The sequence below is a fragment of the Gaiella sp. genome, from assembly GCF_057140465.1.
In genome coordinates this window covers 1-56,092 of the sequence record NZ_DBNHWK010000047.1, presented here as the reverse complement: position 1 = coordinate 56,092, position 56,092 = coordinate 1, and the positions used below count along the sequence as shown (strand labels likewise).

Annotated in this window: 56 protein-coding genes and 2 pseudogenes; 16 read left to right on the top strand and 42 right to left on the bottom strand. The window is 72.2% G+C overall.

Annotated elements, in window-relative coordinates; all coding sequences use genetic code 11:
- Positions 1-98 precede the first annotated feature (98 nt).
- Positions 99-1,019 (top strand): N-acetyltransferase family protein, encoded by a 921-nt coding sequence (locus tag AC162C_RS06885; protein WP_484096905.1) that lies wholly within the window; start codon positions 99-101, stop codon positions 1,017-1,019.
- An 82-nt stretch (positions 1,020-1,101) separates the two neighbouring features.
- On the top strand, positions 1,102-1,533 hold the full coding sequence (locus AC162C_RS06880) for a hypothetical protein (protein ID WP_484096904.1): 432 nt from the start codon (positions 1,102-1,104) through the stop codon (positions 1,531-1,533).
- 15 nt (positions 1,534-1,548) lie between these two features.
- On the opposite strand, the gene AC162C_RS06875 is transcribed toward AC162C_RS06880, so the two are convergent.
- From AC162C_RS06875 to AC162C_RS06790, 18 genes are all read right to left on the bottom strand, one after another.
- Positions 1,549-3,306: a M3 family oligoendopeptidase gene (locus AC162C_RS06875; RefSeq protein WP_484096903.1), complete on the bottom strand. Its 1,758-nt coding sequence runs from the start codon at positions 3,304-3,306 to the stop codon at positions 1,549-1,551.
- 8 nt (positions 3,307-3,314) lie between these two features.
- On the bottom strand, positions 3,315-3,788 hold the full coding sequence (gene smpB, locus AC162C_RS06870) for an SsrA-binding protein SmpB (protein WP_462973505.1): 474 nt from the start codon (positions 3,786-3,788) through the stop codon (positions 3,315-3,317).
- Positions 3,789-3,803: 15 nt separating this feature from the next.
- A complete protein-coding gene (locus tag AC162C_RS06865) occupies positions 3,804-4,202 on the bottom strand; it encodes a cyclic nucleotide-binding domain-containing protein (RefSeq protein ID WP_462973504.1) in 399 nt (132 codons plus the stop codon).
- Positions 4,203-4,321: 119 nt separating this feature from the next.
- On the bottom strand, positions 4,322-5,878 hold the full coding sequence (locus AC162C_RS06860; RefSeq protein ID WP_484096902.1) for a helicase-related protein: 1,557 nt from the start codon (positions 5,876-5,878) through the stop codon (positions 4,322-4,324).
- Positions 5,879-6,086: 208 nt separating this feature from the next.
- Complete coding sequence (gene ftsX / locus AC162C_RS06855) at positions 6,087-6,959, bottom strand: permease-like cell division protein FtsX (RefSeq protein WP_484096901.1); 873 nt, start codon at positions 6,957-6,959, stop codon at positions 6,087-6,089.
- Complete coding sequence (ftsE, locus tag AC162C_RS06850; protein WP_484096900.1) at positions 6,956-7,639, bottom strand: cell division ATP-binding protein FtsE; 684 nt, start codon at positions 7,637-7,639, stop codon at positions 6,956-6,958. The genes ftsX and ftsE overlap by 4 nt, the downstream gene beginning before the upstream one ends.
- A gap of 232 nt (positions 7,640-7,871) precedes the next feature.
- A protein-coding gene (gene prfB, locus AC162C_RS06845) for a peptide chain release factor 2 (protein WP_484096899.1) occupies positions 7,872-8,976 on the bottom strand; the annotation gives its coding sequence in 2 pieces (ribosomal slippage) (positions 7,872-8,894 and positions 8,896-8,976; 1,104 coding nt in all).
- An 82-nt stretch (positions 8,977-9,058) separates the two neighbouring features.
- Positions 9,059-9,637: a GNAT family N-acetyltransferase gene (locus AC162C_RS06840; protein ID WP_484096898.1), complete on the bottom strand. Its 579-nt coding sequence runs from the start codon at positions 9,635-9,637 to the stop codon at positions 9,059-9,061.
- Positions 9,612-10,256 (bottom strand): phosphatase PAP2 family protein, encoded by a 645-nt coding sequence (locus tag AC162C_RS06835; protein ID WP_484096897.1) that lies wholly within the window; start codon positions 10,254-10,256, stop codon positions 9,612-9,614. Before AC162C_RS06835 ends, AC162C_RS06840 begins: the two co-directional genes overlap by 26 nt.
- Before the next feature lie 68 nt (positions 10,257-10,324).
- Positions 10,325-12,988, bottom strand: a complete 2,664-nt coding sequence (gene secA, locus AC162C_RS06830; RefSeq protein ID WP_484096896.1) for a preprotein translocase subunit SecA — start codon at positions 12,986-12,988, stop codon at positions 10,325-10,327.
- Positions 12,989-13,474: 486 nt separating this feature from the next.
- Positions 13,475-13,915, bottom strand: a complete 441-nt coding sequence (locus tag AC162C_RS06825; protein ID WP_462975457.1) for a hypothetical protein — start codon at positions 13,913-13,915, stop codon at positions 13,475-13,477.
- A gap of 56 nt (positions 13,916-13,971) precedes the next feature.
- Positions 13,972-14,340 (bottom strand): ribosome hibernation-promoting factor, HPF/YfiA family, encoded by a 369-nt coding sequence (gene hpf, locus AC162C_RS06820; RefSeq protein ID WP_462973494.1) that lies wholly within the window; start codon positions 14,338-14,340, stop codon positions 13,972-13,974.
- A gap of 32 nt (positions 14,341-14,372) precedes the next feature.
- Positions 14,373-15,041, bottom strand: a complete 669-nt coding sequence (locus AC162C_RS06815) for a double zinc ribbon domain-containing protein (RefSeq protein ID WP_484096895.1) — start codon at positions 15,039-15,041, stop codon at positions 14,373-14,375.
- A gap of 62 nt (positions 15,042-15,103) precedes the next feature.
- On the bottom strand, positions 15,104-15,373 hold the full coding sequence (locus tag AC162C_RS06810; protein ID WP_484096894.1) for a hypothetical protein: 270 nt from the start codon (positions 15,371-15,373) through the stop codon (positions 15,104-15,106).
- 9 nt (positions 15,374-15,382) lie between these two features.
- Positions 15,383-15,964, bottom strand: a complete 582-nt coding sequence (locus AC162C_RS06805; protein WP_462973491.1) for a ferric reductase-like transmembrane domain-containing protein — start codon at positions 15,962-15,964, stop codon at positions 15,383-15,385.
- Complete coding sequence (locus AC162C_RS06800; RefSeq protein ID WP_484096893.1) at positions 15,961-16,746, bottom strand: FAD:protein FMN transferase; 786 nt, start codon at positions 16,744-16,746, stop codon at positions 15,961-15,963. The genes AC162C_RS06805 and AC162C_RS06800 overlap by 4 nt, the downstream gene beginning before the upstream one ends.
- A 23-nt stretch (positions 16,747-16,769) precedes the next feature.
- Complete coding sequence (locus AC162C_RS06795; protein ID WP_462973489.1) at positions 16,770-17,087, bottom strand: hypothetical protein; 318 nt, start codon at positions 17,085-17,087, stop codon at positions 16,770-16,772.
- A complete protein-coding gene (locus AC162C_RS06790) occupies positions 17,071-17,382 on the bottom strand; it encodes a hypothetical protein (RefSeq protein WP_462973488.1) in 312 nt (103 codons plus the stop codon). Before AC162C_RS06790 ends, AC162C_RS06795 begins: the two co-directional genes overlap by 17 nt.
- 171 nt (positions 17,383-17,553) lie before the next feature.
- On the opposite strand from AC162C_RS06790, the gene AC162C_RS06785 reads away from it, so the two are divergent.
- Both AC162C_RS06785 and AC162C_RS06780 read left to right on the top strand, forming a co-directional pair.
- Positions 17,554-18,219, top strand: coding sequence for a response regulator transcription factor (locus tag AC162C_RS06785; protein WP_462973487.1), 666 nt, complete (start codon positions 17,554-17,556; stop codon positions 18,217-18,219).
- Positions 18,216-19,574: a sensor histidine kinase gene (locus AC162C_RS06780; RefSeq protein WP_484096892.1), complete on the top strand. Its 1,359-nt coding sequence runs from the start codon at positions 18,216-18,218 to the stop codon at positions 19,572-19,574. Before AC162C_RS06785 ends, AC162C_RS06780 begins: the two co-directional genes overlap by 4 nt.
- A 48-nt stretch (positions 19,575-19,622) precedes the next feature.
- On the opposite strand, the gene AC162C_RS06775 is transcribed toward AC162C_RS06780, so the two are convergent.
- From AC162C_RS06775 to AC162C_RS06715, 13 genes are all read right to left on the bottom strand, one after another.
- Positions 19,623-20,738: a UTP--glucose-1-phosphate uridylyltransferase gene (locus tag AC162C_RS06775; RefSeq protein ID WP_484096891.1), complete on the bottom strand. Its 1,116-nt coding sequence runs from the start codon at positions 20,736-20,738 to the stop codon at positions 19,623-19,625.
- Positions 20,735-21,700, bottom strand: a complete 966-nt coding sequence (gene mtnA / locus AC162C_RS06770; RefSeq protein WP_484096890.1) for an S-methyl-5-thioribose-1-phosphate isomerase — start codon at positions 21,698-21,700, stop codon at positions 20,735-20,737. The genes AC162C_RS06775 and mtnA overlap by 4 nt, the downstream gene beginning before the upstream one ends.
- 56 nt (positions 21,701-21,756) lie before the next feature.
- A complete protein-coding gene (gene ahcY / locus AC162C_RS06765) occupies positions 21,757-23,025 on the bottom strand; it encodes an adenosylhomocysteinase (protein WP_484096889.1) in 1,269 nt (422 codons plus the stop codon).
- 110 nt (positions 23,026-23,135) lie between these two features.
- The gene (locus AC162C_RS06760; RefSeq protein ID WP_484096888.1) at positions 23,136-26,171 is read right to left on the bottom strand and encodes a putative bifunctional diguanylate cyclase/phosphodiesterase; all 3,036 of its coding nucleotides are present in this window, start codon (positions 26,169-26,171) and stop codon (positions 23,136-23,138) included.
- Positions 26,172-26,204: 33 nt separating this feature from the next.
- Positions 26,205-26,573, bottom strand: coding sequence for a cupin domain-containing protein (locus AC162C_RS06755; RefSeq protein ID WP_462973481.1), 369 nt, complete (start codon positions 26,571-26,573; stop codon positions 26,205-26,207).
- The gene (locus AC162C_RS06750; RefSeq protein ID WP_484096887.1) at positions 26,570-27,766 is read right to left on the bottom strand and encodes a sugar phosphate nucleotidyltransferase; all 1,197 of its coding nucleotides are present in this window, start codon (positions 27,764-27,766) and stop codon (positions 26,570-26,572) included. Before AC162C_RS06750 ends, AC162C_RS06755 begins: the two co-directional genes overlap by 4 nt.
- The gene (locus tag AC162C_RS06745; RefSeq protein ID WP_484096886.1) at positions 27,720-29,009 is read right to left on the bottom strand and encodes a UDP-glucose dehydrogenase family protein; all 1,290 of its coding nucleotides are present in this window, start codon (positions 29,007-29,009) and stop codon (positions 27,720-27,722) included. The genes AC162C_RS06750 and AC162C_RS06745 overlap by 47 nt, the downstream gene beginning before the upstream one ends.
- 59 nt (positions 29,010-29,068) lie before the next feature.
- The gene (locus AC162C_RS06740; protein WP_484096885.1) at positions 29,069-31,009 is read right to left on the bottom strand and encodes an LCP family protein; all 1,941 of its coding nucleotides are present in this window, start codon (positions 31,007-31,009) and stop codon (positions 29,069-29,071) included.
- A gap of 93 nt (positions 31,010-31,102) precedes the next feature.
- Positions 31,103-32,245 carry a histidinol-phosphate transaminase gene (gene hisC / locus AC162C_RS06735; protein ID WP_484096884.1) on the bottom strand — a complete coding sequence of 381 codons (1,143 nt, stop codon included), beginning with the start codon at positions 32,243-32,245 and terminating at the stop codon, positions 31,103-31,105.
- The gene (locus AC162C_RS06730; protein WP_484096883.1) at positions 32,242-32,568 is read right to left on the bottom strand and encodes a hypothetical protein; all 327 of its coding nucleotides are present in this window, start codon (positions 32,566-32,568) and stop codon (positions 32,242-32,244) included. Before AC162C_RS06730 ends, hisC begins: the two co-directional genes overlap by 4 nt.
- 66 nt (positions 32,569-32,634) lie before the next feature.
- Positions 32,635-34,026, bottom strand: coding sequence for a dihydrolipoyl dehydrogenase (gene lpdA, locus AC162C_RS06725; RefSeq protein ID WP_484096882.1), 1,392 nt, complete (start codon positions 34,024-34,026; stop codon positions 32,635-32,637).
- A 38-nt stretch (positions 34,027-34,064) separates the two neighbouring features.
- Positions 34,065-34,568, bottom strand: a complete 504-nt coding sequence (locus AC162C_RS06720; RefSeq protein ID WP_484096881.1) for an N-acetyltransferase family protein — start codon at positions 34,566-34,568, stop codon at positions 34,065-34,067.
- 8 nt (positions 34,569-34,576) lie between these two features.
- Positions 34,577-35,863 (bottom strand): dihydrolipoamide acetyltransferase family protein, encoded by a 1,287-nt coding sequence (locus AC162C_RS06715; RefSeq protein WP_484096880.1) that lies wholly within the window; start codon positions 35,861-35,863, stop codon positions 34,577-34,579.
- A gap of 125 nt (positions 35,864-35,988) precedes the next feature.
- Here AC162C_RS06715 and AC162C_RS06710 point away from each other — a divergent pair, with 125 nt between their 5' ends.
- Positions 35,989-36,630, top strand: coding sequence for a hypothetical protein (locus AC162C_RS06710; protein ID WP_484096879.1), 642 nt, complete (start codon positions 35,989-35,991; stop codon positions 36,628-36,630).
- Between the two features lie 13 nt (positions 36,631-36,643).
- On the opposite strand, the gene pheT is transcribed toward AC162C_RS06710, so the two are convergent.
- Both pheT and pheS read right to left on the bottom strand, forming a co-directional pair.
- The gene (pheT, locus tag AC162C_RS06705) at positions 36,644-38,938 is read right to left on the bottom strand and encodes a phenylalanine--tRNA ligase subunit beta (RefSeq protein WP_484096878.1); all 2,295 of its coding nucleotides are present in this window, start codon (positions 38,936-38,938) and stop codon (positions 36,644-36,646) included.
- A complete protein-coding gene (pheS, locus tag AC162C_RS06700) occupies positions 38,938-39,933 on the bottom strand; it encodes a phenylalanine--tRNA ligase subunit alpha (protein ID WP_462973470.1) in 996 nt (331 codons plus the stop codon). Before pheS ends, pheT begins: the two co-directional genes overlap by 1 nt.
- Positions 39,934-40,013: 80 nt before the next feature.
- Between pheS and AC162C_RS06695 the strand changes: the two genes are divergently transcribed.
- The 5 genes from AC162C_RS06695 (at position 40,014) to AC162C_RS06675 (ending at position 44,260) form a co-directional block, all read left to right on the top strand.
- The gene (locus AC162C_RS06695; protein ID WP_484096923.1) at positions 40,014-40,712 is read left to right on the top strand and encodes a class I SAM-dependent methyltransferase; all 699 of its coding nucleotides are present in this window, start codon (positions 40,014-40,016) and stop codon (positions 40,710-40,712) included.
- On the top strand, positions 40,709-41,464 hold the full coding sequence (locus AC162C_RS06690) for a class I SAM-dependent methyltransferase (protein WP_484096877.1): 756 nt from the start codon (positions 40,709-40,711) through the stop codon (positions 41,462-41,464). The genes AC162C_RS06695 and AC162C_RS06690 overlap by 4 nt, the downstream gene beginning before the upstream one ends.
- Before the next feature lie 9 nt (positions 41,465-41,473).
- Entirely contained in the window at positions 41,474-42,046 is a 573-nt protein-coding gene (locus AC162C_RS06685) for a LemA family protein (RefSeq protein ID WP_462973467.1), read from the top strand.
- A 2-nt stretch (positions 42,047-42,048) separates the two neighbouring features.
- Complete coding sequence (locus AC162C_RS06680; protein WP_484096876.1) at positions 42,049-43,935, top strand: DUF2207 family protein; 1,887 nt, start codon at positions 42,049-42,051, stop codon at positions 43,933-43,935.
- Between the two features lie 169 nt (positions 43,936-44,104).
- Positions 44,105-44,260 carry a hypothetical protein gene (locus AC162C_RS06675; RefSeq protein ID WP_484096875.1) on the top strand — a complete coding sequence of 52 codons (156 nt, stop codon included), beginning with the start codon at positions 44,105-44,107 and terminating at the stop codon, positions 44,258-44,260.
- On the opposite strand, the gene AC162C_RS06670 is transcribed toward AC162C_RS06675, so the two are convergent.
- The 5 genes and pseudogenes from AC162C_RS06670 to thrS form a co-directional block, all read right to left on the bottom strand.
- A complete protein-coding gene (locus AC162C_RS06670) occupies positions 44,236-44,883 on the bottom strand; it encodes a TrmH family RNA methyltransferase (protein ID WP_484096874.1) in 648 nt (215 codons plus the stop codon). The genes AC162C_RS06675 and AC162C_RS06670 overlap by 25 nt on opposite strands.
- A 101-nt stretch (positions 44,884-44,984) precedes the next feature.
- On the bottom strand, positions 44,985-45,350 hold the full coding sequence (gene rplT, locus AC162C_RS06665) for a 50S ribosomal protein L20 (RefSeq protein WP_484096873.1): 366 nt from the start codon (positions 45,348-45,350) through the stop codon (positions 44,985-44,987).
- A gap of 4 nt (positions 45,351-45,354) precedes the next feature.
- Positions 45,355-45,489: pseudogene (locus AC162C_RS06660) on the bottom strand (large ribosomal subunit protein bL35); the annotation flags it as partial.
- Positions 45,431-46,117, bottom strand: coding sequence for a translation initiation factor IF-3 (infC, locus tag AC162C_RS06655; protein ID WP_462973462.1), 687 nt, complete (start codon positions 46,115-46,117; stop codon positions 45,431-45,433). The gene infC and the pseudogene AC162C_RS06660, both read right to left, overlap by 59 nt.
- Positions 46,118-46,340: 223 nt before the next feature.
- Positions 46,341-48,251, bottom strand: a complete 1,911-nt coding sequence (gene thrS / locus AC162C_RS06650; protein WP_462973461.1) for a threonine--tRNA ligase — start codon at positions 48,249-48,251, stop codon at positions 46,341-46,343.
- A gap of 101 nt (positions 48,252-48,352) precedes the next feature.
- On the opposite strand from thrS, the gene AC162C_RS06645 reads away from it, so the two are divergent.
- Complete coding sequence (locus tag AC162C_RS06645; RefSeq protein ID WP_484096872.1) at positions 48,353-49,405, top strand: YihY/virulence factor BrkB family protein; 1,053 nt, start codon at positions 48,353-48,355, stop codon at positions 49,403-49,405.
- Here the strand turns inward: AC162C_RS06645 and AC162C_RS06640 are convergent.
- Positions 49,397-49,792: a hypothetical protein gene (locus tag AC162C_RS06640; RefSeq protein WP_484096871.1), complete on the bottom strand. Its 396-nt coding sequence runs from the start codon at positions 49,790-49,792 to the stop codon at positions 49,397-49,399. The two genes, AC162C_RS06645 and AC162C_RS06640, sit on opposite strands and share 9 nt — an antisense overlap.
- Before the next feature lie 39 nt (positions 49,793-49,831).
- Positions 49,832-50,377, bottom strand: coding sequence for a MarR family winged helix-turn-helix transcriptional regulator (locus AC162C_RS06635; protein WP_484096870.1), 546 nt, complete (start codon positions 50,375-50,377; stop codon positions 49,832-49,834).
- Between the two features lie 107 nt (positions 50,378-50,484).
- On the opposite strand from AC162C_RS06635, the gene AC162C_RS06630 reads away from it, so the two are divergent.
- From AC162C_RS06630 to AC162C_RS06615, 4 genes and pseudogenes are all read left to right on the top strand, one after another.
- Positions 50,485-50,718 (top strand): hypothetical protein, encoded by a 234-nt coding sequence (locus AC162C_RS06630; RefSeq protein ID WP_484096869.1) that lies wholly within the window; start codon positions 50,485-50,487, stop codon positions 50,716-50,718.
- Positions 50,719-50,849: 131 nt separating this feature from the next.
- Positions 50,850-52,037: an acyl-CoA dehydrogenase family protein gene (locus AC162C_RS06625; RefSeq protein WP_462973456.1), complete on the top strand. Its 1,188-nt coding sequence runs from the start codon at positions 50,850-50,852 to the stop codon at positions 52,035-52,037.
- A gap of 58 nt (positions 52,038-52,095) precedes the next feature.
- Positions 52,096-52,251 (top strand): annotated as a pseudogene (locus AC162C_RS06620) (GntR family transcriptional regulator); the annotation flags it as partial.
- Positions 52,252-52,293: 42 nt separating this feature from the next.
- Entirely contained in the window at positions 52,294-52,965 is a 672-nt protein-coding gene (locus AC162C_RS06615) for an FCD domain-containing protein (RefSeq protein WP_484096868.1), read from the top strand.
- Positions 52,966-52,987: 22 nt separating this feature from the next.
- Here AC162C_RS06615 and AC162C_RS06610 read toward each other — a convergent pair whose 3' ends face one another.
- Positions 52,988-54,097, bottom strand: a complete 1,110-nt coding sequence (locus tag AC162C_RS06610; protein WP_484096867.1) for an alcohol dehydrogenase catalytic domain-containing protein — start codon at positions 54,095-54,097, stop codon at positions 52,988-52,990.
- Between the two features lie 73 nt (positions 54,098-54,170).
- Between AC162C_RS06610 and AC162C_RS06605 the strand changes: the two genes are divergently transcribed.
- Positions 54,171-55,181 carry a hypothetical protein gene (locus AC162C_RS06605; RefSeq protein WP_484096866.1) on the top strand — a complete coding sequence of 337 codons (1,011 nt, stop codon included), beginning with the start codon at positions 54,171-54,173 and terminating at the stop codon, positions 55,179-55,181.
- Between the two features lie 3 nt (positions 55,182-55,184).
- Here AC162C_RS06605 and AC162C_RS06600 read toward each other — a convergent pair whose 3' ends face one another.
- Positions 55,185-55,790 carry a peptidoglycan-binding domain-containing protein gene (locus tag AC162C_RS06600; protein WP_462973452.1) on the bottom strand — a complete coding sequence of 202 codons (606 nt, stop codon included), beginning with the start codon at positions 55,788-55,790 and terminating at the stop codon, positions 55,185-55,187.
- Positions 55,791-56,092: the final 302 nt, after the last annotated feature.

The following is a 56,092-nucleotide window of genomic DNA, read 5'->3' as shown; positions in this document are numbered from 1 at the left end:
CACCCTCGTGCCTCCTTTCGTTGGCTCTCGGCAGACCGAATCTACCTCGCCCCGATCGATCTCACCAAGCACCGGCCCCCGACGCATACACTGACCCCGTGGTGGAGATCGCCGCCGTCGACGTCGCGGAGTTGGACGGGCTGGTCGCCGTCCGCAACGCCGTCGTCCGCTCCGACCCCGCCACCGCCGAGGGCCTGATCGACTGGCGGCAGCAGGCCGAGGACATGACGTGGCTCGTCGCGACCGAGGACGACAGGCCCGTCGGCGCAGGCATCGGGATCGTGGGCTGGCACACGAGCCCCGGCACCGCATACGTCGAGGCGTGGACGCTCCCGGAGGCACGGGGCCACGGGATCGGCGAGCAGCTCTACCGCGAGCTCATGCGGTGGGCCGCCGACCGCGGGTGCGCGGCAGTCGAGACCGCAGTCGCCGAGGACGACCAGGCGAGCCTTGCCTGGGCCGACCAGCGCGGCTTCCGCGAGGTCGGGCGGAACTCCCGGCTCGTCCTCGACCTCGGCACGATCGAGGCGCCCGCGATCGAACCACCGCCGGGAATCGAGATCACGAGCTGGGCGGAGCGACCCGGCATCGAGCACCAGCTCTACGCCGTCTACGCGGAGTCGGAGCCCGACATTCCAGGCGAGGAGCACAACGCGCTGCCGTCCTTCGAGCATTGGCTCGACCACGACATGCGGGGCCTCTCCGACCGCCCGGAGGCGGTGTTCGTCGCCCTCGCCGGGGACGACGTGGTGGGCTACGCGAAGCTCTCCCTCCCGTCCTCGATGTCCCGGGAGGCGTACCACGACCTCACCGCCGTTGCGCGCGCCTGGCGCCGCCGCGGTATCGCCGGCGCCCTGAAGCGGTCGCAGATCGCCTGGGCGAAACGGTGCGGATATGCGCGGCTCGTGACCACGAACGAGGCTCGGAACGAGCCGATCCGCCGGCTCAACGAGGGGCACGGCTACCGCGTCGAGCCGGGCTCGGTCGTGCTGCGAACGACGATCGCCAGCATCGACTAGCCGCCCGACCACCGGAGAGCCCCGGGCCTCGGCGTGCCCGGAGCCGTGGGGAACCGCGACCGGGGGATCGGCGATCTCCCCGATGACGCCCGCCCGGCCACTGGAAGAGTGGTGGTGGAAGGAGGTGAGGCTCGTGACACTCTCGGGGAGGGATGCAGTCGCGACCGTGCTCACGGCGCTCGCGGCACTGACGTACCTGGCGGCGATCCAGTCCTGGGACGTCTGGCTGGTCGGCTCGAGCTACCGCTGGGCCGCCGGCGCGATCCTGGTGCTCGGCCTTGCGACCTGCAGCCTGGGCTCCGTGGCGAGCGACGTCGGCGCGGGCGCGAGGATGGAGCCGACCGCAATGCTCCTCTCGGTCGTCGGCGCCTGTGCGCTCGCGTTCGGGGTCTGGGCGCTCGCGAGTGGGTCGCGCACACCGCTCTCGCTGCTGATCGCGTCGGTCGTCGCGCTGTGGGCGGCGTCGACACTCCGGCATGCGTGGCACGGGACGCACCGGCCGGTGATCGCCTGAGGTGACGGGCGGGGGCTACCACGCGAGCTCGCACAGCCGGGCGAGCTCGTCGAACCCGCGATGCCACGTGTCGGCGGTGCCGACGTCGAGGCCGCAGCCTGCGAGGAGCTGGGCGGGCGGGCCCGTCCCCGTCGCCTCGAGCATCGCCACGTAGTCGCGCGCGAAGCGGGGTGGGTCGTTGCGGCGGACGGAGGCGAGGCACAGGGCCGCGAGGGTCGCGTACGTGTACTGGTAGCCGTAGAAGCGCGCCTGGAAGGGGTGCGGCCAGCTCATGACGCCGAGCGGCTCCGCGAGCGGCCCGCTCACCGCCCGGTCGCGCGCCAGCCAGAGCCGCTCGATCACCGCCGGCGTGAGGGCGGCGCCCTCGCCCCGGGCTCGGCACGCATCCTGCTCGAAGCGGGTCAGCACGGCCGCCTCGTACAGGAGCGACAGGGTGGACTCGAGCGCCTCGCGCATCACCGCCTTCCCGTGCTCGCCGCCGATCGTCGCGGCGAGGCGCTCCGCAACGAGGATCTCCGCCAGCGTCGACGGCACCTCGAAGAACGCGGCCGACGCCGGCTCGACTGCGACCAGCCAGGGGAGCGCCCGCTTCGCGACCTCGTAGTGGACGGCGTGCCCGAGTTCGTGCGCGAGGTCGGCCGCCCCCTTCGCGGAGTCGAGGTAGGTGAGGAACACGTAGGTGCCGCGGTCGACCGGAAGCGGGGCACAGAAGATCGCGCCGCTCTTGCCGCGACGCTGCTCGGCGTCGATGCCGTTCGCGTCGACGACCGCGCGAGCGTGCTTGCCGAGGCCGGGTGAGAGCTCGTCGAGCACCGACTCGCAGGCGTTCACGGCATCGTCCCAGGAGATCGGCGGGACGTCGTCGGTGACGGCGCCGAACCGGTCGCAGGGCTCGATCTGCTCCACTCCGAGCGCGAGCCGCTTGCGCTCGTACCAGTCCTGGAGGACGTCGACGCGCTCCTCGGTCGCAGCGATCACGGCGTCCACCGTGCCGCGGTCGACCTCGTCGATCGCGAGCGTCTCCGCCATCGGGTCGTCGCGGCCGCGGAGCCGATCCTCGACGAGCCGGTCGGCCACGGCCGCGTCGAGACAGGCGGCCATCACGGGGGCATTGGCGCGGTAGACGGCGTCGAGCGCCTCGGTCGCGCGACGACGAACGCCGCGCTCGGCATGGTGGCGGAGCAGGCGCAGCTCGACCACGCCCACCTCCCGCTCTCCGCCGCCGTCGTCGAACGGGACGGACGCGGCGGTGAGAACGTCCTGTGAGAGCCTTCCCCACGCGATCGACGCACTGGAGCGGCGGGCCGCAAAGGCCGTCTCGGCGGCGGGATCGAGGCGAGCGCCGGCCAGCGCCACCTGATGCTCGACCCAGTGACGGTAGTGGCCGAGCGCCTGGTCGCCCGCGAGCGACGGCCGGTTGCCGACGGCGGCGGCGACCGACCGCAGAGCGTCGCGGGCCGCTGCGAGCGGCGTCTCGCCCTCCGCTGCGAGGTCGAGCGCCTCGGTGTCCCCGAGATCGGCGTGGAGCCGCAGGCCGGCATAGCCGAACGACTCGTCGAGGACGTCCCGGAGCTCCGCCAGCTCGCTCGCCTCGTCGAGCAGCCGCCTGACGCCGGGCGCGTCCAACGAGTCGATCGCGGACGCCTCCGCGGCGAGTCGCTCGGATCGCGCGACGAGGTCGGCGTGCGCGGCCCGCGCCGCCGCGGCGTCCGCGAAGACGCGGCGGAGCTCCCACCGCACCCCCTCCGCCGACGACCCGTTCCGCTCGGACACGTCCGGCACTACCGTCGCCGTCGCAGTGCCCGTTCCATCTGCCGCGTGGCGTCCCGCTCGGCGATCACGCGGCGCTTGTCGAGCTTCTCGCGTCCCCGGGCGACGGCCAGCTCGACCTTCACACGGCCGTCCTTGAAGTAGATCCGGGTCGGGATCAGCGTCAGCCCCTTCTCGCGCACCTTCCCGTGCAGCGAGTCGATCTCGCGCCGGTGCAGGAGCAGCTTGCGATCGCGCTCGGGCCGATGGGCGCCGACGGTGCCCTGCGCGTACTCGTCGATCGAGGCGCCGACCAGCCACGCCTCGCCGTCGCGGATGTCGGCGTACGCGTGAGCGAGCGTGACCCGACCTTCTCGCAGGGACTTGACCTCGGTCCCCGTGAGCACGACACCCGCCTCGACCCGGTCGAGCAGCTCGTAGTCGAACCGCGCCCGACGATTGTCGGCGATGAGCGTGACGCCCGTCTTCCCACCCTTCGTCGACACGGCAGCGCCGGCGCGCTACGCCGGAGTCGCAGCGAGGCGGGCAGCGAGCGTCCGCAGGAGGGCGAGCGCGAACGACGGCTCGCTCTCGAGCAGGTCGAGGAAGTCGTCTCGGGCCAGCCCGAGGCACCGCACCGGCGTCCTCGCGCGGACGCGCGCGATCCGGGACACGTCCGGAGCGATCAGCGCGAGCTCCCCGACGGGCTCTCCGGGACCGAGCTCGATCGGGCCGCCGCGGAGCTCCACGACGACGGTGCCGTCGAGCACGACGAACATCCCCGATCCGATGTCTCCCGGGAGCGCCAGGATCTGTCCCGCGGCCACCTCGAGCTCCGCGGCGTGGTCGTTCACCCGATCGACTCCCGCGTCGCTCAGCCCGGCGAAGAGGGGGATCCCGCGGATCTCGTCGCTGGTCATGTGCCCGGTTCTATCACGCGCGCACCCGACGGCGCCGTGCACCGCCGGGGGCCCGGGCGCGAGCGACGGGACGCTCGCCCGGTCGCCTGCGGGCGGCGCGTCGGAGAGGCCCGGGCTCGTTACCCGCGCGCGCAGCGATCGCAGAGCGGGAACCAGGGCGCGCACGAGCTGCCGCACGAGCGGCAGCGGCCGATCGTGCCGGCACCGACCTCGACCTTCAGCCGCGCCACGACCCGTGCGGCAGCCGCCTCCTCGAGGGCAGCCGCCCTCTCGATCGTCACGCCGCCGACGCCCTCGAACTGGAGCGCGAACCACCGCAGGATGCCCGCCAGCCGCCCGGCCTCCTCGGCCTGCTCGAGAGAGGCATCGCGGAGGCGGGACACGTCGAGAAGCCACTGCAGGACGGGGCGCTGCGACCTGTCACCGGCGACGGCGAGCGCGAGGATGCCGAGGATCTCCGCCGCGTCCTCGTCGATCGGCGCGTTGACGAGCGTCCAGGTGTCGGCGAGGGAGAGCCTGCGACCGCGTCCGGCGAGGTGCCGCTGGACGACGGCGAGGCGGCCACGGATCGGCGCGAGCGACTCGACTGCGAGCCAGCTCTCGTGAGCCCACTGCCTCGTTGCGACACGATGCCAGGCGGCCAGCGCCGCGTCGAGGTCACGCGGGTCGTCGACGTTGAGGTCGGCGAGCCGAGGGCCGATGCGGGCCTCGTCGACGACCCGGTAGGCATGGTGCCCGTGTGGGAGGAGCACGTGGGGCTCGAGCGCTCCCCGCACGAGCTCGGGGTCGGCCTTCGCCCACCCGAGGCCGACGAGCACGCCGACGTGACCGCGCTCCACGAGGCCGAAGCGCCCGGCGCGGCCGGCGATCTGGGCGAGCTCCCACGGCTCCAGGTCGCGTCGTTGCTCGCCGTCGAACTTCGTCGTCTCGGCGAAGAGCACCGTCTCGCAGGGCAGGTTGACGCCGTGACCGAGGACGTCGGTGGCGACGCAGACGTCGGCCTGGCGGTGCAGGAAGCGGTCGATCTCCTCCCGCCGTGAGGCGAGCGGCATCGCGCCGTACAGGACGGCGACGCGGTCGGGATGCAGACGGTGCACCTCCCCCGCGAGCGCGAGCACGGCCTTGCGGCTGAACGCGACGACGACCGTGCCCGGCTCGAGCGCGCGGAGTGCGCGCTCGCCGACCCACTCGAGCGGCAGCTTGCGCTCGAAGATCCGGAGCTCGATCCCCGGGAATGCGCGCTCCACGAGGGGGAGGGCATCGAGAGCGCCCAGGATCCGGAGGTGGCGGTACTCACCCGAGAGCATGAGCCGGGTCCACGCCGCGCCGCGCTCCTCGTCGTCCGCCCACTGCACCTCGTCGAGTACCAGCACCTCGCCGGCGGACGGTGCCATCTCGACCGTGCAGCACAGGATCGGCGCACGCTCGTTGACCCGCTCCTCGCCGGTGACGAGGCCGACGCGTTCGGCTCCGAGCTCTCCCGCCAGGCGGCGGTGCGCCTCCTGCGCGAGCATGCGCAGCGGCCCGGCGTAGACGCCCCGACCCGTCTCGGCGAGGAAGCGCAACGCCTCGTACGTCTTCCCCGAGTTCGTCGGGCCGAGATGGGCGACGATCGACTCGGGCTCGCTGCGCCGCGTCGGCAGGCGGATCTCGATCCGACGCTCCGCGCGCTTCACCGCGGCGCGACGGTACGCGTCCCCCGCACGCGCGTGTCGCTGCGCGCGGCTCGGCCGCTTCGGCGGCCGGCGCGATCCTCTCCGCCTTCCGGGCACCGCCGAACGCTACCCGCGTCCCGGACGGCCGACGGCCTCACGTTGCCCGCCGGCAACGCCGACGGCGCGGGCCGCGCCCCCCGACCTCTCCGCACCCGTCACCGCGCCGCCGTCAGACGCGGAGGTAGCGCCGCAGCGTGATTCCGGAGCCGAGGGCACCGACGGCCAGCCCGACGCCGACCAGGATGAGCGCGGTGAGGGTGAACCCGAGGGCGCGGACGTCGTCGGACGTGTCGATGTGTCCGAGGATCGCGGGCAGCGCGATCTCCTTCCCGAGCAGGAGGAGGACGACCGCCGCAGCCGCCCCGACGGCGCCGCACAGCAACCCTTCGAGCATGAATGGACCGCGGACGAACCAGTTCGTCGCCCCGACGAGCTTCATCACCTCGATCTCCCTGCGCCGGGAGAAGATCGAGAGCCGGATCGTGTTCGCGATCAGCAGGACCGACGCTGCGAGCAGGACGAGGACGGCGACGAGGAACACGGCCTCGATCACGCGGGCGACCTGGAGGATCCGCTTCGACGTCTGCTGGCCGTCCTTGATGCGCTCGACACCTACGAACTTCTGCGCGCGGAGGTCGGTGGCGATCGCCTTCACCTCCTCGGCGCGCCTCGGCGCGATCTCGTACGAGGCGGGAAGGGGGTTCGACGGCAGGTTCGCCGTGAGCTCGGGGTACTTCTTCTGCATCTGCTTGAGCGCGTCCGCCTTCGAGACGAAGCGGAACTCCCTCACGCGCTGGTCCTTCTCGAGGTAGACGCGGACTGCGTTCACCTGCTTCGGCTTCACCTCCTCGACGAAGAAGACCTTCACCTCGAGCTGGCTCTTCACGTGATCCGACCACGAGACGACCCAGGTGCCGAGCGCGATCAGCAGCCCGAGGAGGAACATGCCGATGAGGACGGTCATCGTCGCCGCGAACGACGTCGAGAGGTTGGCGCGCATCGACCGCACGGCCTCCGCGATGACGAGGCGGAACCGCGTCATCCGGTCTCGTATCCTCCGCGGCGCTCGTCCCGCACGATGCGGCCGCCGTCGAGGGCGATCACGCGCTTGCGCATCTTGTCGACCATCTCGCGGTCGTGGGTGACCATCAGGATCGTCGTCCCGGCCGTGTTGATCCGGTGCAGCAGCTGCATGATCCCCACCGAGGTGTCGGGATCGAGGTTCCCGGTCGGCTCGTCGCAGATCAGGAGCGGCGGGTGGTTGACGACGGCGCGCGCGATCGAGACGCGCTGCTGCTCGCCCCCGGAGAGCTCGTCCGGCTTCGAGCCCATCTTGTGGGCGAGCCCGACGAGGTTGAGCACCTCCGGGACCTTTTTGCGGACGGCGCCGGTCGGCTCACCCTGGACGCGGAGCGCGTAGGCGACGTTCTCGTATGCGCTCCGGTCGCGGAGGAGCTTGAAGTCCTGGAAGACGCACCCGACGTTCCGACGCAGGAGCGAGACCTTCGACCGCTTGAGCCGCCCGAGGTCGCGTCCCCCGACGATGATCCTCCCGCGCGTGGGCTCGAGCTCCTTCAGGAGCAGGCGGATGATCGTCGACTTCCCCGACCCGGACGGCCCGACGACGAAGACGAACTCGCCCTTGTCGATCACGAACGACACGCCGGCGAGCGCCGTCACGTCGGGCTCGTAGACCTTCCGCACGTCCTCGAAGACGATCATCGATGCGCCGCTGGAGCGGCCGGGATCGTCCGCGCCGTCGCCGCGCGGCTCCGCGAGAGCCGTCGCGCCGGCGACCCCGTGTGTCGTGGTGTCCGTCTGGAGAGACTCGTCTTGCACCGGATGGAAGAAGTCAGGCGGCCCCGTGGCCGCTCCGGTTTCCGATTCGCTCCAGTGTAGCCGAGTCCTCCCGGACGACTTCCCAGCGGGCCGTGCGGCCCGCCGCTCCCGCCGCCTACGTCTTGCCGGCGGCCCGCGCGAGCAGGTAGGCGTGGACGAACTCGTCGAGTGCTCCGTCGAGCACGCCCTGGGCGTTCCCGACCTCGACGTCCGTCCGGTGATCCTTGACGAGCTGGTAGGGGTGGAGCACGTACGAGCGGATCTGGCTCCCGAAGCCGACGTCCTGCTTGGCGCCGCGCTCCCGGGCGAGTGTCGCCTCGCGTTCCTCCTCTGCGAGCTCGGCCAGCCGGCTGCGGAGGATCCGCATCGCCGTCGCCTTGTTCGAGGTCTGCGAGCGCTCGTTCTGGCACTGCACCACGATCCCGGTCGGGAGGTGCGTGATCCGCACCGCGGAGTCGGTCTTGTTCACGTGCTGGCCGCCGGCCCCGGACGCCCGGTACGTGTCGACGCGGAGGTCGCTCTCGTCGACCTCGACCTCCGCCGCCTCGCCGAGCAGCGGCGCGGCGACGACCTGCGCGAACGCCGTGTGCCGGCGGTGGGCGGCGTCGAACGGGGAGAGCCGGACGAGCCGGTGGACGCCGCGCTCGGCCTTGAAGAGCCCGTAGGCGTTCTCGCCCTTCACCGTGAACGTCGCGGACTTGAGGCCCGCCTCCTCGCCGGGGCTGGCCTCGACGAGCTCGGTGTCGAAGCCCCGGACGTCGGCCCAGCGCAGGTACATCCGGAGGAGCATCTCCGACCAGTCCTGCGCGTCGGTGCCACCGGTTCCGGCGGTGATCGAGACGACGGCGTCGCCGGCGTCGTACTCGCCGGTGAACAGGGCCTCCTCCTCGAGCCGATCGAGCTCTGCACGCACGGGATCGAGCTGCTCGGCGACCTCGTCCTCGAGCGTCGGGTCGAGCTCGAAGAGCTCGGCCGCGTCCGACACCTCGCGCCGCAGTCGCTCCCAGCGATCCAGCGTCCGCGTCACCCGGGCGTGCTCGCGCGAGATCGTCGCCGCCCCGGCCTGATCGTCCCAGAACCCCGGCGCGCCCATCGCCGCTTCGAGCTCGGCCACCCGTGCGGTCAGCGCTACGGGGTCAAAGGTAGTCACGGACCCAGGCGAGCCGGGCCCCGAGCTCCTCGAGCTGCTCCGCGACGGATGCGTGGACGGCGTCGGTCATCGTGCCGATCGTATCGGCAGCGTCGGGCGCGCACCGGGGCGACGACGGCGGGCGCGTCCGTGGACGCAGCGAGCGGGTCGGCCTAGGGGGCCGGGAGCTCCAGCGACACCACGCATCGACGCTCGCCGCCGCCGACGACGAACCCGGCCTGCTCGTACAGGAGCACCGGGCCCGTCCACATCTCGGTGGGATCGTCGGCGACACGTCGCGGGTACGCCTCCAGCCGGGCGGCGCCGGCGGCCCGCGCGTGGTCGATCGCCCCGTCGAGGAGGGCACGGGCGACGCCTCTCCGCCGCCACGGCGGGGCCACGAGGAGGCAGGTGACGGCCCACACGCGGGCATCGGGCTCGAGCTCGAGCTCGCGGACGAGCTTCGCGAGGCGATCGCGTGGCCCGACCTGGCACCAGCCGATCGGTTCGCGCCCGGCATAGGCGAGGAGCCCGTCGTACACACCGGCGTCGCAGAGCGCTTCGCGGAGGCCGGCGTTCTCCTCGGCCGAGCGCAGCCCCCACCCCTCCCAGGTCGGCACCCACCAGGCGACGCATCGGCACCAGCCGGCCCCGTTGGCGGACGAGTGCAGCCGGCGGAAGTCGTCGCGCCGATCCGGGCCGAAGGCCTCGACGCTGACGACGCCCTCACGATCGGATGACGGTCCGGTCACGTCCCCGCACAGCATCCCGCACGATCAGGAGGGCGGCCAGCCAGACGACGCCGAGGCACCAGCCGGCGACCACGTCGCTGACGTAGTGCACGTTGAGGACGACCCGGCTCGCTCCCACTCCGAGGGCGACCGCCGCCGCCGCGGCCCAGGCGACACCCCGGCGCCGCGGCCAACGCTCTGCCACGAGCGCCGCGACGATGCCCGCGGTGACGGCCGCACCGGATGCGTGCCCGCTCGGGAAGGACGCCGACGACGGGAGCGGGATCGGGCTCCCCTCCTCCGGCCGAGGGCGGTCGTAGCCCGCCTTCGTCAACGCCGTGAGCACCTGGATCCCCGAGACGCCCACCGCGACCCAGGCCGCGTCCCACAGGCGCCCACCGAGCGCCAGCCCGCCGACGAGCAGGACGGAGGTGGCCGTGATGCCGATCCACCCGCCGAGCCAGCTGAACGGCCGGGCGAGCCACTCGGCCCACCCGGGCATCTCGCCGGCCACCCACTCGGCGACCTCCCGGTCGACGTCGACGATCGCCCACCCCCTGGTGACGGCCGCCGCGAGCACCGCGAAGCCGACGAGCGCGGCAGCCGCGACGAGCACGAGCACGAGGCGTTGCCGACCCATGGGGCAACTATGCAGGGACGGCCGCCGTCAGGTGGAGTCGTCGCCGCGCCGCGGCGCCGGAACGTCGCTCAGGCGCCGTGACAGCGCTTGTACTTCTTGCCCGAGCCGCACCAGCAGGGATCGTTGCGCCCGATGTCGCGGTGCTCGTTCACGACCTGCTGCTGGGCCGGCGCAGGCGCCGCGGCGAGGGCGGTCGCCCCGGCGGCCCCCATCCCGGCGCCGACACCCGCTGCGGCGATCACGTCCGCCCCGGCTGCGGTCTCGTGCTCGTAGGCGAGCTGCTTGGGGGCCTCCACGGGCTGGAGCTGCTCCGCCTCTTCGGGCTGCAGCTGCACGTGGAAGAGCGTCGTCACGACCTCTTCGCGCACGGTTCGCCCGAGCACCTCGAACATCGCGTGCCCTTCGCCGCGGTACTCGACGAGCGGGTCCTTCTGCGCCATCGCCCGCAGGTGGACGCCTTCGCGCAGGTAGTCCATCGCCTCGAGGTGCTCGCGCCAGCGGGCGTCGACGACCTGGAGGATCACGAACCGCTCGATCTCGCGCAGCAGCTCGGGGCTGAACTCTTGCTCGCGCTCGGCATAGGTGTCGAGGGCGTCCTCGACGAACTCCTCGGTGAGCGCCTCGCGGGCCAGCTCGACCTCTTCCCGGAGCTCGTCGACGGTGATGTCGGAGCCGTAGAGCGAGGTCATCTGCGCCACGAGCCCGGGAATGTCCCACTCGCCGAGCTCCTCGGACTCGGTGAAGTGCGACACGGTCGCCGACACCACCTCTTCGATCCACTCGCGGATCTCGCCGGAGAGGTCGTCACCCTCGAGCACGCGCCGGCGCTGCTCGTAGATGACCATCCGCTGCGTGTTCATGACGTCGTCGTACTTGAGGACGTTCTTGCGCATCACGAAGTTCTGCTCCTCGACCTTCTTCTGCGCGTTCTCGATCTGCCGCGAGAGGATCGAGGCCTCCATGGGCTGGTCCTCCGGGATCTTGAACCGGTTCATGATCCCTTGGATCCGGTCGCCGGCGAAGAGGCGCACGAGGTCGTCCTGGGCGGAGAGGTAGAACCGCGTCGCCCCGGGGTCTCCCTGGCGGCCCGAGCGTCCACGCAGCTGGTTGTCGATCCGTCGTGACTCGTGTCGCTCCGTGCCGAGCACGTAGAGCCCGCCGGCCTCCACCACGCCGTCACCGAGCTTGATGTCGACGCCGCGACCGGCCATGTTCGTCGCGATCGTGACGGCGCCCGCCTCACCGGCGTGCTGGATGATCTCGGCCTCGCGCTCGTGCTCCTTCGCGTTCAGGACGTTGTGCGGGACGCCCTGACGCGTCAGCAGCTCCGAGAGGTACTCGGACGTCTCGACCGCGATCGTGCCGACGAGCACCGGCTGCCCGTGCTCGTGCCGCTCGACGATGTCGTCGATCACCGCGTGCCACTTCGCGTCCCGTGTCTTGAAGATCAGGTCGTTGCGATCGTCGCGGGCGACCGCGACGTTCGTCGGGATCTCGACGACGTGCAGCCCGTAGATCTCGACGAACTCCTTCTCCTCGGTCTTCGCCGTTCCGGTCATGCCCGCGAGCTTTTCGTAGAGCCGGAAGTAGTTCTGGAGCGTGATCGTCGCGAGCGTGACGTTCTCCTCGCGGATCCGCACACCCTCCTTCGCCTCGACCGCCTGGTGCAGCCCCTCGCTCCAGCGGCGCCCCTCCATGATCCGGCCGGTGAACTCGTCCACGATCTTCACCTCGCCGTCCTGTACGACGTAGTCGACGTCGCGCTTGTACAGCGACTGCGCCTTGAGCGCCTGGATCAGGTGGTTCACGAGCTGCACGTTGCGCGGGTCGTAGAGGTTGTCGATCCGGAGCGCACGCTCGACGACGTCGATCGCCGACTGCGCCGGCGACACCGTCTTGAACTTCTCGTCGTAGAGGTAGTCGGCGCCGGAGAGCTCCGTCTCGTCCTCGCCCTTCGCGCTCTTGCGGGTGAGCGGCGCGCCGGTCAGCTCCTTGACGACGCGCGCGAAGTCGTAGTACGTCTTGGCGGCCGTCTCCGGCTCGCCGGAGATGATCAGCGGCGTCCGTGCCTCGTCGATGAGGATCGAGTCGACCTCGTCGACGATCGCATACACGTGCCTGCGTTGCACGACGCCGTCGAGCGAGACCGCCATGTTGTCGCGCAGGTAGTCGAAGCCGAACTCGGAGTTCGTCCCGTGGGTGATGTCCGCTCCGTAGGCGACGCGCCGCTCCGCGAACGGCATCATGTTCTGGATCGAGCCGACGGTCGCTCCGAGCCGGTCGTAGACGCCGCGGTTCCACTCCGCGTCTCGCTTCGCCAGGTAGTCGTTGACGGTGACGAGGTGGACGTTGTCGCCGGTGAGGGCGTTCAGGTAGAGCGGCAGGCTCGCGACGAAGGTCTTGCCCTCGCCCGTCTTCATCTCCGCGATGTCGCCCTCGTGGAGGACGATGCCGCCCATCAGCTGCACGTCGAAGAGCCGCTGACCGGACTCTCGCCTGCGCGCCTCCCGGACGGCGGCGAACGCCTCGAAGAGCAGCTCCTCGAGCGACTCGCCGTTCTCGTGGCGTTGGCGGAACTCGGCGGTCTTCGCCCTGAGGTCGGCGTCACCGAGGCCCTCGAAGTCCGGCTCGAGCGACGTGATGTACGCCGCCTGCTCCGCAAGCCGCTTGACACGTCGCCCTTCCCCAAGACGAAGGACCTTCTCGAACCGTCCGAAGTTCTGCGTTGGCATCTGGGAGAGGGTAGCGGCTGGCCTCGCAGGAACGGCAGCCGTCTCACGGCTTCACCCAACCCTAACGACGCCCGGGGCACACAGTGTCTGACCGGATGGTGTTCGCCGCCGACCGCGCCCCTCCGCGACCGGCACCCTCCCCGCCGGGCGGCCGGGCGCGCCCGGCCGCCCGTCGGATGCGCTCACTGCCTCGAGGCGGCGTGTCGTGCACCCCGCGCGGATCACCCACCTGCTCTCCGGATCGTCACCGCCTGGCGACGAGCACGCGTCTGCGCTCGCTCGCGCGAACGCTGATCGCCTCGAGGCGATCACCCTCGGAGCTCGAGGCCGATCGGCGCGCGCGAATCGCCGAGATCGCCGCGGAGCTCGAGGTGGCGGCGGGAGACGCCGTCGTCCGGGAGGGAGACCTCGGGTGCCGCGCTCCTCGCGGTCGTCGAGCGGCGCGCGACCGAGACGCTCGACGCCGGCTGACCCGTCCGGCCGCACTCAGAGCGGTGCGACGTCGACCTCCCAGCGGTCGCCCACGATCCGGTGCGCGGTGACGACGAACGCCGGGAAGCGCCGCCGCCCGATCGCCTCGAGCTCCTCGACGGCGACCACCGCCGTGCGCACACCGTCGACCCGGACGACGCGCTCCACCCCGTCCCAGACGATTTCGACCTCGTCGGCACCGGGATCCGTCGACAGCTGGACGACGTGGAGCCGTCGCGCGGCGACGCCCCACCGTCCGTCGCCGCCGTGTACCACCCACGCGCGGTACGGCGGCGGCGTGCGCAGCTCGGCGACGAGCGCCGCGGGGTCGACCGCGGACGAACCCTCCTCGACGACGACCTGATCCGGGCCGAGCACGACGAGATGGGCCTCCGCTCCCGGCTCGGTCGGGCCCGGGACCGTGATCACCTCGTCCCACTCGCGCTGCCGATGCATCCCGTGGATCCCGACCTCGCCCCAGTGCGGGCCGGGATCGTGTGGGAGCCGGCCGCTCAGGACGACGGCTCCTCCTCCGCCGGCACGGGGAGCTCGGCCGCGGCCTCCGCCGGGCGACGGCGCCGCTCGAGCACGCGCTTGTCGCGGTACCGGCCGACCTGGCGCTCGAGCTTGTCCACGAGCACGTCCGTCGCGGCCTCGTAGGTGGTGGCCGCCTCGCGCCCGTGGAGTGTCGGGCCCTTCGTGTAGATGGTGGCCTCGACGACGTGGTCGTCGACGATCTTCGGGTTCGCCTCCCGGTCGAGCACGACCTCGATCAGCGTCGCGTCGTGGATCCGCCGTTCGAGCTTCGCGAGCTTGCGCTCGACGTAGCTGCGCACCGAGTCGCTCACCGACCCGTGCCGCACGGTCACCTGCAGACGCATCGTTGCCTCCTTTGCCGGACTCTTCCTCGACTCTACCCGGAGCGCAACGTCCTCGCGAAGCACACGACCTCGACGCGCTGCGCACCGGCTCGACGGAGCGCGGAGGCGCACGAGGAGGCGGTGGCCCCGGTCGTGTAGACGTCGTCGACGAGGCACACGGCGGCCGGCACGGGCCCCGTCGCCGCGAACGCCCCGCGGACGTTCGCCCTCCGCTCCTCGGCCGATCTCCCCGTCTGGCGGTCGACCCGTCGCGTGCGCCGGAGCAGCCGGGCGACCGGGACGCCCCACGGGACGGCAAGGCGCGCTGCCAGCATCTCGGCCGGCGCATGCCCTCTCGCTCGGCGGCGCTCCGGGTCGGACGGGACGGCCGCGAGCACGTCGGCCACGGGACGCCCGACGACGTCGGCGACGATCGCTGCGGCGACCGCGGCGAGGTCGCGACGGCCTCCGTCCTTCCAGACCCGGACGAGCCGCCGGGCGACCTCGTCGTAGACCACGGCCGCCCGGGCCGTCGCGAACGGGAGCCGGCGTCCCGCGCACTCGACGCAGCGGCGCACGGGCCAGGGGCCGGGGGCGCCACAGCGGGCGCAGACCGGGGGACGAAGCGGGACGAGCCGATGACGGCAGCGGCCGCAGAGGGGTGCCCCGGGCATGTCGCAGACGGCGCAGTGCTGCGGGAAGAGGAGCCACCACGGCGCCATGTCGACGAGCCTAGGCGGGCGAGTGTGACCTCACCGTGCCGGAATCGGGCCGCCTTCCACCCCTAGTCGTCGTCCTCGTCGGGCCGCTCGTCGTCGCGGCCGCCGCCGCCGTGGTCGTCGTCTTCGACGGTCGTCGTCTCGGTCGAGGGCAGGGGCGTCGTCGTCTCCGTCGTCACTCGACCCGGGACGGACGCGACCGGGCGCAGCCGACCGACCGGATCGTCGGCTGGCACGCCGCCGATCGTCGACAGCAGCAGGAGCGCGACGGCGGAGCCGACGGCGGCGAGTGCCGTCAGGGCCACTGCGAAGGCGATCACGCGACCGAGCTGCACGCCGGAAGCCTAGGCGGTGTCGGCAGCGGGCCGGTGCACGGTGCGCGGCGCCCGCGCCGCGCGGGGCCTGCGGCCGAGCGCACGCCACGCCGTCGCCATCGTGATCGAGCCGGCTGCGCCGGCGTAGATCGCGATCGCCCACGGGCGCCCGGAGTCGGATCCCGCCAGCAGGCCGTGCGCGGAGGCGAGCACGAACGCCCCGTAGGAGAGCCAGTGCACGGCGCGCCAGGCCTTGACGCCGATCCACGGCCGGGCCCAGAAGGAGGCCGCGACGACGGCCATCAGCTCGCCGGCCACGACCCCGACACCGACCCACCACGACCGGTAGTCGACGAGGCCGGGGACGAGCAGCGCGAGCGGGGTCACCTTCACGGTCGCGTCGAGCACGAGCGCGACGCCGTGGAGGCCGATCGCACCGAGACCGGCGAGCGCGAGCACGCGGTGGACGTCGGTGATCGACGACGCCTTGACCGCACGGCCGAGCATCCTGCCCTTCAACGTCAGGCCCGCGAGCATCGACGCCGTCAGGAGGAGGTACGCCGTCAGCCCGGCGGTGCGGGCGAGGATCCAGAACGTCGGGTCGCTCCTCACGCCAGGCCACCGCCCACGATCACGCGACCGTCCTCGAGCACGAGGACGGTCGGCGCGTCCACGGGCGCGCCGAGGAAGGCCGCCTTCGCGAGCACCTCGGCCTCGACCGCCGTCGCCGCGACGACCGTCGCCCTGAGTGTCTCGGTGATGGACGGCCGCCCGGTCCGGGGATCGATCAGGTGGTGCGCCGCGATCGACCCCGCCTGCCAGGCCCGCCGGTCGCGCCCGGACGTCGCGACGGCGGCGTCCGCGAGCTCGAGCGTCGGGCCGTCCTCGACCGCGACGGCCCATCGGCCACGCACACGGATGTCACCCCCGGCGTCGACCAGGCACGGCCCGACCGCGGCCAGGACGTCGCAGGCGTTGTCGACGGCGTACCCCTTCGCGATCCCACCGAGGTCGATGCGTGCCCCCGGCTCGAGGACGACCCGGTCGCCGTCGAGCTCGACGCCGCCTCCGACCCGAGCGGGCGGCCGCTCCTCGGTCGCCTCGATCTCCTCGAAGGTGCGGTCGTACCCGGCGGCGACGACGGCATCGTGGACCGTCGGGTCGAAGAGGCCGTCCGTCCGCTCGCGGGCGTCGAGCGCGAGACGCACGAGCTCGGCGAGCACCGGCGAGACCCATGCCGCGCCGCTGGCGTTGAGTCGTGAGAGCTCCGACGTGTGGTCGAAGCGCGAGCACGTCCGCTCGATGCCGCCGAACACGCCGACGGCGCGCCCGAGCGCCGCGTCGACGTCTGGCCCCGGGGGCGCGTCGACGCGCAGCTCGACGGTCGTCCCCATCGCCCGAAACGTCCTCGTGACCATCACGAGCTCCGTGTCGTGGCGACGGGTGGCAGCGGGACGATGCGGACCTGCGGCTGCGCGACGGCGGCCGGGCGGTTGGGACGGTTGCCCGCGGCCTCGACCGCGGCCCGGAAGCGGGCCCAGCGCGCCGCGTGACGCTGCTCCGCGAGCGCCGCCCGCTGCCGGACGAGCGCCTCGCGCCGGTCGAGCGCCGCCAGCGCCTGGCTCCGCCCGCCGGACGCCCACGGGCTCGCGGCGATCACGGCCCACAGCACGAGGAAGACGAGGAGCGTGCCGGCGGTGACGTAGGCGCGGCCGAGGCTAGTCGTCCCACTCATGGTGGTCCTCGCTCACGTGCTCCGACTCGTCGTCGTCGTCGTGCTCGACGACGGGGATCGCCCGGTCGGCGACGCGGACGGTCACGGCCGGTGGCTGCTCCGCGGGGGTCGGAGCCGGCGCGGCGACGACGTCGGGCGGGACGCTGGCGTCGAGTCGCGCGATCGCCGCCTCGGCGCGGTCGAGTGCGGTTGCGCGCTGCTCGATGCGCGCCTCGTCCGGCGAGGAGGCCTGCTCGCCGAGGGCGACGGTTCGCGAGAGCGCGACGACGCCCGCGATCGTCGCCGCGCCGGTCATCAGGCTCACTGCAAGTGCATGTGGTCGCGTCATCTTCGGTCCCTCCGGTCGTCGCGTCGTCTCCGACGGTACGGACGGCCGGGAAAGACCGGGGCAAAGCGACGGCAAAGCTTCGACAGCGCTCGGCAACGGCTCGTCCGGGCCGGCGCTCGGGGCCGTACGATGCCCTCGATGCGAGTGCTCGTCGTCGAGGACGAGGATGTGATCGCGGAGCCCCTGGTCGAGGGGCTCGAGCGCGAAGGCTGGGACGTGACCCGCGTCGCGACCGGCGCCGCGGCGCTCGAGCGCGCCGACTCCGCCGACATCGTCCTGCTCGATGTCCGGCTGCCGGACGTCGACGGGCTGACCGTCTGCCGTGAGCTCCGGACACGGTCGCGCGTGCCCGTGATCATGGTCACGGCACGCGGTGAGGAGGTCGATCGGGTCGTCGGCCTCGAGCTCGGCGCAGACGACTACGTCGTGAAGCCGTTCGGGCTGCGCGAGCTCGTCGCACGGATGCGTGCGGTGCTCCGGCGCGTCGGTGAGGAGAGCTCGGACGCCGTCGACGCGCTGCGGTGCGGGTCGATCGAGATCGACCTGCGGGCACGCCGGGTGACCGTCGACGGCCAGCCGGTCGAGCCGGAGCTCACCCCCAAGGAGTACGACGTGCTCGTCGCGCTCGCCGAGGAGGCGGGAACCGTCGTCCCGAAGGAGCGGCTCGTTCGGGAGGTCTGGGGGACGTCGTGGTACGGAGCGGCGAAGACGGTCGACGTCCACGTCGCGTCGCTCCGCCGCAAGCTCGGCGACCCCGAGCTGATCGAGACGATCCGCGGCGTCGGCCTCCGTCTCCGTCCGTGACCGCCCGTCTGCTCGCGACGATGCTCGCGCTCACGTCGGTGCTTCTCGGCGTCCTCGTGGTGCCGCTCGGCATCGAGTCCGCCCGCTCGCAGCGACGTGACCTCCGGGCGAAGGTCGAGCGGGACGCCGCCGCGGTCGCGTCGCTCTCGGAGGACGCACTCGAGGCGGGAACCGGGGCACCGCCGTCCCTCACGGCGCTCGCGAGAAGGTATCTCGGCGAGACCGGCGGGCGCATCGTCGTCGTCGACCGCACCGGCACGTCGATCGTCGATCCGTCGACCTCGATCGGGCGCGACTTCTCGACCCGGCCCGAGATCGCACGTGCACTCGAAGGCGACGTCGCGTCCGGAACCCGGCGCTCCGAGACGCTCGGGGAGAGCCTGCTGTACGTCGCCGTGCCGGTCGCCTCCGGCGGCGTCGTGCGCGGGGCGTCGAGGATCACGTACCCGACCGCGACCGCCGACGAGCGTGTCCGCAACACCTGGCTCGCGCTCGCCGCGATCTCGGGCCTCGCCCTCGCCGTCGCCGCTGCGCTCGCCGTCTGGCTCGCCCGCTGGGCCTCGCGACCGCTCGTGCGGCTCGAGGCGGCCGCCACGGGCGTCGCCGGTGGTGACCTGACCGCCCGCGCACCGGTGGAGGGGCCCCACGAGGTGCAGGCCGTCGCGAGCTCGTTCAACGCGATGGTCGATCGCGTCGACGCGCTGCTCGCGACACAGGCGTCCTTCACCGCGGACGCGTCCCACCAGCTCCGTACGCCCCTCACCGCACTGCGACTGCGGCTGGAGAACCTCGCAGCCCGGGCCGACGTGGAGGGAGCACAGGACATCGAGGCGGCGAGCGCCGAGGTCGAGCGGCTGGCGGAGCTCGTCGACGGACTGCTCGAGCTCTCGCGCACGGAAGGCGCGACGTCGCCCGCGGAGACGCTCGATGCGGGCAACCTCGCCGGTGAGCGTACGACGGCGTGGACGCCGCTCGCCGACGAGCGCGAGATCGCCCTCCACGTGGACGCCGCCGGCACGGTGGCGATCCGCGTCGGACGCGCCCGACTCGAACAGATCCTCGACAACCTCCTCTCGAACGCCTTCGAGGCGACGAGCGCCGGCGGCTCGGTGTCGGTCCGGGTGCGACGGGCCGGTCGCGGTGTCGAGATCCGCGTGCGCGACGACGGGCCGGGCCTCTCCGACGAGGAGAAGCTCCGTGCGTTCGACCGGTTCTGGCGGGGACGGGAGTCGCCGGGCTCGGGCCTCGGCCTGGCGATCGCCCGGCGCCTCGCCGAGACGGACGGAGGCACGCTGGCGCTCGAAGACGCTCCCGGACGGGGCGTCGACGCGGTCGTGCGATACCCGGCCGCGTAGCCCGGCGCGGATCGGGGCGCTCTCCTCCTCGAGCGCCCGGACGATCGCTCAGCCGTCGAGCGGCGACGCGGCGAGCATCTCCTCGAGCAACGGCTGCGAGCGGTCGAGGTCGTCCGGCGTCTTGATCGGGAAGAAGCGACCACGCGGCCCCGTACGCGGCACCTCGAGGAAGGTCGTCGGGACGAACGACGAGAGCTCGTGGTACAGCCGCTCGAGCTGGACGGCGGTCCGGCCCTCGACGTCCTTCTCGACGTACAGCCACGTCAACGCGTACGCCTCGTCGAAGACGGCGAGGTCGAACGTGGCCGTGTTCGTGTTGAAGACGTCGATACGGCCCTGGTCGAAGGTCGCCGGAAACCGTGGGCCCTCCAGGAGCATCAGGCGACCGCCCACGCGGGCGGGCGCACCGCCCATGTCGCCCTCCTTGCGCGCCACCTCGGACGTCATCGCAGCGCCCGCGACCAGGTGCGCGCCGATCACATCGGGATCGAGCCTGGCGCCGAGGTTGTCGACGTTCGAGACGATCACGACGGCGACGCCGCGGTCGCGCAACGACGCGACCGCGCCCTGGGCGCCGAGCGCCTCGACGAGGTCGCCGTGCCCCGGGGCGTACGGCGACGGCAGCCCGTCGTCCGTGCGGAAGAGCGATCCATCCGGCTCGAGACGCAGCGAGACGGACTGCGAGAACCAGATCGGCTCGGGAACGTCGAGGCCGTGCACGTGCTCCCGCGTCTGCTCGTCGGTGGAGAAGCTCGTCATCACCGCGGTCGGGATCTCGACGCCGAGCTCGGCGCCCAGGCGGGCGGTCTCGCCGAGCTTCCACGAGAGGAAGCTCCGGCCACGGTGCGCCTCGACGACGCCCTTCACGACGCCGCCGAAGCGCGTCGCCATCCCTCCCGCGAGCACGACCGACGCGACGCGACCCGAGCGCAGCGCTTCCAGGCCTACGGCCCGTGCCTCCTCGTGCGCCCGCGTGCCCGGCTCGGCGAGCCGGACGACGTCTCCCTCGCCCGGCGGCTCGACGACGCCCGGCACGACGTTGGATGCCGGGGAGAGCTCGCCGGAGGCGACACGCGCGCGGAGCTCCTCGAAGCCCGCTGCGTCGAAGCCGTAGCGCTCGAGCAGTGCCCGCGTGGCCGGGTCGAGGTCGTCGAGCACGCTCATGGCCGGGCGCGCGAGAGCTGGCGCGGGAGGCTCTCGGTGTACGGTGGACGGTGCACACCCTCTTCCGTGACGATCGCGTGCACGAGCTCGGCGGGGGTGACGTCGAAGGCGGGGTTGACGGCGGGGAACCTGGCCGTGACCTCCGCCGGATCGCGTTCCTCGATCGGGATCCCGTCGCCGGACTCGAGCGACGGGTCGAGCGTCGTCGTCGGCGCGACGACGACGAACGGGACGGCATGTCGGGCGGCGAGCACGCCGAGCGCGTACGTCCCGATCTTGTTCGCCGTGTCCCCGTTGCCCGCGATCCGGTCCGCCCCGGTCACGACGAGGTCGACACGACCGCGCGCCATCAGCGCGCCGGCCGCCGCGTCCACGAGCACCGTGTGGGGGATCCCGAGCTGATCGAGCTCCCACGCCGTGAGACGCGCTCCCTGCAGCAGCGGCCGCGTCTCGTCGACCCAGACGTGCTCGACGAGCCCCTGTTCCCACGCCGCCCGGATCGCGCCGACGGCCGTGCCGTAGCCGCCGGTGGCGAGCGCGCCCGCGTTGCAGTGGGTCAGCACGCGGGCCGCCGTGGGCACGAGCGTCGCCGCGTGCCGCGCCATCCGCCGACAGCGGTCGACTTCGTCGTCGTGGATCCGCGCCGCCCGTGCGGGAGTCGGGTCGGGCCGCATCTCGTCGAGTGCCCATCGCAGGTTCACCGCCGTCGGACGACTCCCGGCGAGCACCGCGTACGCCGCGTCGAGGTCGTCGCCACGACGAGCGGCGAGTGCGAGCCCGTACGCGGCCGCGATGCCGATCGCGGGCGCACCGCGCACCGCGAGCGCATGGATCGCCCGCGCGACGTCCTCCGGTGTCTCGCAGCGCAGCTCGACCTCGGCGTCGGGCAGGCGCCGCTGGTCGAGGACGACGACGGCGTCCCGCTCGAGACGGATGATCCGGTGTGGCTCGAGATCGCCCACGGCATCGCTCCGAGCAGGGCGCCGCCCGTCGTGGGCGGCACCCCTGCGCCCGCTCTCTACGTCCCTTCGTCCCAGCTCGTCAGGTAGCGCTGCTGCTCGTCGGTCAGCCGATCGATCGCGACGCCCATCGTCTCGAGCTTCAGGCGGGCGATCTCGTCGTCGATCTCCGTCGGCACGACGTACACGCGCCGCTCGAGCTCGCCTGCGTGCTGCACCACGTACTCGGCGGACAGCGCCTGGTTCGCGAACGACATGTCCATGACGAGCGCCGGATGGCCTTCGGCGGCCGAGATGTTGACGAGCCGTCCCTCCGCCAGGAGGTACAGGCGGCGCCCGTCGGCCAGCGTGAACTCGTCGACGAACTGCCGGGCCTCCCGCGTCTCGGTCGCGAGCTCGCGGAGCGCCGGAATGTCGATCTCGACGTTGAAGTGGCCGGTGTTCGAGAGGATCGCCCCGTCCTTCATCCGCTCGAGGTGCTCGCGGGCGATCACGTGCTTGTCGCCGGTCGCCGTGCAGAAGATGTCGCCGACCTCGGCGGCACGGGCCATGGGCAGGATCTCGAAGCCGTCCATCAGCGCCTCGAGCGCCCGCATCGGATCGACCTCGGTGACGATCACGTGCGCCCCGAGCCCACGCGCGCGCATCGCGACGCCGCGCCCGACCCACCCGTAGCCGGCGACGACGAACCGCTTGCCGGCGAGCAGGACGTTCGTCGCCCGCACGATGCCGTCGATCGTCGACTGACCGGTCCCGTAGCGGTTGTCGAACAGGTGCTTCGTCCGGGCCTCGTTCACCGCGACCACCGGGAACCCGAGCTTCCCTTCGCGCTCGAGCGCCTTCAGGCGGATCACGCCGGTCGTCGTCTCCTCCGTGCCCGCGATCACGTCGCCGAGCTGCTCGCGCCGGTGGGCGTGCAGCACACCGATGACGTCGGCGCCGTCGTCCATCGTGATGTGCGGCCGGTGGTCGACGGCGGCCTCGATGTGGCGGTAGTAGGTGTCGTTGTCCTCGCCCTTGATCGCATAGACGCTGCACCCGTATTCGTCGACGAGTGCCGCGGCGACGTCGTCCTGGGTCGAGAGCGGGTTCGACGCGCAGAGGACGACGTCCGCGCCGCCCGCCTGCAGGGTGCGCATGAGGTTCGCGGTCTCCGTCGTGACGTGCAGGCATGCCGAGACGCGGTACCCGGCGAGCGGCTGCTCCTGCTGGAACCGCTCACGGATCGCCGCGAGCACCGGCATCTGCCGGTCGGCCCACTCGATGCGACGGACGCCCTCCGCCGCGAGAGCGAGGTCCCTGACGTCGAAGCGCTTGGTCGTAGCCATGGAAAGCCTTCCTGCTCGGTGATGTCGGGGTTCGTGGTTCGCACGCGAGCGTCGCCGACGTTGCCCCGGCGACGGTCGCGGCCGAGTCTACCGGCCGCCCCTGGATGGCCCTACGCGGCGAACCGCACGCCGCCGCCGAGGAGCGAGGGCACCTCACCGGCGGCGACGGGGCGCGAGAACAGGTAGCCCTGCCCGAGCTCGCACCCGAGCTCGCGAAGGCGTTCGCGCTGCTCCTCGTGCTCGATGCCCTCTGCGACGGTCTTCAGGTCGAGGGAGCGGGCCAGCGTCACGATCGCCTCGACGAGGCGGGCGCGGCGCGGGTCGACGACCTCGTCGACGAACTCCTTCGCGATCTTCAGCTCGTCCACCGGGAACCGCTGCAGGTACCCGAGCGACGAGAAGCCGGTGCCGAAGTCGTCGATCGCGATCCGGATGCCGAGCTCCCGGAGCTCGGCGAGGCGCGCGCTCACTCCCTCGACGTCCTCGAGCAGCGTGCTCTCGGTGATCTCGAGCACGAGGTCGGTCGGCTCGACGCCGGTGTCAACGAGGATCCGCAGGACGTCCTCGCGGAAGCTCGGCTGCAGCACCTGGCGCGCCGAGAGGTTGACGTTCGCCGAGAGACGGGCCCGACCGGGGATCGAGACCTGCCAGTGCCGCAGGTCATGACACGCCTGTCTGATGACCCAGCGGCCGATGTCGTTGATCAGCCCGGTCTCCTCGGCGAGGGGGACGAACTCCGCAGGCGAGATCGGCCCGCGCGCCGGGTGCGTCCACCGGAGCAGTGCCTCGAGGGCGACGGTCTCGGCGTCCTGGAGGTCGACGAGCGGCTGGTACACGAGGGTCAGCTCGTCGGCGGCGAAAGCGCGCGCGAGGTCGCTCTTGAGCTCGAGTCGGGTGATCGCAGCCTTGTGCATCTGCGGCTCGAAGAGCTGGTAGCCGTGACCTCCGCGGCGTTTCGCCCAGTACATGGCGACGTCGGCGTTTCGGAGCAGCTCGTCGGGAGTCTGCCCCGGCTGGGCGACGGCGATCCCGATGCTCGATCGGATGTGGACGACGGTCTCCCCGAGCGTGATCGGGCGGGCGAGATCCTCGAGCAGCCGCTCGGCTGCCCGTCCCGCGCCCTCCGCGCCATGCGCATCCTCCAGGAGGAGCGCGAACTCGTCGCCGCCGAGACGTGCAGGCGTGTCCGCGGAGCGCAGTCCGTGTCGCAGGCGCTCTCCGATCTCGACGAGCAGCTCGTCACCGGCCGAGTGGCCGAGGCTGTCGTTGATCGTCTTGAAGTCGTCGATGTCGAGGAAGAGCAGAGTCACGTCGGCGCCCGAGCGCTTCGATCGCTCGAGCGCATGCGCGACGCGGTCGACGAGGAGCACGCGGTTGGGCAGTCCCGTGAGCGCGTCGTGGAACGCCTGGTGCGTGAGCCGGTCCTGCAGCTGACGACGGTCGGTGACGTCGTGCGCCGTGAGGACGATCCCCTTCACCGACGGATCCCCGCGCAGGTCGCTGATCACGCACTCGACCGCCCGCTGGGAGCCGTCCGCGTGCATCAGGTGGAGCTCGGCCTCGAGCACCCCCTGCGGGGCGGCCCCGTCGGCGAGGTGACGGTGGACGTCGGGAAGCTCCGCAGGGTCGAGCAGCGAGGCGAAGCTCGTGCCGACGAGACTCGACGGCTCGTATCCCAACATCGTCCGGACCGAAGGCGTCACGTAGCGAACGACGAGGTCCTGCTCGAGCACGGCGATGATGTCGGTCGAGTTCTGGACGAGCGTGCGGAACCGGGCCTCGCTGCGACGCTCGGCCTGGTCCTCGACGAGCTCGACGCTCTCGAGGGCGAGCGCCGTCTGGGATGCGAGCGTCGCGAGCCCCTGGTGCACGTGCCAGGCGAGCGGCTTCACCCCGGTGACGCGGATCACCCCGCGCAGGCGGTCACGTTGGACGACGGGCGCCACGAACGTCTTCGCCGTCCCGAGGCGTCCGAGCGACCCTCGGCGGCGGATCTCTCCCCGGATCTCGATCGCGATCTCCCCGCCGCCCACGACGACTGCGTCCTCGAGCGCGAGGTCGGGTCGGGCGGAGAGCTCGACGGCGACGAACGCCTCTCGACGTCCACCGCTGAGCTTCTGCGCAGTCTCCAGGGCGACGGCCCGGATCTCGTCACGCGACTGCGCCCCGACGAGGGTCGCAGCGCCCAGCTGGAGGACGTCCGCTCGCGTCACCGACCGCTCGATCGAGACGACGACCGTGCCGAGCCGGGCACTCACGAGCAGCAGCACGAGGATCACGGCTCCGACGGCGACGGACGACAGGCTTCCCGCACCGTGGACCGTTCCGGCGACGACGGTGCCCACGGTCGCGAGGACCGCACACCCGAGCAGGGCGATCCGGCGCCTGATCGGCCACGACTCCGGCTCCTCGACGAGGCGGGTCAGCTGCAGCATCGACGGGTCGAGGGCGGCCCCGGCCCAGAGGAGCGGGACGGCCAGACGGACGACGTCGATCGCGCCGCCTGGCGCATACCAGCCGTCCATGCGCGCGACGACGTAGAGGCCGTCTCCGACGACCAGGAGGCCGACGGCGGCCGCGATGAAGGCGTTCGCCGTGACCGCGAGCCCCGTGGTGACGACGAGACGGACGACCAACCCGATCAGACCGATACCGACGACGACGAACGCCGCCGACACCGCCTTCGCCTCCGGCGAGAGCGCCCCGTCGGAGGCGACGGGCTCGAGGGCGACGGCCCACAAGACCGAGCCGAGCCCGACCGCGACAACCGCTGCGTCGAGGATCGCACCCCAGTCGTGAGCGGGGGTCCGCCGCCGCACGAAGACGACGAGACCGGCTGCGAAGAGCGGATAGGCGGCCAGCCGGAGGAAGTCGGACGCCCACGGATACGTGACGTCGAGCGCCCCGCCCTCCCCCACGAGGAACGACAGCTCGGCGGCGGCGACCAGCCCTATGGCGCAGGCGATGAAGTACCACGGCTTCCGCTCGCGCGTGCGGTTGAGCCTGACTCCGGCGACGACTGCGCCCGCGGCGAGGATCCAGCCGCCGACGAGCCACATGCCCCAGAGACGGTCGTTCCTCTCGATCGCGACGGACGACGCGAGGACGCCGGAGATGCCGAGCAGGATCCAGTGGACTGGACGCATAGAGGGAGATATCGGCGGCAGCGCCGACGAGAATTAGGGCTCGGAGCGCCCGTATCGATCCTCGAGACGCACCACGTCGTCGAGGTGCGGCGTCGAGACCTCGAGGACGAGGGTGTCCTCGATCGCCGTGATCCGATGCACCGTGCCCGGCCGGTAGCGGAAGGCGTCGCCCGGCCCGATCTCGATCGTCTCCCGCTCGCCGTCGAGCGCCCCGAGCTCGAGCGTCGCCCGGCCCTCCCGGACGAGCCAGGACTCGTCCTTGACGCGGTGGAACTGCAGGCTCAGCGCGTGCCCCGCGCGGACGAACAGGAGCTTCCCCACGTACGCCTCCGCCTCGGCCCACACGAGCTCCCAGCCCCAGGGCTTCTCGACGTGCCGCGGCTCGAACCGGTACGCGCTCACGAGAAGCGGACGGCCTCCGCCGGGATCTCGATGCCGGCCCCGACCCGCAACCCGTGGTCGAGCTGGTTGGCGGGACCGATCACCGACTCCGGCCCCACGACGGCGAGGCCCCTCACCGTGCAGTCGGCGCCGACGGACGCGTCCTGGCCGACGATCGACCCGATCACCGACGTCCGCTCCTCGACGATCGTTCGCGCGCCGACGACGGCGTTCTCGACGACCGAGTCCGGGCCGAGCCGCGCACCCGCCCCGATCGCCGCGAGGCTCCCGACTCGTGCGCCCGCGTCGATCACGACGTTCGGCCCGACGACGACCGGTGGGACGAGCCGCGCGCCGGGGTCGACCCGGGCGCTGGGGTCGACGAGCATGTAGTCGCTTCCGAGCTGCTCGCCGAGCTCGGTGCGGAACGAGCGCTCGAGCACGTCTCGATGCGCCTGCAGGTACGTGGACGGCGTCCCGACGTCGAGCCAGTAGCCGGGGAGCGCCAGCCCGAACACCTCTCCACGCTCACAGAGCTGCGGGAACACCTCGCGCTCGATCGAGACGGCACGGCCCTCGGGCACGAGGTCGAGGACGTCCGGCTCGAGGACGTAGAGGCCGGCGTTGATGAGATTCGTGTCGATGTCCTCCGGGCGGGGCTTCTCGAGGAACTGCCGCACGCGTCCGTCGCCGGCGAGGCGGACGAGCCCGTAGCGACTCGGGTCGGCGACCGGCGTGAGCAGGATCGTCGCGCGGGCACCCGTCTCGCGGTGGAAGCGGACGAGCTCGTCGAGGTCCGCCTCGCGCAGGGAGTCGCCGTTGAGCGCGAAGAACGGCCCGTCGAGCCCGGCGGCCGCGTAGCGGATCCCCCCGGCCGTCCCGAGGGGCTCGCCCTCGACCGCGTACGAGAGCGCCAGCTCGCCGTACGCGGATCCGAAGTGCGTCTCGATCTGCGTCGGCAGGTAGCCGCACGACACGATCGCCTTCGTCACACCGTGTCTTCGCAGGTGCTCGAACGTGTACGCGAGGAGCGGCCGATCGACGAGGCTCAGCATGTCCTTGCGCGTCCGCTCGGTGAGCGGACGCAGCCGCGTGCCCTGCCCGCCGACGAGGATGACGGCCGGGAGGCTCAGGCCACGACCTCGCCGTCGTGATCGCGTCCGATGCTCATCCCGCTCCGCGGCCGATGCCCTCGTAGGCGAACCCGGCTGCACGGAGGGCGTCGCGATCGAGCATGTTCCGGCCGTCGACGAACAGCCGTCGGCGCATCGACGCGCCGAGCGCCCCCCAGTCGAGCTCCGCCAGCTCGGGCCACTCCGTCACGAGCACGGCGGCGTCCGCACCCGCGACCGCCGCCGCGACCGTGTCCACGTGCGTGACGCCGTGGAGCTCGTCGGAGGTCGCGACCGGGTCCCAGACCCGGACGTCCGCCCCCTCCGCGAGGAGCCGTCCTGCCAACACGAGGCTCGGGGCCTCGCGGATGTCGTCGGTATTCGGCTTGAACGCGAGACCGAGCAGCGCGATCGTCGTCCCGCGCAACGTCCCGAGGTGGTGCCGGAGCTTGCCCACGACGCGCCGCTTCTGCAGCTCGTTGACCTCGATCACGGCGTTCAGGAGCTGGAAGTGGTACCCGGAGTTCGCCGCCAGCTGCTTCAGCGCGAGCGAGTCCTTGGGGAAGCAGCTCCCGCCGAAGCCGACGCCCGCGCGCAGGAACGCCGGCCCGATGCGGTGGTCGAGGCCGATCCCCTCGGCCACCTTGACGACGTCGGCCCCGGTCGCCTCGCATACGTTCGCGATCTCGTTGATGAACGAGATCCGCGTCATGAGGGCCGCGTTCGCGGCGAGCTTGATCATCTCCGCGGAGGCGACGTCGCTGCGGACGATCGGCGCGTCGATCCCCGCATGGAGCGCTGCGACGAGGTCACCGTCGGCGGCGTCGAACTCGCCGATCACGATCCGGTCGGGGCGCATGAAGTCGCGTACCGCCGTCCCCTCGGCGGTGAACTCGGGGTTCGACACGTAGCCGACGGCGCCCATGCCCCGCGCGTCGAGGCGATCTCTCACCCGCTCGCCGGTGCCCACGGGAACGGTGCTCTTCATCACGACGACCAGACGCTCGCCGACGACCGGGAGCTCGTCCACGACCGTCCACACGGCGCTCAGGTCCGCGTCGCCCGAGTACGTCGACGGAGTGCCCACGGCCACGTAGACGACCTCTGCGCCGTCGACCGCGTCGGCGACCTCCGTCGTGAACCGGAGCCGGTCGCGGTTGCGTGCGAGGAGCTCGTCGAGCCCGGGCTCGTAGATGGGGACCTCGCCGCGCTGGAGCGCCGCGATGCGGTCGGGCAGCACGTCGCGGACCGTCACCCGGTGACCGAGCTCGGCGAAGCATGCGCCGGTGACGAGGCCGACGTAGCCGGCACCGAAGACCGCGATCCGCCGGGGCTCCCCGCTCATGCCGCGTCGGAGGATACGTGGGGCGCTCGGGTCGTCAAACCGCGAACCGAGACCGGCGCTCAGCGCTTGACCGCGCCGACCGGGCGCAGGCCCTTCGCGATCGCGATCATCGTCTCGTTCGAGAGCTTGTCGAGGAGCGTGTTGACGACCCAGTAGCTCGCGTCCTTCGTCCGGAGCACGACCATGTGGAGGCGCGGGCCGTCGTAGTACAGCTCGTACCGCCGTCCCCCGAGGTTCCGTGTCATCGTGCGCCCCTTGAGCACCGGCGCGTCGTCGAACGAGGTCTGCTGGACGCCCCAGTACTCGTTCGTCCCGCCGAGCTTGTAGGTGAGCCTGACGGCCTTGTGCTCTCGGCCCTCGTCGATCCAGTAGAAGCGCACGGGCCGCTCGCGGTCGATCCACGACGACCGCTCGATCACCGTCGGCACCATCAGCTTGAAGGGGACACGATCCCGGAGCGCCTTGAGCTCGTCGTACGCGGCGCTCGCCCCGGACGTGACGTTGGCCTTCTGCCGCTCGGGGGTCTTGTCCGTCGGCGCCGAGGCGAGCCGCCCGTGGAACGTCTGGCCGACGACGGCGACGAGCATGGCGCCGTTGGAGAGCGTCCGGATCCCCGACGGGACGCGCTTCACGTCGGCGGAGCCGAAGAGCGCGGCGACCTTGCGCGCCGCGGGGAGCGCGCCCGACGCCTTCGGGTTGTAGTAGACGACCGAGCGGAAGTAGTCGAAGTTCGGGGCGTTCGCAGGAACGCCGTTCGGCGGCAGCACCGTCTTGTAGCCGCGCTGACCGAGCAGGTAGTTCGCCGTCGAGGCCGCGCCCGACACGCCGTTCCCGTTGAGGACGGTGACCGTCGTCTGCCCCGGGCGCAGCGTCGTCGTCTTCAGCTTCTCGCCGAGCGCGACCGCCGTCGCCTTGCGCGGTGAGTCGACGTCGGGCTTCGCGAACTCGTCGACCGCGCGGTTGAGGTTCTCCTGCGAGATCGTGAGGTCGTTGAACCCCTCGATCCCCTCCAGCCGCGTCTGGAAGACGTGACCCGGCGGCAGCGAGTAGGCGAGCAGCGCGTACGAGAGCACGGTCTTCGCGTCGACGTCCTTCCCGCCGCCGCGCCCGACCTCGACGTTGTTGGTGATCACCTTGATCACCTTGGGAAGCGTCAGCGGCGTGAAGCTCGACTCGATCTGGTCCTTGAAGGCGCGGACGAACTGCTGCTGGCGCACGTTCCGGAACAGGTCGGAGTCGGTGTGGCGGAACCGGACGTAGTCGAGCGCCTTCAGGCCCGTCAGGAGCTGGTAGCCGGGCTGCAGGTTGATCTTCGCGTAGCCGCTCGGGCCGCCGCGGTCGTTGAAGTAGCGGCGGTCGACGTCCATCCAGACGCCGCCGAGCTTGTCGACGAGCTGCCGGAAGCCGCGGAAGTTGACCGTGATCAGGTAGTTCACCGGGACACCGGTCAGCGCCTTGATCGTCTCGAGCGTGCCCTTCTCTCCGCACGTCGCATAGGCGGCGTTGATCTTCGAGACGAACGAGCCCTGCCCTGGGCACCGGATCTCGACGCTCAGGTCGCGGGGGAAGGACAGCAGGCTGATCGTCTTCGCGCCCGGGTCGGCACGGACGAGCATCACGGTGTCGGAGCGCGACGGCGTCCCCTTCGCCTCGCTCGCACGGCGGTCGTAGCCGATCACGAGCGCGGTCGCCGGCTGACCGGGCAGCGGCACGTCGAGCCGCTTCGCCGCGACGCGGACGCCCTCGCTGCGCGGGGCGACCGCCGCCACCGACTCGTGGAGGTACAGGTAGGCGCCGCCCCCGACGCCGGCGATGCACATCGCGAGCACGAAGCCGGCCCAGCCGAGCACGCGGAGCGCGACGTGCGCGCCTCCACGGCGCGGCGGCGGGGCCTGGCGGTAGAGCGAGACGGGCGCCAGCGGCGCCGGAGGGACGGCGGCGTGACCGTTGCCGTTGTGGCCGTGAGCTCGGCCGACTCCTCGCTTCAGTGTCGTCTTCATGCAGCGTTGGCCGGACGCGCGCCCGACCCGACCGCCGAGGATAGCGGAGCGCCCGGCGCCGTCACCCGGTGTCGACGCATCGCAACGACAGCTTCACGATCGGGGTTCGCGTTCCTGTGCGCCGGCCCCGATGCGCCGGAGCGCCCCTCCGAGCGCCTCCATCTCCTCCGGCGTGCCGGCCGTGATCCGGAGGGCGCCCGGGGCACCGAACGGCGCCATCGGTCGCACGATCACCCCTTCGCGGAGCAAGGCCGCGTCGAGCGCGGAGGCGTCGCCCACGTCGACGAAGACGAAGTTCGCGACCGCGGGGCCGGCGGGGGTGAACCCGGCGTCCGCGAGGACGCGGTGCAGCGCCGTCATCGCCTCCCGGTTGACCGCGCGACGCCGCGCGAGCTCGGCCGTGTCGTCGAGGCTCGCGAGTGCCGCCTCCTGGGCCGGCGTCCCGACGTCGAACGGGCGGCGGACCTTGCCGATCGCCGTGATCACGGGCTCCGGGCCGACGCCGTAGCCGACGCGCAGGCCCGCGAGGCCGTAGATCTTCGAGAACGTGCGCAGCACGAGCACCTGGCGACCGCGCTTCGCGTACTCGGCGATCGCGTCCGGGTACGCGGGATCGTCGATGTACTCGAAGTACGCCTGGTCGACGACGGTCAGCACGTGGTCGGGGACGCGGTCGAAGTAGCTGTCGAGCTCCGCGCGCGACGTCATCGTCCCGGTCGGGTTGTTCGGCGTCGCGATGAAGACGAGCTTCGTCCTCGCGGTGATCGCCCCGAGGAGGGCGTCGAGGTCGAAGCGGTCGTCGCGGAGCGGGACGCGCACCGGGACGGCGCCGAGCTTCAGGGGATCGATGACGTAGCTGACGAAGGACGGCCAGCCGGTGACGACCTCGTCTCCGACGTCGAGCGTCGCCTGGCAGATGCACCCGATCACCGCATCCGCCCCCGCGCACACGGCGACCTCCTCGAGCCGCACGTCGTGGAGCTCGGAGAGCGCCGCGCGGAGGCGGTAGCACCCCCCGTCCGGGTACCTGTTGAGCTCTGCCGTCGCCCGCTCGATCGCGGCGGCCGCGGCCGGGAACGGCCCGAACGGCCCCTCGTTCGACGCGAGCTTGACGACGCGCTCGAGCCCGAGCTCGCGCTGCACCTCTTCCACCGGCTTGCCGGGCTCGTACGGGACGAGGCCGTCGAGGGCGTGGCGCAGCACCCCGGAGGGGACGTCGCCCGAGACCGGGCTCACGCGCCGACGGGCACTGCGGGCTCGTCGACGTGGACGACCGGCGGCTCCGGCGCGGGAGGCGACTCGGGCTCGCCGTGCCCCCAGTCGCCGCCGCTCCCGCCACGTCGCCGCAGCAGCAGCCAGGCGATCGCGAGCACGACGAGGCCGAGGACGGTGACGGCGAGCGCCGTCACGACGGCGGGATGACGAATGACGCGAGGCCCGAGCAGGTCGAGGCCGATGACGCCGACCGCTGCGATCGCGTGATCCGACCGCCGAAGGCGTCGCCGGAGCAACCACCAGACGACCCACGCGGGGAGTGCTCTGCGAGACACGGAAGCCACCGCCCTCCTACCCTACTACCTCTGCGCCCCTCCGGGCGCTCTGCGCCCCTCTGGGCGACGGCTCGCTCACCTTCGCTTCGGCGGCAGATGGATCGCACGCCCGAGCGCGACGAGGCCCGCTTCCTTGACGGCCTCGGACAGCGTCGGGTGAGGAGCGATCCCGTCCGCGACCGTCTCGACCGTCGCCTCCGCGTCGAGGGCGACGACCCCCGCCTCGATCAGGTCGGTCGCGTGCGGCCCGACGATCACGAGCCCGAGGAGCTCGCCGTAGGTCGTCTCGTGGATCGACTTCACCCACCCCGCGGTCTCCCCGGACATCACCGCGCGCGCGTTCGCGAGCCACGGGAACTGCCCGACGGCCACGTTCTCGCCGTGGATCTCTCGTGCCTGTCGCTCGGTGAGCCCGACACCCGCGATCTCCGGGTCCGTGAAGATCGGCCTCGGCACGGCCGGGTCGCCGAGGCGGCTGTCGTGACCCAACGCGTTCTCGGCGGCGATCTCGCCCTCGCGGAACGCGGTGTGTGCGAGCTGCCATCGCCCGGCCACGTCTCCGACGGCGAACACGTGCGGGAGCGACGTCCGCATCGTGTCGTCGGAGGCGATCCCGGTGCGCGGATCGGCCGCGAGCCCGAGCGCCTCGAGCCCGAGGTCCTGCACGACCGGCGCACGGCCGACCGAGACCAGCATGAGGTCGCACTCGACCGTCGTCCCCTCGCCCACGTGCACGACGAGGTGCGATCCCAGGTCGTCCACGGCGGTGCACTGGGAGCCGAGGTGGAGCTCGATCCCGCGGCGCTTGAACTGCTTGGCGAGCTCCTTGGCCGCGTCGTCGTCCTCCTGCGGGATCAGCGTGTCCAGCATCTCGACGATCGTCACCTTCGACCCGAACCGGTCGAAGATCGACGCGAACTCGCACCCGATGATCCCACCACCGAGGACGACGAGCCGCTGCGGCAGCTCCGTCTGCGCCAGCAGGCCGGTCGAGTCGACGCAGCGGGCGGAGTCGAGGCCCGGGATCGGCGGGCGCATCGGGGAGGACCCCGTCGCGACGATCGCCGAGCGGAACGTGATCTCCTCGCCGCCTTCCACCGCGAGCGTGTTCGGGCCGGTGAAGCGACCGTGGCCGTTCGCCCACGTGACCCCGAAGGCCTTGAAGAGGGCCGCGACGCCGCCCGTCATCTGCGTGACGACGCCGTCCTTCCAGGCCGCGGCCGCCGCGAAGTCGAGGTGCGGCTCCTGGGTGACGACGCCGAGCTTCGCGTTCACGTGCCGGGCGGCATGGAGCGCATGCGCCGTCTGCACCCACGCCTTCGTGGGGACGCACCCGACGCGGAGGCACGTGCCCCCGAGCGCCGGCTCGCGTTCGACGCAGACGACGTTCGCCCCGAGCTGGGCGGCCCGAATCGCCGCCGTGTACCCGCCAGGGCCGCCGCCGAGGACGACGACGTCACACTCCATGTCCCTTCACCCCTTCGATTCGCTCGACCCGGGCGATGCTACCCGCCGCCCTCGGCCGGCGGGCCGCCACCGGTGAGCGTCAGGCGCATCGTCAGCCAGTCGTCGTGCTCGGCCACGGGCTCGAACCCGCGGCGCTCGTAGACGTCGATCGCACCCGCGTTGCGGCGGTCGACGCAGAGCGAGACCGCCGGATGGCCGTCGGCGCGCGCCCGCTCGAGGAGTGCGGCGAGCAGCGCGCCGCCGATGCCGCGGCCGCGCCGGCTCGGCACGACGGCGATCGCCAGCTCCGGCGTCGCCTCGTCGACGAAGCCGTACCCGGGCCGCTCGCGCGTGAAGAGCCGGTACCACGCTGCGCCGACGGGAAACCCGTCCTCGATCGCGACCACCGCGGTGTCGCCCGGGCGCCCCCACGCCTTCGCGTAGAGCTGTACGGGCCCGGGCCCTGCGCCGGGCGAGCGCTCCTTCCAGTAGTAGGCGTGGTGGAGCATGTCCCGGAGGAAACGGACGTCCTGGACGCCACCTGCCCGCAGGACGACGTCCACGGCCGACCTCAGAGCGCCAGCGCCGGGTGCTCGACGAGGCCGACGAGGGTCTGGAGGAACTCCGCGCCGTCGGCGCCGTCGATCGCCCGGTGGTCGCACGTCAGCGTGAGCTCGGTGACGGGTGCGATGTCGATGGCGCCGTCCACCACCACCGGCTGGTCGGTGACGGCCCCCACCGCGAGGATCGCCACCTGCGGCGGGTTGAGGACGGCGACGAAGCGCTCCACGCCGTACATCCCGAGGTTCGAGATCGAGAACGTCCCACCCTCGAGGTCCTGCAGCGTCAGCTTGCCCTCACGGGCCCGACCGACGAGGTCGGCCCGCACACGGGCGATCTCCTGGATCGTCAGTCGCTCCGCACCGCGGATCACGGGGACGACGAGCCCGTTGGGCGCGGCGACGGCGACACCGACGTCGGCCGATGCGAACCGATGGATCTCGTCCTCGACGAAGGTCGCGTTGACCGCCGGGTGGCGGACGAGCGAGGCGGCGACGAGCTTGACGACGACGTCGTTCACCGTCGGCTTCACGTCGCCCTCCGTGAGCCGCTCGACCAGCCGCTCGCGCAGCGCCAGCACCTCCGTCATGTCCGCGGAGACGCCGAGCTGGAAGACGGGGGCGGACCACGCCTCGGTGAGACGGCGCGCGATCGTCTTGCGGACCGACGTGAGCTGGACGACCTCGACCTCGGCCTGGATGGCGCCGGTCGGCATGGGGATCGTCGGGGCCGCGGCCCCGACGGCCGCCTGCTCGACGTCTCCCGCCACGATCCTGCCCTCGGGCCCGGTGCCCTGGACGGCGGCGAGGTCGACGCCGCGCTCCCGGGCGATGCGCCGGGCGAGCGGCGACGCCTTCACGCGACCGTCGGTCCGACGGGGCTCCCCGGGGCCGGGCACCGGGCGCGCGACGGCAGGCGGGGCCGCCGTGCCCGCGGGCGACGCCGGCTCGGCAACCGGCTCCGGCTCCGGCTCCGCGGCAGGCTCCGGCTCCGCGGCAGGCTCCGACGCCGCAGCGGTCTCCGGCTCCGCGGCGACCTCCGCCGTGCCAGACGCCGGCCCGATCACGGCGATCGGCTCCCCGACGTCCACCTCGCCCTCCGAGACGAGGATCGTGAGGAGCACGCCGTCGAGCTCCGCTTCGACCTCCTGGGTCACCTTGTCGGTGTCGAGCTCGTAGAGCGGCTCGCCCGCACGGACGGCGTCGCCCTCTCGCTTCAGCCAGCGGACGATCGTCCCCGACTCCATCCCCTGCCCGAGACGCGGGAGGGTGATCTCCGTCGGGGCCGCTACCGCCACGCCGCTCCCGCGCCGGGTGCGTGTCGTTCCCGGGGGCCCGTCGCGACGGTGCACGCCCGCGACGGCACCGTCGACAGCGACTCTCCGTCGACCTGCGTCATGCGCGTCATTATGCTGACGCCGTCGTGAAGCTCGTGGATCAATGGGTGACGATCGAGACGAACCTCCCGCGCGAGTGGGAGGACATCCGCCTGACGCTGACGACGGAGCAGCCCAACGAGCTCGCGCGTGCCGCACAGGTGCTCAGCCCGATGAACCCGGGACGCGTCGGCGACGCCCTCGTCTTCCACGTCCGGCGCGCGGGCGGTGCAGCTGGGCCGGAAGCGGCGCGCCGCCTCTTCTCGCGGATCGACGCCGACCGCGTCTGGTGCCTGCTCACGCCCGGCGAGACGAATCTCGTCGCCCCGGTCGCGTCCGACGTCGGGCAGGGCGTTGCGGAGCAATGGGACGCTCTGCTCGCGACGCTCCCGCGCGACTGGAGCGACCTGCTCTGCGAGCTCCGCATCGAGTCGAGCGAGCTCCTGCCCGTCGCGTCGCTCCGCTGCGCGCCGCTCAATCCGACGCGCGAGCCGGGCGTCGTCGGGTTCGTGTTCCGGTGCGCCCGTGTCGCCGGCTACGGCGTGTCGCCCGCGATGGCTCGGCGCTGCTTCGAGCGCCTCGACGACGACGGCATCGGCGGGGCCGTCCGGCTCCGGCGCCTGCTCTCGGAGACGGGCCACGTCGCGACCCAGGGCCCCGTCTGGGTCGTCGACGGGCGCAACCTCTAGCGCGCCGCTGCCGCTACCCACGGAGCCGAGCCGCGAAGCGCTCGGCGAGCGACGCCACGATGCGATCACGGAGCGCGTTCGCCTCGTCGTCGTCGATCGTGCGCTCCGACGACTGGAAGACGAGGTGGAGGGCGACGGACTTCTCCCCCGGACCGACCTGCGCCCCGTGGTAGACGTCGAAGACGCGCGCCTCGCGGAGCTCCGTGCCACCGGCCTCCCGGGCCGCGGCGACGATCGCGCCCGCCTCGACCTCCTGGCTCACGACGACCGCGATGTCCTGGCGGTTGGCGGGGTAGGTGACGACGTCCACGTAGAGGATGCGCTCGGGAACGGGGTCGAGCAGGTCCTGGACGTCGAGCTCGAACACCCCCCACGCTCCCTCGAGGAGCGCCGGATGGAGCTCGCCGAACCAGCCGCCGTCGAACACGGCCGCCTTGCCGGGATGGAGGGACGGCGTCGTCGTGCGCCGTGGCTCGAGCGGCAGGTGGAGAGCGGCGGAGAGCGCCTCGACCGCCGTGCGGGCGCCGTCGTAGCCGCGATCGGTGATGCCGCCGAGACGCCACCGCTCGTCGGGGAGGCCGTCGCCGGCGGGGAGGTAGACCCGCGCGAGCTCGAACAGGGCGATCTGCTCGTTCCCCGCGTCGACGTTGACCCGGGCCGCGTCGACGAGGCCGTGCAGGAGCGTCGTGCGCAGGACGGCGTGATCGCCGCTCATCGGGTCGGGGAGCCGGAGCGCCTCGGGGTCGGGGTCCGTCGGCGTCAGGCTCCAGGTGTAGGCCTCGGAGAACCCGGCGCCGACGAGGACGTCCTCGAGGAGCCGCCGGAGGCGCTGCCCCGACGTGAGATGGCCGGCGACGGCGCGCCGGAGCGGCAGCGTGGCCGGGACACGGTCGAGGACGACGCGAGCGACCTCCTCGACGAGGTCGATCTCGCGGGCCACGTCGCGCGCCCGCCACGTCGGCACGGTGACCGTCCACTCGTCGCCGATCGTGTACCCGAGCCGCTCGAGGATCGCGCGCTGCTCCTCGTCCTCGACCTCGAGGCCGATCACGCGGCGCGCGCGCTCCGGCCGCAGCGTCACCACTGGGCGCTCCGGGAGGCCCGGATGGACGTCGACCGAGCCGACCAGCTCTGCTCCGGCGAGGTCGACGAGGAGGCGGCTGGCGAGCACGGCCGCGGGCTCGGCGAGGTGTGGGTCGACGCCCTTCTCCCACCGGTTCGACCCGTCGGTGCGGAGCGCGAGCCGCTCCGAGGTGCGGAGGATCCCGATCGGCTCGAAGTTGGCGGCCTCCAGGAGGACCTCCGTCGTCTCCTCGCCCACCTCCGACTCGAGCCCGCCCATGATCGCCCCGAGCGCGACCGACCGCTCGCCGTCCGTGATCATGAGGTCGCTCGGGTCGAGCCGCCGCAGCGTGCCGTCGAGCGTCCGGAGCTCCTCCCCGGCGTGGGCGCGGCGTACGACGATCCTCCCGCCGGCGAGCTTCCCACGGTCGAACGCGTGCAGCGGGCTGCCCCAGACCTGCATCACGTAGTTCGTGACGTCGACGACGTTGGAGATCGACCGCATGCCCGCGAGGTGCAGCCGGCTGCGCAGCCACTGCGGCGAGGGCCCGACGGCGACGTCGCGGAAGACGCGGCCGATGTACCGCGGGCAGCCGTGCGGGTCGTCGACGACCACGTCGACGATCTCCGGGTGGCGGATCGCGGGATCCTCGGGCGTCGGAGGATGGAGGTCGCCCCCGGTCAGCGCCGCCACCTCCCGCGCGAGCCCGACCAGCGACAGCAGGTCGACCCGGTTCATGGTCGGCGTCACGTCGAGCACCTGGTCGTGGACGGGGAGCACGTCGGCGAGCGGCGTGCCCGGCTCGATGCCGTCGGGGAGCAGCATGATGCCCGCGTGGTCGACGCCGAGCCCGATCTCGTCCTCGGCCAGGATCATCCCGCGCGAGAGCTGGCCGCGGAGCTCGCGCTCCTCGAGCGGGCCGGGGAAGCCGGGGAGCTGCACGCCCGGGAGCCCCACGGCGACGGTCGCCCCGACGTCGAAGTTCCAGGCGCCGCACACGATCTGCTGCGGCTCGGGGTTGCCGACGTCGACCTGGCAGAGCTGGAGCCGGTCGGCGTTCGGGTGGCGCTCTGCAGCCACGACCCGGCCGACGACCAGGAGCCCGAGGTTGCCCTCGACGTCGGGCACCCCCGCCTCGATCACGCGGTCGACCTCGAGTGCGGAGATCGAGAGACGGCGCGCGATCTCGTGCGCGGACGCCGACGTCGTCACGTACTCGCGGAGCCAGGACAGGGGCGCGCGCATCAGAACTGCCTCGTGAACCGGAGGTCGTTGCGCCAGAGCTCGCGGAGATCGGGGAACTCGTGGCGGAGCATGGCGATCCGCTCGAGGCCCCAGCCGAACGCGAACCCGGTGTACCGCTCGGGGTCGTAGCCGACGAACTCGAAGACGGCCGGATCGACCATGCCGGCACCCCCGACCTCGATCCAGCCGGAGTGGCGGCACACCGTGCAGCCGGCTCCGTCGCAGACGTGGCACGAGACGTATGCCTCGATCGACGGCTCGGTGAAGGGGAAGTAGTGGGTGCGGAACTCCGTCCCCCGATCGGCGCCGAAGAGCGCCCGGAGCAGGAAGTCGAGCGTCCCGGTGAGGTCGCCGAGCGTGATCCCCTCGTCGACGGCGAGCCCCTCGACCTGGTGGAAGATCGGGGAGTGTGTGGCGTCGGGCGTGTCACGGCGATACACGCGCCCGAGCGAGACCATGTAGATCGGAGGCTGCTCCGCCTCCATCGTGCGGACCTGCGAGGGCGAGGTCTCGGTGCGCAGGACGCGCTGCTCGTCGAGGAACAGCGAGTGCAAGGGCGAGCGCGCCGGATGCCCGGCCGGGAAGTTGAGCCCGTCGAAGTTGTAGCGCGTCGTCTCCACCTCTCGACCGTCGACGACGCGGTAGCCGAGGCCGAGGAAGACGTCCTCGACCTCGCGTCGGATCTGCGTGATCAGGTGCAGTCGGCCCCGTCGATACGCGTCGACGGGGAGCGTCACGTCCACCTGCTCCCCGGTCAGGCGTCGGTCCAGCTCGGCGCGCTCGAGCTCTGCCGTGCGGCTCTCGACCGCCTGCTCGATCGTGACGCGGGCCGCGTTCAGCGCGATCCCCGTCTCGCGGTCGCGGACCTCGCGCAGGGCGAGCTTGAGGGCGCTCTTGCGCCCGAGGTAGTCGACGCGCACGACGTCGATCTCGTCGACCGACGACGCCGCCGCGACCGCGGCGAGCGCCTCGCGCTGCAGCGCTTCGACATCCATGGCCCGCGAGGGTACCTCCTCCGCGCGCAGGCCGGACGGCGCCTCGCGGTCGTCGTCGGTGGTTGAATCGCGGCGTGAGCATGTACGACCCGATGGCGGCGATCTACGACGACTGGGCGGCCGACATGACCGAGGACGTCGACTTCTACGTGTCGCTCGCGCGCGAGGCGAACGGCCCGGTCGTCGAGCTCGCGGTCGGCACGGGCCGGGTCGCGATCCCCGTCGCCGAGGCGATCGGCCGCCGGGTGATCGGGATCGACGCCTCTCCCGCGATGCTGGCCGAGGCCCGGCGCCGGGCGCAGGCGGCACGCGTCGACCTCGATCTGCGCCTCGGGGACATGCGCGCGCTCGCGCTGGACGAGCCGGCGGCACTCGTCATCTGTCCGTTCCGCTCGCTCCTCCACCTCCCGACCTGGGCCGACCGACGGATCGTGTTCGAGCGTGTCGCCGCCGCGCTGCGACCCGGAGGCCGCTTCGCCTGGAACGCCTTCGTCTTCGACCCCGCCGTGGCGGTGGAGATCGACGGCGTGTGGAGGGAGGAGCACGGGATCCGCCATCGGGTGGACTACGCGCCGGCCGACTGCCGGATCGACGTCACGCTCGAGGCGGGGCCGGCGTTCTCGCTGTGGTGGGTCTCCCCGTCCGAGTGGGCGGGGCTGCTCGACGTGTCGGGCCTCGAGCTCGAGACGCTCTACGGCTGGTTCGACCGGCGGGCGTTCGACGAAGGGAGCCGCGAGTTCGTGTGCGTGGCGCGTCGTCCCGAACCGGGGCGCGCGTGACCGCCGAGCCGGACGTTCACCGCACGGCCCCGCTCTACGACGCGATCGCGTCCTTCTACGACCCCTGGTCCGTCTCCGTCACCGAGGACGTCGGCTTCTACGTGAGGGAGGCCGTCGCGTCGGGCGGCCCCGTCGTCGAGCTCGCCGTCGGCACGGGCCGGATCGCAATCCCGATCGCCGTGGCCGGGATCCCGGTGATCGGCGTCGATCAGTCGCCGGGGATGCTCGAGGTCGCGCGCGCATACGCCGAGCGCGAAGGCGTCGCGCACGACGTCGACCTCCGCCTGGGCGACCTCCGGACGCCCCCGGTCGCCGAGCGGGTCCCGCTCGTCGTCTGTCCCTTTCGCTCGCTGCTGCACCTGGAGGACGAGCGGGAGAAGCTGCGTGCGCTGCGCGCCGCCGCCGGTCTCCTCGCGCCCGGCGGCCGCTTCGTCTTCGACGTGTTCGCGCCGTCGCGCGAGGACATCGAGGAGACGCACGGGCGGTGGCTCGAGCGCGAGCCGGGGATCGACGAGCGGGCCGTGTGGGACGAGCCGTCGCGGACGCTCGAGCTCACGGTCCGTGCAGGGGACGCGACGGTGTCGTTCACGCTGCACTGGCTCGACCGCGAGGAGTGGGAGACCCTGATCGAGGAGGCCGGGCTCGCGATCGAGGCGCTGTACGGGTGGTTCGACCGCCGCCCCTACGCGGGCGGCGAGGACATGATCTGGGTCTGCAGCACGACGGGCGACGACGCGACGCGGATCGAGTAGAGTCGAGCCGTGGTCTGGCTGATCGTGATCCTCGTGCTCGTCGGCCTCGCCGTGATCACCGTGATCACGCTCTACAACCGGTTCGTCCGGTTGCGGAACCGCGTCGACAACGCGTGGGCGCAGATCGAGGTCCAGCTCAAGCGGCGTTGGGACCTGATCCCGAACCTCGTCGAGACGGTGAAGGGATACGCCGCGCACGAGCGCGGCACGTTCGAGGCGGTCACGAGCGCGCGCACGGCGGCACAGCAGGCACGCACCCCGGCGGAGGCCGCCCAGGCGGAGGGCATCCTCGGCCAGGCCCTCGGTCGGCTGTTCGCCGTCGCCGAGGCCTATCCGGAGCTGCAGGCGGACGAGAACTTCCGGCAACTGCAGGGCGAGCTGACGGAGACGGAGAACCGGATCGCGATCTCGCGTCAGGTCTACAACGACAGCGTGCTCACCTACAACAACGCGATCCAGACGTTCCCCGGCGTCGTGCTCGCGGGGCCGTTCGGGTTCGCCGCGCGCGAGTTCTTCGAGACCGACGACGCGCAACGCGAGCCGCCGCAGGTCAGCTTCACGCCCGGGACGCCTGCGAGCTGAGCGTGCGCCCGCGGCGCCGGACGACGGTCGTCGCCCTCGCCGCCGCGCTTGCGGCGCTCGCCCTCCCGGGGCTCGCCGGGGCGAAGTCGTACACGTTGCCCGACGCGAACGTGCAGGTGCGTGTCGCCGACGACGGCTCGCTGCAGGTTTCCGAGCGCATCACCTTCGCCTTTTCGGGGACGTTCAGCGGCGCCTACCGCGACATCCTCCTGCGCCGGGACGAGGCGATCGGCGACGTCCTCGTGCTCGAGAACGGGCGTGCGTACCGTCCGGGGGGCTGCGTCGAGCTCGGCTGCGACGACGCCGCGGGCACCTTCGGCGTCACGCGCGTCGGCGGCGACGCGCGCGTCGTCTGGCACTTCCGCGCGGCGGAGGAGAGCCGGACGTTCGAGATCCGCTACCGGATGACCGGGCTCGCGGTCGCCTACGACGACGTCGTCGACGTCAACCTCAAGGTCTGGGGCGACGAGTGGCAGCAGTCGCTGGGCTCGCTGACCGCGACGATGACGGGCCCGGGGGCCGTGGTCCGCGCCTGGGGGCACCCGGTCTGGGTGCGCGGCGACGTGACGCTGCGGGGGCGCTCCGCCGACCTGCGCGCGCTCGACGTCCCGGCGGGTCAGTACGTGGAGCTCCGCGCGCTGTACCCGCGCGAGGCCTTCACCTCGACGGCCGGGGCGACGGTCGAGCCCGGTGACGGCCTCCCCCTGATCACGGCGGAGGAGCTGAGCGATGCGCGTGCCTACGAGCACGACCGCGAGCGGATCGACGATGCGCTCGCACACCCGGGGCGCAGTGCGCTGATCGTCCTGCTCCTCGGCACCGTGCCCGCGCTGCTCCTGATCGCGGTCGTCTACGTGACGTTCGGCCGAGAGCACCGGACGGGCGACGACCGCGAGTACGAGCAGGAGCCGCCGACGGACACCGAGCCCGCGCTCGTGCCGATCCTCCTCAGCGAGGGCGGCGGTGCCGGATCGTTCGAGTTCACCGCCACGCTGTTCGACCTCATCCGCCGTGGCGTCTACCGATCCGTGGCGGCGACGACCGAGCGGCCGATCTGGGGCGGGCTGCGAACGGAGCGTGTCCACGACCTCGAGCTCTCCCTCGGCGAGCGCGGGGAGACCCTCACGCCGTGGGAGCGGGACGTGGCGAACGTCGTCGACGACGTGCTCGGCGGGAGCAGCGAGCGGCTCTCGCGCTTCCGGGAACGGATCGAAGCCGAGCGGGAGGAGATGTCCGAGCGGTTCACCTCCTTCCGGGAGCACGTCGACGTGGAGGTCGAGCGTCGCCGCTGGTTCGTCTCGGGCGGGGTCGTGCCGCTCCTCCTCGGCGCGCTCGTCTTCGCCGCCCTCGGGGCGGTGACGGCATGGCGAGCGATCGACGGCTGGCGCGCCGTCTACCCGCGCTGGGGCGACGTCGTGCTGCTCGCGCTCGCGGTCGCGTCGTTCGTCAACCTCGCGCTCGTCGTCCTCGCGCTCGCGCGCCGCCGCCTCTGGCGGCGCCGGACCCGCGACGCGATCGTCGAGTCACAGCGCTGGGAGGCGTTCCGCCGCTACCTGACGGACTTCCCGCGCCTCGACGAGGCGCCGCCCGCGACGCTCGCGCTGTGGGAGCGGTACCTCGTGTACGGGATCGCCTTCGGCATCGCCGACCGCGTGCTGCAGGCCGCCCATCTGCACATGCCGGAGGAGCTGGCCGACGCGAGCTCGATCTTCTGGATCTCGCCGTCGGCCGACCTCGGCGCGGGCGCGTCGTCCTTGTCGATCGGTGACCTCTCGTCGGGCTTCGGCTCTGCACTCGCTCCGCCCTCCTCCGGCTCCGGCGGCGGCGGGGGCGGGTTCTCCGGCGGCGGCGGAGGAGGCGGAGGAGGAGGCGGCGGGGGCGCCTGGTGACGTCGAGCTGTCCCCGTCGGACGCCTTCGGGTCGACCCACCGGCAGGCACGCTTGCTCTGCGGCCACGAATGTGATCGGGCGCGAGGAATGGCTGGTCGCGCTCGGGCATCCTCGGTGAGATCCGCGCCGAGCTCGAGCGGCTCGTACAGCTGCTCGGTGGAGGAGACGATGAGCACGAGGAAGAGGACGCCTGAGGAGATCGAGGCATGGCGCCGGTACCGCATCGAAGCGGGTGAGCGCCTGCGCCGGGCTCGCGAGCTCGTCGCCAAGGGCCTCGCCGAGCTCGAGGCGAAGCGGGCTCAGGAGCGCCGCGAGAGCTCGTAGAGCGCGATCGCACCGGCGGCGGCGACGTTCAGCGACTCGGCGTCCCCGGGCAGCGGGATCGTCGCCGTCTCGCACGTCGCCACGAGCGCGTCCGGGAGCCCAGCGCGCTCGGCGCCGACGAGCATCGCCACGGGCGGCGTGAGGTCGACCTCCCGGAGCGGGGCGCCGCCGTGCGAGACGAGCGCGACCCGGCGTTCCGGCATCGCGTCCCAGGGGACGATCGGCACCCGGAAGATCGCTCCAGCCGAGGCCCGCAGTGCCTTCGGCGCCAGCGGGTCGGCGCACCCGGCCGAGAGCGCGACGCAGGCCCCGAACGCGTCGGCCGAGCGGATGAGGGCGCCGACGTTGCCCGGGTCGGACAGCTGCCAGAGGCCGACCCACACGGGCCGCGGCTCGCACGGGAGGGCGGAGCGCGGGAACACCCCGATCACCCGCGCGGGGTGCGGCAGCGTCGAGACGGGCGCGAGCACGGCGGGGTCGACGTTCTCGCCCGCGATCAGGAGGTCGACCGGCTCCACGCCCGCCCGGTGCGCCGCCTCGACGAGGTCCTCGCCCTCACAGGCGAAGAGGCCCGTCTCGTCACGGTGCTTGCGACCGGCGAGGAGCTTCCGGACACGCTTCACACGCTCGTTGTCACGCGAGGTGATCACGTCACGGACGACGGCGGAGCCGCTCCGTCGGGCCCATGGGCCGGCGACCCCGGGCCACCACCGGGTCGGGCGCCCTAGGCCGCGTCGGCGAGCGCGGCCTTCGCCCGCTCGGCGACGGCGGTGAACGCGGCGGGGTCGCTGACCGCGAGGTCGGCGAGCGACTTGCGGTCGAGCTCGATCCCCGCCTTGCCGAGCCCGTGCATCAACTGGTTGTAGGAGAGGCCGTTCGCCCGCGCCGCGGCGTTGATGCGCACGATCCAGAGCGAGCGGAACGTGCGCTTCCGGTTCTTCCGGTCGCGGTAGGCGTAGACGAGCGACTTGTCGACCTGCTCCTTCGCGTAGCGGTAGTGCGACTTCTTGAGCCCGTAGTACCCCTTCGCCTGATCGAGCACCTTGCGGCGCTTCTTGCGCGCATGGACGGAGCGCTTCACGCGAGGCATCGCCCTACCTCCTCCCGAGCAGCTTCATGACCGACGACGTGTCGCTCTTGGCGACGTCGTGGCTCTTGCGGAAGCCGCGCCTACGCTTCGACGACTTCTTCTCGAGGTTGTGGCTCTTCATCGCGTGCCGGCGCTTGAGCTTTCCCGCGCCGGTCACCTTGAACCGCTTCTTCGCCCCGCTCGCTGTCTTCACCTTCGGCATCGCGCTTCACTCCTGCGTTCTTCGTCGGCCCGAGCAGCATGACCATGTTCCGTCCATCGAGGGTGGGCATCTGCTCGATCTGCCCGATGTCCTGGACGTCCTCGGCGAGACGGTCGAGGAGCATCCGACCCCGCTCCGGATGGAGGTTCTCCCGCCCCCGGAACATGATCGTCACCTTCACCTTCGCCCGCTGGTTGAGGAAGCGGACGACGTGACCCTTCTTCGTCTCGTAGTCGTGATCGCCGATCTTCGGCCTGAACTTGATCTCCTTGACGTGGATCTGCGACTGGTGCTTTCTCGCCTGCTTGGCCCGCTGCTCCTGCTCGTAGCGCCATTTCCCGTAGTCCATGACCCGCGCCACGGGAGGGTCGGCGTTCGCAGCGACCTCGACGAGGTCGAGGTTCTTGCTGAACGCGTACTCGAGCGCCTCCTTCGTGGGCGTGATCCCGATCTGCCCACCCTTCTCGTCGACGAGCCTGACCCGCGGCACGCGGATCGCCTCGTTGATCCGATCCTGGTGGACGACGGGCTTCGTCCGGTCGTCGGGACGTCGCCGCGGTCTCAAAGGCCGTTCACCAAGCCGACTCGATCCTCCTGTTCAACGACAGTGCAGTGGTGCCAACAACTTCGCCGCTGCAGGACAGCGGCACCGGACCTCGTCGTGTCGACTCGGTTGAACCTCGCGCGACCTGCGCCGGCGGGGTGAGGGGCGATGCCGTCCCTGCTTTGCAGGGTACGAGCGTAGCAGGTGTCACGCGCGACCGTGGCGGCCGGCCCGGGGCCGCGACCTACGAGGCGAGGGAGGCCGGCGTCTGTGCGGCGAACGCCGCCAGGAGGGCCGCGAGCGACATCGTCGCCTGTCCCGTGCCGCGCGTGCGCACTGCGAGCGCGTCCTCGCTCTCGCGGTCGCCCCAGACGACGACGTACGGGATCTTCGCCAGCTCCGCGTCCCGGATCCGGCGCCCGAGGGTCTCGTCGCGGTCGTCGACCTCGACCCGGAAGCCGGCTTCCTCCACCCGCGCGGCGAGGGCGCGGGCAGGCTCGCCGTGGGTGTCGGCGACCGGCAGCACCGCGAGCTGCACGGGAGCGAGCCAGAGCGGGAACGCGCCCGCGTAGTGCTCGATGAGGATGCCCATGAAGCGCTCGAGCGATCCGAGCAGCGCCCGGTGGATGACGTACGGCGTGTGCTCCTGGTTGTCGGCCCCCATGTACGTGAGGCCGAAGCGCGACGGCATCTGGGCATCGAGCTGGATCGTCCCCATCTGCCAGGCGCGACCGAGGACGTCCGTCATGTGCAGGTCGATCTTCGGGCCGTAGAACGCCCCCTCTCCCTCGCCGACGTCGTAGGCGAGCCCGCGCCGCTCGAGCGCCGCGCGGAGCGCCTGTTCCGTGAAGTCCCACTCGTCGTCCGAGCCGAGCTTGTCGTCGGGGCGGGTGGAGAGCTCGAACCGCGCCTCCATGCCGAACAGCTCGTAGAGGAACGCGACGTAGTCGAGGCAGCCGAAGATCTCGTCCTCGATCTGCTCGCGCGTGCAGAAGATGTGGGCGTCGTCCTGGGTCACGTGCCGCACGCGCAGGAGGCCGTGCAACGTCCCCGCGAGCTCGTTGCGGTGGAGCGTCGACGACTCCGCGAGGCGCAGCGGCAACTCGCGGTAGCTGCGGAGCTGGCTCCCGAAGAGGAGCATGTGCCCGGGGCAGTTCATCGGCTTCAGGCCCGCATGCGGCTCCTCGCCCTCCCCGGCGACGAGGTACATGTTCTCGCGGAACTTCTCCCAGTGCCCGGAGGTCTCCCAGACGCTCCGGTCGTAGATGAGGGGCGTCTTCACCTCGAGGTACCCGCGGCGGGCGTTCTCGCTGCGCCGGATGTCCTCGAGCACGTTCCAGACGACCATCCCTTTCGGATGCCAGAAGGGCGATCCGGGTGACGCATCGGCGAGGTGGAAGAGGTCGAGCTGCGGCCCGAGGCGGCGGTGGTCGCGCGCGCGCGCCTGCTCGAGGGCGTCGAGGTACGCGTCGAGGTCGGACTGCGTGTAGAACGCCGTGCCGTAGATGCGCGTCAGCTGCGTGTTCCGCTCGTCGCCGCGCCAGTACGCGCCCGCGAGCCCGGTGAGCTTGACGGCCTTGATCGGCGAGGCGTCCTGGAGGTGCGGGCCGCGGCAGAGGTCGGTGAACTCGCCCTGCGTGTACAGGGAGAGCTCGCCCTCGGCCGCTTCGACGAGCTCGACCTTGTACGGCTCCGCCTCGGCGGCGAAGAGCGCGCGCGCCTCGTCGAGGCCGATCTCCGACCGCACCCAGGCGCGTCCCTCCGCGATCTCGCGTCGTATCTCGTCCTCGATCGCCGTGAGGTCGCTCTCGTGGATCGGCGCGGGGAACTCGAAGTCGTAGTAGAAGCCGTTCTCGATCGCCGGCCCGATCGCGACCTTGACACCGGGGTGCAGGCGCCGGACGGCCTCCGCGAGGAGGTGCGCGCTCGAGTGGCGCAGCACCGCGAGGGCGTCGGGGTCCTCGCGATCGCGGGTCGTGAGCAGCTGGAGCCGCGCGCCGTCGGGGAGCGGCAACCGCAGGTCGCGGGGCTCGCCGTCGACGCGCGCGAGCACCGCCTGCTCGGCGAGGCGCGGCCCGATCGCCCGCGCTGCGTCGAGCGCGGTCGAGCCGTCCGGGAGCTCGAGCTCGGTCTCGTCCGGGAGCAGGACCTTCACGCGGCGCAGGATAGACGCGGTCGCGTCCTCCTCGCCCGGTCGACGCGCGCGGGGGACGAGGTCGGCGCCGACGGCACCGGACCGCCCCCTAGACTGGCCGCGTGGACGTCCCCACCGGCCCCAGGCCGCGTTCGTGGCCGAAGCGCCTCCTGCTCTGGCCGATCGCGATCCTGCGCCGGCTGCTCGGCGTCGTCCCCGTCACGATCGAGATGTACTTCGCCCGCCGCCTGCCCCAGCACGCCGCCGGGATCGCGTACCGCGTGCTGTTCTCGCTCGCGCCCCTCGCGATCATCCTCGTCTCGATCTTCGGGCTCGTGCTCACGAACGATGCGATCCGGGAGGACGTGATCGCGGCGATCCTCGACCGCCTGCCCGTGTCGGAGCAGGGCGAGCGGGACGTCACGAACGCGGTCACGCGGATCGCCAGCCCGGCGAGCGCGTTCGGGCTGCTCTCGCTCCTCGTCTTCGCCTGGGGGGCGACGGGGATGATGGCCGCGATCCGGATCGGCCTCGAGACGGCGATGGGGGTCGAGCGCTCCCGGCCGGCGGCGCGCGGGAAGCTCGTCGACTTCGTGCTCGTGATCAGCGTCGGCGTCCTCGTGCTCCTCGTGGTGGGGCTGAACCTCGCGGTGCAGCTCGTGTTCAGCGTGGCCCAGCGGTTCGCCGACTGGCTCGGCGTCGGCGAGGGCCTCGTCGGCTTCTTCAGTCGCAACAGCGTCCCGGTCGTGCTCTCGATGATCATCGTGATGCTGCTCTACCGGTTCGTCCCGGCAGGCCGACCCCGGTTCCGCGCAGCCCTCGCGGGCTCGCTCGTGACGGCGCTCCTGATGTTCGGGATCTCGCTGCTCTCGTTCTTCCTCTTCAGCAAGGTCACGCAGCTGTCGGTCGTCTACGGATCCCTCGCCGCGGCGCTCGTGTTCCTGTACACCGTCTACCTCTACGCCACGGCGCTGCTGGCGGGTGCCGCCTTCGCGGCCGCGTGGGCGCTCCCTCCCGGCGGCCCGGGCGACCCGATCGGGGAGCAGGTCAAGCGGGCGGTCATCGGGCTCTTCGTCCACCCGGACGAGCGGGAGGGGCGCACGCTCGACGACGAGCACGCCGACACGGACGCCAGCACGCCGCCGGAGAAGCCTCCGGGGCGCGTATCACTCTGAGCCCGCGAAGGCGAGCCCGGCCAGCGCCGCCGCCTCCTCCACCGCTCCGACGAGCCGCTCCGGGTCCCCGTCGAGCGCCTCCAGCGCGTCCCTGTCGAGGAGCTCGACGAGACCGGCATCGGTCTCGGCGAGCACGACGGGTGCCTTCCCCTCCGTCGCATCGGCGATCACCGGCGGCCGCTCGTCGAGGTGCAGGAGGTCGAATGGGACGGGGAGCCCGGAGCGGCACGCTCGCGACGAGCGCTTCTCGAGCGGCGACCACCCGTGCGTGATCTCGCAGAGCGCGCAGTGACGCCGACCGAGCATCCTCCCGACGACGTACGTGACCTCGCCGCGGAACGTCCCCTCGGCGTCGTAGACGCCGATCAGCCTCCGGATCCCGGCCATCCGGACACCGTAGCGAGGGGCGCCGGCGGGACGACGGGGTCAGGCGGCCGTCGCGGCCGCCGGCTTCCCGGCCGCACCGACGCCCAGGCCGAAGGAGAGCCGCCGCAGGAGGTCGTTGAGCTCGTGCTGCTCGGCTTGCGTCAGCGCGGCGGCGAACGCCTGCTCCCGCTCGGCCTGTGCCGCCACCGCCTCCTGCCAGAGCCGGGAGCCGGTGTCGGTGAGCTCGACGAGCACCCCGCGGCGATCGTTCGGATCCGGCTGCCTCTGCACGAGCCCCGCCCGCTCCATCTTGTCGAGGCGCGCCGTCATCCCACCGCTCGAGAGCTCGCAGATCGATGAGAGCTTGCCCGGCGAGGCACGGTACGGCGACCCCTCATAGCGAAGCACGCCGAGCACGCGGAACTCACCCCAGCTGATGCCGAATCGCTCGAGCGTCTCCTCGTGGGTCCGCTCGAGGTGTCGGCCGAGGCGGTACAGCCGCTCGACGATGCCCTCGACCTCGAGGTCGAGACCGGGCATCTCACGGCCCCATACGACGAGACGCTCGTCGATCACGTCGGGCGGTACTGGGTCTCTTCGGGACATGGGTCAATTCTCACTCAAAAGACTCTTGACGTCAAGAGTCTTTCGTGCTACCTTTCGGTCAAGCTTCTTGATACCGAGATACTTGTGATCGAAAGAAGGAGGCTACCGTGTACGAACCGACCGACATCGAGATCCGCCGCGAGGTCGCTGCCGCCCGCATGGCGAGCCTCCGGGTTGGGCCGGCGTGGGCCGACGGCGACACACCCGTCACGCGGGTCGCCTCCGTCGCGCGGCGCGTCGTCGCGCCCCTCGTCGCGGGGCTGCGCCCGGCGATCGAGATCACCCCAGTCCACACCGAGGCCCCCGGCGAGTCGGGGGCCTCGCTCGCACGGTGCGCGTAGAGGCTCCGCCCGTATCCATCGACTCCACACCGAGGCCCCCGGCGAGTCGGGGGCCTCGTTCATCCGGTGCGCGTAGAGCAGCGGTCTTTAGACTTTCGCCACGCGATTCCCGTCTTCGACCGGAGGTTCCCGTGGCTGTCCAGACCGAGCTCCCCGCCCTCGACCCGCTCGACTACCTCGCTCTCGACGCGCTGCTCGACGAGGAGGAGCGCGCGATCCGCGACACCGTGCGCCAGTTCGTGCGCGAGCACGTGCTGCCCGAGGTCGGGGACTGGTTCGAGCGCGGTGAGCTTCCCCGCGAGGTGATGACCGAGCTCGCGAAGCTCGGGCTGTTCGGCATGCACCTCGACGGCTACGGGCTGCCCGGGGCGAGCGCCGTCGCCTACGGCCTCACGTGCCTCGAGCTCGAGGCCGGCGATTCGGGCGTCCGCAGCGCCGTGTCCGTCCAGGGGTCGCTGGCGATGTATGCGATCTGGCGCTGGGGCTCCGAGGAGCAGAAGGAGCGCTGGCTTCCGGCCATGCACACCGGGGAGGCGATCGGCTGCTTCGGCCTCACCGAGCCGGACGCCGGCTCGGATCCCGGCTCGATGCGCACGCACGCGCACCGCGAGGGCGGCGACTGGGTCCTGAACGGGGCGAAGATGTGGATCACGAACGGCACGATCGCGGACGTCGCCGTCGTGTGGGCCAGGACCGACGACGACGAGATCCGCGGGTTCCTCGTCGAGAAGGACATGCCCGGGTTCAGCGCGCCGGAGATCCACAAGAAGATCTCGCTTCGCGCGTCGGTGACGTCGGAGCTCGTGCTCCAGGACGTGCGGGTGCCCGACGAGAACGTGTTCCCGGAGATCCGCTCGCTCCGTGGCCCCCTCTCCTGCCTGAACGAGGCGCGCTACGGCATCGTCTGGGGGTCGGTCGGTGCCGGACGTGCGTGCTTCGAGGCGGCGCTCGAGTATGCGAAGGAGCGCATCGTCTTCGGCAAGCCGATCTCCGCGTATCAGCTGACCCAGCAGAAGCTGGCCGAGATGGCCCTCGAAGTGAACCGGGCGGGCCTCGTCGCGCTCCACCTCGGCCGCATGAAGGACGCCGGGACGTTGCGCCCCGAGCACGTCTCGCTCGGCAAGCTGGGCAACGTGCGCGGTGCGCTCGACGTCTGCCGGAGCGCTCGCTCCGTGCTCGGGGCGAACGGCGTCACGCTCGAGTACCCGGTGATCCGCCACATGAACAACCTCGAGTCGGTGCTCACCTACGAGGGGACGCACGAGGTGCACACCCTCGTCGTCGGGCACGCGGTCACCGGTCAGCCGGCGTTCCGGTAGAGGCGACGTGGCGGCCGAGGCGCCCGCTCGTCCAACCGCGTAGCACCGCGCTGCCGAGAAGCTCCGGGCCGCCATCCTCGAGGGAGAGCTGCGCCCGGGGCAACGGATCAGCCGGGAGCCGTGGGCGGAGCGCATCGCCGTCAGCCTGATCCCGCTGCGCGAGGCGCTGCGCGGCCTGGCGGGGGAGGGTCCCGTCACGTATCGGCCGCGGCGGGGCTGCGTCGTCACGGAGCTCGACGTCACCGACCTCGAGGACGTGTACGCGCCGCGGCGCCTGCTCGAGACCGAGGCGATCCGACGCGGCGTCCCGCTCGCCGCGGACGCCGATCTCGCGCGCCTGCGCGACGCCGGCCGAGCGTGCCGCGCTGCGGCCGGCCGGGGCGATCTCGCCGGCCGACTCGACGCCAACCTCGCGTTCCACGACGCGCTCCACGCGCTCGCGCGGAGCCGTCCACTCGTCCGTCTGCTCGACCAGCTCTGGGACTCGACCGAGGCCCACCGGGCCCTCTACTCCTCGCTGCCCGGCAAGGCCGCCGAGGCCGACCGCGCCCGCGACGCGATCGTCGAGGCGGTCGTGGCGCTCCAGGACGCACACTGCGGGCGGGCGCTCGAGCGTCTCCGCGGCTCCCTCGCACCCCGAGCGTGCATCTCCCGGCACCCCCGGAAGGGGTACGGGAGACCAGCACCGGCCACCGATACCGACAACATGACCTGGACCGAGCTCGAAGAGCAGTGGCTGCGCGACGGGCGGCACGTCTACTTCGCGCCGGACGACGAGGACGGCATCGAGGCCTTCGAGAAGCACCTTCGCCGCAAGCGGCTCCGGTTCGTGGTGGCCACCCGTTCCGAGGTTCCGGCGGTGGTCTTCGCGCGGCCCCCACGGGCGAAGCGCAGCACGTCGGCCGCGCGGCGCAAGCAGGCGGCCTGACCGCCCCGCGCAGGCGGGCGGCCTACCCCGGGAAGACGATCACGCTGCGGATCCCGTCCTGCGCCTCCATGAGGTCGAACCCGCGGTTCACCTCGTCGAGCGACAGGTGGTGGCTGATCAGCGACTCGACGTCGATCTCCCCGTCGAGCCAGCGGCGCACGAACTGCGGGACCTGCGTCCGCCCCTTCACCCCGCCGAAGGACGACCCGGTGACGCGACGCCCCGTGATCAGCAGCCGCGGGACGATGTCGAGCGTCTCCCCCTTGCCGGCCACCCCGGCGATGGTCGCCAGGCCCCACGCCTCCCGCGCCGCCTCGACGGCCTGGCGCATGACGGTGACGTTTCCGGTCGCCTCGAACGTGAAGTCCACCCCGAAGCCGTCGGTCTCGGAGCGGATCCAGTCGACGATGCCGTCGCCCGCCGTCAGCGTGTCGGTCGCGCCGTGATGACGCGCCATCTCGAGCCGCTCGTCCGAGAGGTCGACGGCGATGATCCGGCCCGCACCCGCGAGGCGGCAGCCGATCACCGCACCGAGCCCGACGAGACCGCACCCGAAGACCGCGCAGGTCGCACCCGGCTCGACCCGCGCGGTGTAGAGCGCGGCGCCGATGCCCGTCGAGAGGCCGCACGCGAAGGGCGCACACCCCTCGAGCGGCGCTGCAGGATCGACCTTCGCGAGCGCGATCTCCGGCATCACCGTGTGCTCGGCGAACGTCGACGTCCCCATGAAATGGCGTAGCGGCTCTCCGTTCCTGGAGAAGCGCGTGCTCCCGTCGGGGAGGTAGCCGAGGCCCTGCTGATCGCGGATCGCGACGCAGCGGTTCGTACGGGGGCTCCGGCAGTGGACGCACTCGCCGCACTCCGGTGCGAACAACGTCACGACGTGATCCCCCGGCTCGACGAGCGTGACGCCGGGGCCAACCCGCTCGACCACACCGGCCCCTTCGTGCCCCAGGACACACGGCGCGTACCCCGTCGGGTCGGCACCCGACGCGGCATACAGGTCCGTGTGGCAGACCCCACACGCGACGAGGCGCACGAGGACTTCCCCCGCACGGGGCTCCTCGAGGTCGACCTCCTGCACGACGAGGGGCTTGCCGAACTCCTCGAGCACGGCGGCACGGGTCTTCATGCGTGATCTCCTCCGGGTCGGATACCGTCGATCGTAGTCGAGCGTGCACGCGCGGCTCGGAGCACAACCGAGAATGGACGATCGAGCGACGGAGACGACGGGCGTGGACGCGGAGGGCACGCCGGGAGCGGCGCGCGCACCCGCCGCGGAGCGCCTGTCCGACGACCCCGACGCCCTGTCCCTCGCCGCCGCGCTCGACGAGCTCTCGGCCCGACCCGTCCGCGACACACGCGCGTCGCGGACGGCGGCGCGCGGCGTCGGACTTCTCCAGCGCGCCGTCTCCTGGGGCCCGTTCGGCCGGGTCGCCGAGATCGCGTGGCGGGTCGGACGCCGTGACGCGTCGATCGCCGGCAGCGTCCTCGCGGCGGCGATCGCCTACCGCATCTTCATCCTCTTCCTGCCGCTCGGCTTCTTCCTCGTCGCCGCCCTCGGCACCTACGCCGACGCGTCGGCGACCGAGCCGAGCGAGGTGCTGGAGACCGCCGGGATCGTCGGATACTTCGCGGACTCGATCGCCGACGCATCGGGAGCGATTACGGGCCTCGGCCGGGTGATCGCGCTCGTCGTCTCGGGCACGCTCGTGCTCTACGAGACGTTCCTACTGCTGCGGACGCTGCGCGTCGTCTCGGCGCTCGCCTGGCGCGTCCACGCCCCCGCGTTCACGAGGCCGCTCGCACCGACGCTCGGGTTCCTCGGCCTGACGGCGGCCGCCGTCGTGGCGGCGCAGGCGATGTCGCCCCTCAAGGCCTCGCTCGGCGACACGACGGGACTGGCGCTCGGGCTCGCCCTCCTGCTCGTGCTGCCCGCCTACTGGCTGGCGATGTCCGCGTGGCTCCTCCCCCACGCCGCTCGTCGGTGGGTCGACCTGCTGCCCGGAGCGATCCTGTTCGGTGGTGGATTCGCAGCGCTCCACGTCTTCTACGCGCTCGTCCTCTTCCCCTGGCTCGACCGGAAGGAAGAGGCGTACGGGGTGCTCGGCGTCGCCGCCGGGCTCCTGTTCGGCTTCTTCCTCACCGGGCGCACGATGGAGCTGGCCGCGTCGCTCAACGCGGTGCTCGTCGAACGGCGCGCCGACCGCAGCTGAGACTCAGCCCGTCGCGAGTGCCGCCGCGAGCGCCGTCAGCGTCTCGGGGCCGGCGACCCCGTCCGCCGAGAGCCCCTCTGCCGTCTGGAAGGCGACGACCGCAGCCTGGGTGGCGGGGCCGTAGTCGCCGTCGATCGCACCCGGGTCGTAGCCGACGGTCTTCAGGGCCTGCTGCAGCGCCTGGACCTCGGTGCCGCTGTCGCCGGGGCGGAGCGTGACGCCCTGCGGCACCGTCGTGTCGCCGGTCGGAGTGGTGGGCGAGGTCGACGGCGTCGTGTCCGTCGGCGTCGTCGTCGTCTCCGGAGCGGTCGTCGTCTCGGAGGTCGTCGTCGGTGCCGTCACGGTCGTCTCCGAGCCCGCCTGATCCGTGTCCGAGTCCGTCAGCGCCTGCGCGACGAGCACGCCGCCGACGATGAGGGCGATCGCGGCGACGAGGGCGACGATCGCGACCCACGGGCCGACCGGCGGGCGGCGTCGCGGCGACGGCGGCGGGGGAGGCTCGCTGTCCTCCCACACGATCGTCTCGGGCTCGGAGAAGTCCGTCCCCGGGACCGCGAACCAGTCGTCCTCGTCACCGGGCGTGACGAGGTCGTCGCGCTCGTCGTTCATACCTGCACGCTACCGTCCCCGAGCGCCGGCGACCAGTCGGCACGGCGACGGACGAGCGGGACGCCGTGCCGTCGGGCCGGCGCGGCGGGCACACGGGGCCGTCTCGCGCGGCTCGCCGCCGGGCGTCGACGCGGGCGAGGCCTCCGTCGGTCGCCTCAGCCCTGGCCGTGCCGGAGCGTCCCGACGTCCGCCATCACGTCGAGGTAGAGCTTGCCCCCCTCGATCACGTACGTGCGCACGTCCGCGAGGTCACGGAGGTACTCGTCGCTCAGGGAGCCCTCCTCGCACCGGGCCCGTGTCAG

Coding starts and splice junctions, on each gene's coding strand:
- pheS (WP_462973470.1), bottom strand. CDS start 39,933: ATGGATGTCGAAGCGCTGCAGCGCGAGGCGCTCGCCGCGGTCGCGGCG.
- hpf (WP_462973494.1), bottom strand. CDS start 14,340: ATGCGTCTGCAGGTGACCGTGCGGCACGGGTCGGTGAGCGACTCGGTG.
- AC162C_RS06760 (WP_484096888.1), bottom strand. CDS start 26,171: ATGCGTCCAGTCCACTGGATCCTGCTCGGCATCTCCGGCGTCCTCGCG.
- AC162C_RS06740 (WP_484096885.1), bottom strand. CDS start 31,009: ATGAAGACGACACTGAAGCGAGGAGTCGGCCGAGCTCACGGCCACAAC.
- pheT (WP_484096878.1), bottom strand. CDS start 38,938: ATGCGCGCGCCCCTGTCCTGGCTCCGCGAGTACGTGACGACGTCGGCG.
- AC162C_RS06825 (WP_462975457.1), bottom strand. CDS start 13,915: ATGCATCGGCAGCGCGAGTGGGACGAGGTGATCACGGTCCCGGGCCCG.
- AC162C_RS06600 (WP_462973452.1), bottom strand. CDS start 55,790: ATGAACGACGAGCGCGACGACCTCGTCACGCCCGGTGACGAGGACGAC.
- rplT (WP_484096873.1), bottom strand. CDS start 45,350: ATGCCTCGCGTGAAGCGCTCCGTCCATGCGCGCAAGAAGCGCCGCAAG.
- AC162C_RS06775 (WP_484096891.1), bottom strand. CDS start 20,738: ATGAGCGTGCTCGACGACCTCGACCCGGCCACGCGGGCACTGCTCGAG.
- AC162C_RS06795 (WP_462973489.1), bottom strand. CDS start 17,087: ATGAGTGGGACGACTAGCCTCGGCCGCGCCTACGTCACCGCCGGCACG.
- AC162C_RS06790 (WP_462973488.1), bottom strand. CDS start 17,382: ATGACCGGCGCGGCGACGATCGCGGGCGTCGTCGCGCTCTCGCGAACC.
- AC162C_RS06605 (WP_484096866.1), top strand. CDS start 54,171: ATGGACGATCGAGCGACGGAGACGACGGGCGTGGACGCGGAGGGCACG.
- ftsX (WP_484096901.1), bottom strand. CDS start 6,959: ATGACGCGGTTCCGCCTCGTCATCGCGGAGGCCGTGCGGTCGATGCGC.
- AC162C_RS06815 (WP_484096895.1), bottom strand. CDS start 15,041: ATGGCGCCGTGGTGGCTCCTCTTCCCGCAGCACTGCGCCGTCTGCGAC.
- ftsE (WP_484096900.1), bottom strand. CDS start 7,639: ATGATCGTCTTCGAGGACGTGCGGAAGGTCTACGAGCCCGACGTGACG.
- AC162C_RS06745 (WP_484096886.1), bottom strand. CDS start 29,009: ATGAGCGGGGAGCCCCGGCGGATCGCGGTCTTCGGTGCCGGCTACGTC.
- AC162C_RS06635 (WP_484096870.1), bottom strand. CDS start 50,377: ATGTCCCGAAGAGACCCAGTACCGCCCGACGTGATCGACGAGCGTCTC.
- AC162C_RS06640 (WP_484096871.1), bottom strand. CDS start 49,792: ATGGCCGGGATCCGGAGGCTGATCGGCGTCTACGACGCCGAGGGGACG.
- AC162C_RS06610 (WP_484096867.1), bottom strand. CDS start 54,097: ATGAAGACCCGTGCCGCCGTGCTCGAGGAGTTCGGCAAGCCCCTCGTC.
- AC162C_RS06675 (WP_484096875.1), top strand. CDS start 44,105: ATGAGCACGAGGAAGAGGACGCCTGAGGAGATCGAGGCATGGCGCCGG.
- AC162C_RS06785 (WP_462973487.1), top strand. CDS start 17,554: ATGCGAGTGCTCGTCGTCGAGGACGAGGATGTGATCGCGGAGCCCCTG.
- lpdA (WP_484096882.1), bottom strand. CDS start 34,026: ATGGAGTGTGACGTCGTCGTCCTCGGCGGCGGCCCTGGCGGGTACACG.
- AC162C_RS06800 (WP_484096893.1), bottom strand. CDS start 16,746: ATGGGGACGACCGTCGAGCTGCGCGTCGACGCGCCCCCGGGGCCAGAC.
- AC162C_RS06835 (WP_484096897.1), bottom strand. CDS start 10,256: ATGGGTCGGCAACGCCTCGTGCTCGTGCTCGTCGCGGCTGCCGCGCTC.
- secA (WP_484096896.1), bottom strand. CDS start 12,988: ATGCCAACGCAGAACTTCGGACGGTTCGAGAAGGTCCTTCGTCTTGGG.
- AC162C_RS06880 (WP_484096904.1), top strand. CDS start 1,102: ATGACGCCCGCCCGGCCACTGGAAGAGTGGTGGTGGAAGGAGGTGAGG.
- ahcY (WP_484096889.1), bottom strand. CDS start 23,025: ATGGCTACGACCAAGCGCTTCGACGTCAGGGACCTCGCTCTCGCGGCG.
- AC162C_RS06695 (WP_484096923.1), top strand. CDS start 40,014: ATGTACGACCCGATGGCGGCGATCTACGACGACTGGGCGGCCGACATG.
- AC162C_RS06865 (WP_462973504.1), bottom strand. CDS start 4,202: ATGACCAGCGACGAGATCCGCGGGATCCCCCTCTTCGCCGGGCTGAGC.